A 57,671-nucleotide genomic window follows, 5' to 3' on the forward strand; every position below is an offset into this window, starting at 1 on the left:
TATTCCTGTAGTTTTAGGACTGTGGACTAAAATTACTAACGTAGATGTCTAACATTGACTACTTTTGGGTAGCTTTGTCCAGGTTTTTACGAGCGGTTGGTTAACCAATATCTTCGATTGACATCCAGATATTTGTAAGCCAACCCTTCCCACGCGCTAGATCGAGTGCTTGTGGCTCACCCGGAGCAACTCAAAACTATCGATACTATCCGTTCAAATACTCGTCCACTTCTTGAGCCCGCTCAAAACCTCTCCGCACGCAATCTCCCAAAGCCACACCGCCAAAGTAGTTGGTGCACAAATACAGCCCCGGCAAAGATTTTAAGCCCCGATCGATCTGTTGCAGGCGATCGAAATGACCCAAATTGTACTGAGGAATCGCCCGCTTCCAAATTTTCACAGTCAACACTTTCGGCTGCGCCGCCTCCGGCTTCAGCAAAATCTGAGACAAATCTCGGTGCACCTCCCCAACAATTTGTTCGGCGTCAAGATTGCCAATTCCCGAATCAGTAGCCCCGCCGATATAACTGGTGAGAGTTTGCCAGCCCGCAGGCGCGCGATCGGCAAATAAACTCGATGTCCAAATCGTCCCCAGAGTGCGAATTCCCTGCCCCCTCGGAATTAAATTTCCAAATCCCACTAATTTACCCTTGAGATCCGACATCGGATATGCCAATACAACGGAGGCAACCGTAGGATAAGTAAAAGCTTGTAAAGCGCTGCTAACGGACGGTTGCAGAGGCTCCAACAACTCGGCTGTAACATAGGCCGGTGTTGTCAAAACTACGGTTCGGGCCTCAACTTCCTGCTGTCCGTCGGGCGTAGAAAATACAGCTATGTAAGTGTCGCGTTCCGTGCGATCGAGTCGAGTCAGGTGCCAGTTGAGTTTCAGTCGATCGCCCAAGTTCGCAGCGATCGCCTCTGGCAGAGCCTGCAACCCCCCTTTAAACGAACCCAACTCCCCCGGCTTAGTCTTCGGAATATTCGGGTCTGCAACAGTCTTTAGCCCCCCCTTGGTAAGGGGGGGTTGGGGGGGTCTTTTCCTAGCAGAAAGCAGCGCCCCCGCCACCAGCCCGCCACCCGCATCAGCCATCTTTGTTACCCGGCCAAAAGCAGCCGCCGCGCTAAGTTGTTGGGGATCCCCCGCATAAACCCCAGACACAAAAGGTTCCACCAAGCGCTGCATCACTTCCTTTCCCAGATGACGGCGGAAAAATTGAGAAACAGTTTCCTCATCACCCTGCTGCGAAAGTTGAGAACCCATTGCCGGCCCCACAAACCCCAAAGCCCCGAACAGCGCCCGCAGTTTCCCCGGAAAACTCAGCAACTGAGACTGAATCATCGCCCCAGGAGTCATCGGCACCGGTTGCAGCTTCTTTTCCCAATAAACAAAACGAGGCAATTTGCGATCGGCAAAAATCAACTCCTGCTTCAAACCGACATCCACAGCCAACTTCAGCAACTCCGGCGTCGGCGAAAAACTATTCGGGCCCTCCTCCCAGAGAAACCCCTCCCCTGTCGCAGTCGTGATATTCCCGCCCACACGTCCCTGACTCTCAGCCACCAAAATCGCCCGTGGCGATGCACTCGTTGCTTCTTTTTGAAGTGCGTGCGCCAAACTCAAACCGCTAATCCCCGCACCCACAATCAAGGTATCTAAAACTTCCATGTTACATATATAAAAATATCGCAATCTTTATGTTACATGGGTTTGCACGGCTTGTGCTCTTTGCTGGGCATACCGCAAAACCGCTTGCAGATTAACGAATTGGGAATTGGGAATCGGGAATTGGGAATTGAGAATCGGGAATTGGGAATTGGGAATCGGGAATCGGGAATCGGGAATCGGGAATCGGGAATTGGGAATCGGGAATCGGGAATTGGGAATTGGGAATCGGGAATTGAAAATCGGTAAATTCTCCCGTATTTCTAAAGCATTTTTCTCAAAAATTGTCGATTAATCTTCCCCTCTCCCCCTCTCCCCCTCTCCCTCTCTTTAACTAAAAAGGACTTACATTATTGCTGTGCAAGTCTTGAGGCGATTGAAACAGAGTTTCCAGATAAACCCTGGCAGCTTGGCGGTAGCTGCGGGAAGCTTCCGGCGTACCGCTATCGGCATTCTGCAACAAAAACAGCGACAGGGAGGCGGAGAATACTCGATCGAGATCCCATTCGGGATGAGTTTCCAGGTAAATTTTGAGAGAATCGTGCAGCGTTTCGGGAATTTCGGCAAAAATACTGACTGTTGGGTTCATCATTTTTTAGTCTCGCTAATAAATTGAAAATAGAACCCCCTTTTCGGCCGGATACAGGTACAGGCACAGCCGAAATCAGAGCGCTTTTTTTAGGTCGGTCGCATCATTGTGCGTATCAATAGGTGGGTTTGTCAATGTTGCAAAATATTACAAACTCCTTTATGTAAAAAAAAGATTTACGCAAAAATAAGCCTTTTGAGGCTTTTTTGTTACATAAGTTTACATATGAGAGGTTTATATCAGGGATTTGGCAAGAGGTTAACGAAATCCCCAATTCCGCAGCAAGATCCGACCGTACCGTTAATTTCTGTGGAAAACTTTTTGAAATCTGTGGAAAACCTCAGACTTGCCTGTGGAAACGCTGTGGAATGTTGAGGGAAAAGTCAGGGAAAAAATAAGAATTGCAAAGGCGATTAATGGGTCATGGGTCATGGGTCATGGGTCATGGGTCATTGGTCTTTTCAGGCATTTTCGCCCGATCGAGCCCGATCGAACTTGCACCCCCGACCCGACAATATAGCCTTTCTCAAAAAGATGAGGTACATAAGGCATAGGCCTGGAGTGGCTTCCGTGGGCATACTTTACTTTTTCGAGAACCGCCATAGCCTTTCGAGCGCCAAACGCCAACAGTCATTTTATTTTTGAATCTGAAATTTATCTTTTACTTGGACTGATGGCTGATTGTCAATTAAGGAAATTAATTCGGCTGACTGAGCGCCACTAAAAACAATAAAAGTTTATAGATTTTCAGGTTTTTCTTTGAATTTACTAGAACATAGCATTGATTTCCAAAGATAGGGACACCGACCAGCAAATTTAAAATTAATGTCGGTATATCCTTCTGTAGTCAATAATTTAGTCAGGGTCTTTACTGAAAAGAATTTAATGTGTCCGTTGTCCCAAAGCACGGTAAAATGTTTTTCTAACTTGCCGGAAATAGCTAATATCAGGTTTTTTAAATAGCCGTGATAGGGTGTGGAAATAATTAGCATCCCTCCCGGCTTTAGACATAATTTGGCATTTTTAGCCAGTTCTTTCGGATAAAGTAAGTGTTCGATTACTTCAATGGCTAAGACAACATCAAATGAGTTCAGCATATCGGTATCGGGGAGTTCATAAATATCTGCTTGGATAAACTGACACTCTGGGAAACTTTGACGGGAGATGGCAATTCCGGGTGCAGAAGTGTCAACGCCGACAACTTCGCAGCCGTACTCTGCGATGACGTGACTGAGGCTGCCATTGCCACAGCCGAGATCCAAAACTCGGAGTTTTGTCGGGCTGGCATCCTGAAGTGTCGCCAGCATTTCTAGAAGGGGAGATACCAAATAAGCGTGATGATATCTGGGACGGTTGTTTGTGTAATAATACGTATAATTGGTGGAGTTTTTTTTCATCGCTCTATGAGACTATTGTCGAGGTCGCAAATTGACGTGGCGTGGATGCACTGTTTGGGCTAATGTTCGTCAGAATTACGGTTGTGAGAGTCGATCGGCGACTCGATCGTCTCATTGTTTGACAGGTAAATTATTGTTACCGCATCAATCCTATGTCACAAAAAATCTTTCCCAGGGTGCAAAATCTCGCATCGCCCATTTGATGGGGTATCCCTCGAAGGCATTCGCGACCCAAAGTGCGATCGAGCCAGAAGTCTCTCTCGATCGCTAGCCCGAGACACAAGTTTTTGCCTCTTACCTTCGGTCGCAACCGTGCATCTATGCCATTCTACCTTCAACCCACTGCCGTCTGTCAGCCTGAAAGATTTTACCCCTGGGCGATCGGCTGCAAATCGAGCCGAGAATTGAAAATGGAAGTGTGATTCAAATCACAGCCATTTGCCCAACAAATTGCTGAGCATCTTTAAGTAAAGACTGGTCACCAGACGTGCAAAATTTCTGCCTAAATCCCTCAAATCTCCGTATCTCGCTCCCATTATTGCAGCCATTCATCCAATTTTTGTCTCAGACGGTTGTGCCAATCCCCTCTCGCCTTTATTTTCGATCTCACACCTACTTTTACATTGGCTTGTAGTGGAATTTTATCAAATGGTTCTTCATTGTGTGGGAGGAAACCTAATCTATTGTGCCTTTTGAAAGTCATTGACATTTTCTATTAGCTGTTGATATATTTGCAGATATACCTGCAAATAGGGTAAAACAATGTACAGTCTGAAACAAGAGCTAAAACTGAATAATAAAGAACGCTCTTTGCTAGATGGCTGTGCAAGTTTGGCGAGGCTTGTTTATAACTTGCGATTATCCATACTAACCCAGTCATGGCAATTTGAAGAAATCAAAGCCAGTGATTCTCAACAATTAGCTGATATTCAGAAAGTCTTTACCAATCAGGTAAAAATCAAGCCTGAGTATGCTTGGATAAAAGGCTATCCATTAGCTATCTATCCATCAGCACTGAATAATTTAGGTAAAGCTATCCAAGGGTGGCGACTAGGTAAATCAGGCTTGACTCGATTCAAATTTAAAAAGAAAGGTGATAGTTTCACCAGCAAAAACAAATCAGGAGTATATCCTGCAAAGGGTGAAGCAATGATGCCATTTACTAATCGCCAAGTCCGACTCAAGAGGAAGCAAAGCACAATCCCTGGTTTGGAAAAATTCAGACTCAAGCAACCAATAGCATTTGTGAGTTATAGCAAAACATTCACTATCTCTAGGGCAGCAGACAAAGGGTTGGTCTCCTGGAATCTGCCTGTTGATGACAAAAATTTACACAGAGTGCATCAAGTTCAGACTGTTGGTGTTGACTTAGGTGTCAAATGCTTTGCCACGTTGTCAGATGGCTTATTCACGATCGCACCACAAATCCTGAAAATATCAAAAATCAAGTCGATCAAGAATCGGTGGTACAACCGCAACCAGAAATCAGGGAACCGTACTCAAACAATTAGAGCATCTAACAATGGCTGGAAATACTACCAAAAATTACCAATAAAACCCGCAGATATTGCTAACCTCAGACGAATTTTGGGGCAAAAAAAAATAACAACTGATATTATCAGCCGAAAATACTACCAGATTCGGATTGAAGACCTCAATATCTCTGGCACGATCGCTAATCAAAAATTAGCGATCGACCTGGAGAGCTTAGGTATTGATGAATTCCGCAGAATTTTGACCTACAAAGTGGCATTTTGGGGAACCAAGGTAGAACTGGTTGACAGGTGGTCTCCTTCGTCTAAAACCTGTTCTTGCTGTGGCAATATTCAGCAAATGCCTCTCAAGGAACCTGTATATAGCTGCGATCGATGTGGTGTTTCCCTCAATTGCAATCTAAATGCAGCAATAATTCTGGAAAATGCCCGCCAGAGCATTGTACCTGAGGCAAGCGCCCAATTAAGGCCTGCGAACAACAAGATGCCGTCATCCTTGGTTGAAGCAGGAAGCAAACGTCAATTTAAGCCAAATGCTTGATTTGAGTAAGTTTTGTGTTGCACACTTAGAATCGAGATTACTACAGTGGCTTCTATAATTGTGTTTAAATGTTGTTTTGAAGCTGTGTTGTCTGGTCAGCAGGGCACCCTAGACCGATTCGCGCTTTCCGTCTGGTTGATTGCACTATGGTCGCTGTTGGTGTTGCACCTTAATTTTGATATGTCCTATGGTTAAGTTAGGTCAATCCTCCTTTCGCCGTATTTTACTGTCGCGGATTTTGTTGCTCAGCGTACCTGTTCTACTGGTGGGGGAGTATGTTACCTATCGCAAGGCACGCTCGACGCTTCTGGAAACTGCTCGTCTAAACTTGACAGAAAGTGCAGTCAGAAAAGCAGAAACTATTGAACAGTGGTCGAAATCGCTGAAGTCCAATCTGATCGGCGCTTCGGAAAACTCAATGTTGCAGTCTGTAGAGCCGAAGGATTATCAAAAGTTTATCGCGCAATTAGGGCAGCGGTTGCCAGCCCAGGTTGATTGCTTGCAATTGACTAATGTACAGACAAATCAAGTGATAGCTAGCACTTGCGGGCAGCAGCCGATTCAGTCGCTACCTGCCAAGTTTTGGCCGCCTGTGCAGCAGCAGCAAACTCTGCTGGATGACAAGAGCGTTTACATCAGTCTGTCGTGGCCTCTCCAGCGACAGGGAAAAGCCAGCAGCAAGAAGGTGGCTTCGGGTGGTGAGGATTTTCCAGATGCGAGTAAAGAAGCTCGCGACAGCCAAGTTAGTTTGGTGCTGAGCGCTCCAGTTTACACTCGTCGGGGCAACACCCGGCAGTTGAGTTATGCTTTGAGTTTGCAGTCGGCCCTGCCGGTGCAAACCAGTGCTCCGAAGGGTTCTCTAGCTGGCTATACGGTGGCGATCGACCAAGATGGGACGATTTTGGCGCATCCGAATATCAACCGCGTGGGCCGCAATATCGATGCTGAGGCAGATGCCGATCGACTAAAAAGTATTCTCAGAAGGGCGATGGCTGGCGGACAGGCTTTTCTCCACCTATTTTCCTTTGAAAGAAATGGCGTAGAGTTGCTAGCAGGATACGCTGCTATCCCGAGTCCTTCAACTAGAAAGGAGAACAGCAAGTGGATTATTTTAGCTGTCTCTCGTTTAGATTATGCTCTGTCAGGTTTGGAAGAAATTCAGCAAGTTTTATTTAATTTAATTGTGGGTTTGGTTGCTGCTAGTATCATCGCGACTTTATATCTGTCTCGCGACTTAGCGCGTCCTTTGGAAAAACTGAGAGACTACGCGCAGACAGTGGATACAGCAGAAGCGCCCCTAGCAGTGCCGGAAAATTTTCAAATTAGAGAATTTAATCAACTATCAGAAGCTCTCAACAGCATGGTGCAGCGCCTCAGAACCTGGGCAGGAGAATTGGAAATCGCAACCAAGGAAGCGCAAGTTGCCAATCAGTTAAAAAATGAATTTTTGGGAAATATTTCTCACGAATTGAGAACGCCACTCAACGGAATTATTGGTTTTATTCAAATTGTGCGTGACGGCTACTGCGATGACCGAGATGAAGAGATGGAGTTCTTGCAGCGCGCCCATGACTCTTCAATGCAATTGCTCAATATTATTAATGATATTTTGGACATTGCTAAAATAGAATCCGGCACTTTCTCCCTGATGTTAGAAGTAGTTGATATTACTCAGGTACTTGAAGACGCGATTGATTTGCAAGCGGCTCAAATTGAGGAAAAAGGTTTAAAATTAAACTTGCCACCTGCTCACGATCCGATTATTGTTCATGCGGATCCGGAGAAGCTAAAACAGGTATTTTTAAACGTGTTGAGCAATGCCGTTAAGTTTACAGAGTCGGGCAGCATTAGTATATCTGTGCGGTTAGAAGCCAGGACTAATTCTGGTAGTTTTAACGGGAGTGTGCCGGAAAATGCGTTAGCGCAGCCCTCGGAGAGGATCGCCAACAACACCCAAAGCGATTGGGTTGTGGTGACAATTAAAGATACCGGAGTTGGTATAGATCCCGAGCAGCAGCAGAAATTGTTTCAACCTTTTGTGATGGCGGATGGTTCTACAACTCGCAAGTTTGGCGGTAACGGTTTGGGCTTGGCTATCTCCCGAAGGATCATGGAATCTATGATCGGAAGCATTACCCTGCACAGCGCGGGTGTGGATCAAGGTACTGCGGTGATGATTTCTTTGCCTGTCAATCAGCAGTCAAGTTTTTATTTTCACAGCCCGGACTTGGTAAAGGAAAAGGGAAATTTCAAAAGTTATGACTGATATAGCAGTTCTCCAATAGATTGGGAATTGGGAATTGGGAATTGGGAATTGGGCATGGGGCATAGGGCATGGGGCATAGGGCATGGGCCAAACAGGTCATGGGGCATTGGGAATTGGGAAGAAGGCCCGCGCAGGGAATTGGTTATTAGAAAAATGACTAACAAGTAACCACTAACTATTACCCATTATCCTATGCCCATTATCCTATGCCCTATGCCCTATTACCCATTATCCTATGCCCAATGCCCTATGCCCTATTACCCATCTATGCCCTATGCCCCATGACCTGTTTGCCCCATGCCCCATGCCCTATGCCCTATTCCCAGTCGTACCTCATATGGGAGATCGAAAGGCTATATGTCTGGTTAATTATCCTTAATCAAAGGTTCGCAGTGAGGATGTTAGTTATGAGATTTTTATGAGGAATAAGTTATACCAATAAAAAAACCTTGCTACAATACTCTTAGTTAAGTTGGTTTACTCAAATATTGTGGCTGGTGCGTCGCTCGCTCAATTTTCTGTTTTTTTTCGGTACTATGAATGGCGACACACCCTACGAATATTGTTGCATTAATTCTTCAAATGGGTATTACTCACTAGAAACCAATTTTAGGGCGATCGTTCCAACGGACACGATCGGATTTTCTTAATCTAAAATGGTATCAGGGGTTGTCCGCCAAGTTCGAGGGATTTGCTCAAAGTGCTGAGAATGCGGATTAATTCGACGGAAGCCGCACCGGAAGAGCTAGGACAAGGGGTATTTGTTTGCACGCAGTTGAGGAAACGATCGCACACTCGCCGCAGTGGCTCTGCTGGTTCTAAATTTAACACTTCCCGGTACCTGAGATTTGTGGGTGGTGTCCCGATCCTCTTCGTTGGCGTAGCCCCCGTAGGGGCGGGCTTCGCTAACGCACTTTCGCCAAAATTATCCTCATCGCCCCCCCGATTTGAACCACCACGCTGCAAAATTAGAGGAGTTTCCGGCGACATTTCATCAAAAATCAAAGTTCCCAAACTGCCAACAACTGTTAAGCGCCGCTGTTTGTCGGGATTTAGCCAGCACAGGTGAATGAATGCTTGAAATCCGTCGGGATAAGTCAGCGTTACCCAAACTAAATCTGCTAATCCTTCTGCTTGATTTATTGCTTCTTCCCCCTGACTTTTGACTTCTGACTTCGGAAATACAGTACCAGTCGCCCTGACTTGAATAGGGGTTTGTTCCAGCCAAGTATTGAAAATAGCGATATCGTGAACGGCCAAATCCCAAAGGGCATCAACATCATGCCGCACGGGTTCAAAATGGGTGCGCTGGGCGTAACCGTAGCGCAAGGTTCCGAGTTGATGCTGCTGAATAATCGTTTGGCCGCGATCGACTGCGGGATGAAACAGATAAGTGTGATCGACGAAGAGTTGTCGCTGCTGTTTTTGGGCTAATTTGCAGAGTTCTATTGCTTCACTGAGGTTGAGGGCGAGGGGTTTTTCTACTAAGACGTGGTAGCCTTGTTGCAGCGTGGCGGTTGCGAGGGTGTAGTGTGTGGATGCTGGAGTGGCGATCGCCACAGCATCTAGTCCCGGCAATGCTTCTATTTGTGACCAATCGGTAGCTAGAATCACCGAGGGATGCAGATGAAACTGTTTTTGGACAGCCACCAATGAATCTCGATTCGGGTCTACCACCGCTAAAACTTCGCTGTTGGGATGTTCGAGAAAGTTGCGAATTAGGTTAACTCCCCAGCGTCCGGCACCCAATACAGCTATTCCGATTTTCATTGATAATAATTTCAAAAATCGCACGCCAATTATAGCATTATTGGTAATAATTGGATCTCTTTGAATCCTAAAAAATGCCAATTCCAATCCCCAATCCCCAAGGGTGCATCTGGTTTTTGAAGAGGGTGAAGCATGACCGCATATAATTTATTAGTTATAATCTCATATTGACGGAGGTCATGCGATCGCCCCTACAAACATATTTGCTTGCACAAGCCGCTGCACCCAATCCCCAATTACCAATTACCAATTACCAATTACCAATTACCAATTACCAATTACCAATTACCAATTACCAATTACCAATCCCCAATCCCCAATTACAACTGTCAACTGTCAACTGTCAACTGTCAACTCACTACTGACTAATTTATTGAAAGCTGCCTGAGCCGCTGCTTGTTCTGCGGCTTTGATCGATCGACCTTTTCCCTCTGCTACCAACTCTCCCTGAATGTGAACCTCGGCGGTAAAACGATCCTCGCCGCCCTGTACTGTCCCGGTTTCTCGCACGCTATATTTGGGCAAAGTTTTATATTTGCCTTGAGTCAACTCCTGGAGGGCAGCTTTGTAGTTTTGGCGGGCGGGATCGCTGCGAATTTCCGCCGCTAGGCGCTGAAAGTGAGGATCGAGCCAAGGGCGAACTAATTCTAACGTCTGGGCACTCAAATAAAGGGCGGCTAGCAAGGCTTCCAAAGAATCTGCCAGCCTGGGCACTGCGCCTGTTTTGTCCGAGGCGGCGCTGCTGGAAACGATTAAATAGCGATCGAACCCGTAACTGTCAGCGATTTTAGCAAGGATGCGATCGCTCACCAAGATCGATCGAATAGCAGCAAATTCCCCCACCGCACAGTCAGGATAAATTTCAAACAACAATTCCGAAGCCGCCAGCCGCACCACAGCATCGCCGACAAACTCTAATTGCTCGTAATTTGCCTTAGCAGACGCACTAGCATGAGTCAAAGCTAAATCTACAAGATGCCATTTGATCGAAGCATCCTTCGGTAGCCCCAATTTTTCAATTAATATTTCAAGTTGCTTTTGGCGACCTGGATAAATCATACATTTAGGATTGGGGATTGGGGATTGGGGATTGGGGATTGGGGTGCATCTGGGTTTTGCAAATATGTTTGTAGGGGCGAAGCATGACCGCAGTAAATATGAGATTATAACTAATAATTTATATGCGGTCATGCTTCGCCCTCTTGAAAAACCAGATGCACCCTAGGATTGGGGATTTAGGATTGGGGATTGGGGATTGGGGATTGGGCATTTAGGATTTTATTATAATTGCGAATTTCCTTTGCTGATGACTATCCAGGTTTAGAGCTTGTATAAAGTAGCATGAATTGTTGAAAAGAATATCAAATTCATTTTAAGAAAAAAGCTTGTCATTACAAAACCAAATGTTCCGTTACCCAAATATTTGTGCGGGTGCTGATGGGCGAACCTTACCGAAAAATTGGAGGGGAAAAAGTCGGACATAAGCCGGGTTCTGTTCTCTCAACTGCAAGCAGTTTTCGAGGGCAGTTATCTATCTGGGACGCCTGTTACCAGACGCCTCAAGCGGTACCAAAGAACGGAACCGGTAAAAAACCAACCATAGTCCCTCCGACCTTGCTCCCAACCGGGGTTTACCTAGCCAGCACCTCTCGATGCTGCTGGTGCGCTCTTACCGCACCTTTGCACCCTTACCCCTAACACTTTGCGATTTTTGACGATCGATTTTTGATGCAATCTCCAATCTCCAATCTCCAATCTCTAAATGGGGGGCGGTATCTTTCTGTGGCACTATCCTCACGATCGCTCGCACTGGGCGTTACCCAGCAAGTTTGGTTTTTCGGGAGCCCGGACTTTCCTCAGACTAGCTTTCGCTAATCCGCAACCGCCTGCGCCTACTTTTTCCCCAGATTTATTGTACCTGAACCGAAGCATCTCCCATTAAAATAAATCAGAGCTAACAAACATATCAACACCCTCTCCCGAAAAATGTCCTGGGTGGCGATCGCATTCTATCGAATTCCTGGGTTCAGTCATCCTTAAGAGTAGAAAAATTCTCAAACCATCCGCGCCGCCAAAAGAAGTAAACTAAAGTAGAGGCGATCGCTAGCATCAGCCCCCAACAAAGTGGATAGCCAAAATACCAATTCAGTTCCGGCATATTCAACGGTGATTTCTCTGTATTGAAATTCATCCCGTATACTCCCGCCACAAAAGTAAGAGGAATAAAGATACTCGAAATCACCGTCAGCAATTTCATGATTTCATTCATTTTATTCCCCACTGAAGACAAGTAAACGTCCATCAAACCCGAAGACAACTCCCGATAAGTTTCCACCATATCCATCACCTGCACCGTGTGATCGTAACAATCGCGCAGATAAATTCGCACCTCAGGACTAATCAAATCGCTGCTATCGCGAATCAAAACATTAATTGCATCCCGCTGCGGCCAAATGGCGCGGCGCAGCGTCAGCAATTCTCGCCGGATTTTATAAATTTTTTCAAGAGTTTTTCGCGTTGGGCGCACCACCACTTCATCCTCTAACTCTTCAATCCGCTCTCCGTAAACTTCTAATACAGGAAAAAATCCATCTATAATCGAATCTAGGAGAGTATAAGCCAGATAATCTGCTTTGTGCTTGCGAATAGTTCCTTGTCCTTTGCGAATGCGAACTCGCACCGGGTCAAAACAATCATAATCCGGTTCTTCTTGAACAGTTAGTAGGTAATGCTTGCCCAAAATAAAACTTACTTGTTCTTTATGAAAATTATCTGAATTTGGTTTAATCATCACCATCCAAGCAATGATTAAAAGGTGTTCTTCATAGTCTACAACTTTCGGTCGTTGAGGAACATTAACTACATCTTCCTGAGCCATAACGTGCAAATTAAATACTTCGCCCATTTGTCTCCAGGTTTCTTTGTTTCCCAATCCCAACATATCCACCCAAGAAACAGATTCTGTATCTAAATAGGCAGCAGCTTCTCTAGGATTTGCCAATTGGACTCGGGTAGCTCCTGTCTCGCAATAGTCAATTAATACAATCTCAGGAGGTGGCGCATCGGGTTCTAAATCGAGAGTTCCCGGTAGCGCTCCCGGATCGTCATAAAAATAGTCAACGTAGGAATCATCATCATCTTTAATTGGTTTGGTGACGGCACTAGAAGTATGTATGCTTTTGTATACCATGTTGATATTCCTTACTTTTAGTATCTTTAATTAGGTTATCATTTTTTTTGGATAATTACCAATTAAATCTGGCATGAATAAGTTTGAAAGTGACTTATTAGGGAGGTATCGAAAACCAGTTTTTTTTGTATAATTATCGCAGCCAAATAAATGTTTTATAATAAATCTGTTGTTTTGCCTCCGCTATATTAAATAACCAATCACCAATCACCAATCACCAATCACCAATCACGGGTGCATCTGGTTTTGGAAGAGGAAGAGGGCGAAGCATGACCGCATATAAGTTATTAGTTATCATCTCATATTGATTGCGGTCATGCTTCGCCCCTACGGATATATTCGCCTTGCGCCAGATGCACCCCCAATTACCAATTACCAATTACCAATTACCAATTACCAATTACCAATTACCAATTACCAATTACCAATTACCAATTACCAATTACCAATTACCAATTATTAATAGGAATCTCGATCGCAAATTCAGTGCCACCACCGGGCGCGGAAATACAGTCCAGCTTGCCCCTGTGTCTTTCCACCACAATCTGATAGGAGATGGACAGTCCCAAACCAGTACCTTTACCGACGGGTTTAGTAGTAAAAAACGGGTCAAATATCCGAGATTTAACAGACTCTGCCATTCCCGACCCGTTATCCGAAATTGCGATCGCCACTCGATTGTTATCCAACACCTCCGTGCGAATCCGAATCAAAGGAAATGCGTCACAAGCCAAAGGTAAAGTAGGAAAGTTTTGCCGTTCCCCATCCGTTGCACTCGCGAATTCCAATTTTCTATTTCTAACATTTGCCAAAGCATCAATTGCATTACTTAGTATATTCATAAACACTTGATTTAACTGTCCGACATAGCACTGTATCGGTGGCAGTATTCCATATTCTTTGACTATTTCAATCTGGCGATTTTTACCATTTTCTTTGATTTTGTGTTGCAAAATTAACAGCGCGCTGTCAATTCCTTCGTGAATATCAACACGCTTAATATCAGATTCTTCCAGCCGGGAAAAATTTCGCAAAGACAGAACAATTTCGCGAATGCGATCGGCTCCATTTTCAATTGAATTCAGCAGGTTCGGGAAATCCTCTTGCATAAATTCTACTTCTATTTCTTGAGCAAAATTCGCGATTTCCGTCACTGGTTGCGGGTAATTTTTTTGATACAAACTACACAGTTGCAGCAAATTTTTTGCATACTCGTTAGCGTGAATAATATTGCCGTAAATAAAACTAACAGGATTATTGATTTCGTGAGCAATTCCGGCTACTAGCTGTCCCAAACTCGACATTTTTTCTGCTTGAATTAATTGAGCTTGAGTCCGGCCTAATTGTTCCAAGGTTTGCTCTAGTTCGCGATTTTTATCTTTTAATTCTGATTCGGCTTGTTTGCGCTTGGTAATATTGCGGGCGATAACTATTGCCTGATTCGAGTTAAAAGGTAGCAATCTCGCTTCATAGGTTTCTTCCCCAGACGGCATGGATAGGGAATACTCTAGACTAACTGGAGTTCTATTTTTGGCAACTTCCAGTAGAGCCTGTTCTAGCTGGCTAGCGGCGGTTGTTGGCAATATATCGGTCACTTGTTTGCCAAGAAAAGAGTCGGAATTCAGGTACAAATCCCCTGAATTTCCTGACAAATAATCCAAAATAATGCCGTCAGCATTGAGGCGGAAATACAGATCCGGCAATGCTAGAAAAACAGATTCCAACTCAGAAGTTTTTTGGCGCAATGCTTCTTGGGCGTAGTAGCGATCGCTAATATCCAAAATTACCCCATCCAAACAGGAAACGCTCCCATCGGCGTCGAACACTGGAGAACCTTTATCCCACACCCATTTAACGGTGCTGTCTGCTGCTAGCAAGCGGTATTCTAAATTATAAGACTGTTTATTTTCTATTCCTTGCCGAATAGTTGCTTCTACTTTTGCCAAATCTTCGGGGTAAATAATGCTAGCAAAAGTTCTGCCTTTGCTGTCCAAACGCGAAATAAAATCCCCAGCCGGGTAGCCCGCTATTAAGTAAATTGCCTCGCTAATAAAACTTGTTGAAAAATCGCACTGCCAGCGATAAACCACCCCGGGAATATTAGCAACCAAAGACCTAAATCTGGCTTCACTCCTACGCAAAGCTGCTTCCGATTCATGGCGTTTTGTAATATCGTTAGTAAAACCTAGCACTGCAAATATATTACCTTCAGTATCGCGCAGAGGGACTTTTTTGGTATCTAAAATATGTATTGAACCATCAGCAACTGTTGCGGCATCGCAGGGATTGTGGATGATTTCGCCTGCCAGTACAGCAGAGTCGTCTGTGCGAAATCCTCGGATATTTTGTGCGGAATTTCCAAATACTAGCTCTTCTGAGAATCCTAATTCTAAATCTGATTTGCCAATTATTTCTTCGACTGTTTTACCGATCGCTTCGGCTAAACTGTTGTTGGCCAAAATGTAGCGAAATTGTTTATTCTTGGCAAAAATCCAGTCACTGGTTTTGTCGATTACCGTCCGCAGAAGTTGTTCCGAACGTTCGGTTTGTGCCAATGCTACTTGCAGTTCTACTTCCAGGCACTTGCGATCTGTAATGTTTTCAAATGCCACGCCTACGGAGTTGTTAGGTAACGGAAAAGCTTTAATAGAAAAAGCACGAGTTATTTTTCCCGATTCGTCGCTGTCAATATCTTCAACTTCTACAGCTTTTTGGTTGCGAATTACTTCAGCAAATGCTTGGGGAATGTTTTTCGATCGCAAATGCGGAAAAATCTCGTCGATTGTCATGCCCAAAACGTCGGCCATTTCTAGCCCGGTAAACCGCGTAGCAGCGGGATTCGAGGCGATCGCCCTCAAGGTGCTATCATCGTCTATATTTTCCAAATGGTAGACGTACAAACCAATTTGCATATTCTCGACAATTTGGTCGTAGAGGCGCACGCTTTCGTCTACCTGCCTGCGTTCGGTGATATCTTCTGTAATCCCCAAAACGTACTGAGGCTCGCCCTGAGCGTCGAGAATTGGCACTTTGCGGGTGTGCAGTATTCTCATACCTTTGTGGCGAGTTTGGATCGGCTCTTCGGCTATTTCTTTAACCAGAGATTGGTTGTGATGGCTGGTCAATATTTCCCTGTCTTGAGCGGTAAAAACGTCAGCTTGCTCTTTCGGGTAAATATCGTAGTCATTTTTGCCGATCGCCTCTTGAGATGTCACACCTGCGATCGTTTCCCCCGCCTTATTCCACAGCACGAATTTTAGCGAAGAAGCATCTTTAGCAAAAACTCCCAACGGCAGATTTTCTACTACGGAATTGAGGAACCCTCTAGCTGATTTTAATTCAGCTTCTGCACGCTTGCGTTCGATGCCTAAAGCGATGACATCGGCAACGGATCCTAAAGTTTCTTCAAAGGGTACTGTCAGCGACTGGTGGCTGACAATTACCATGACTCCCACTAGCCTTTCTTCGACAATTAAAGGATAGCCGGCGAAGGTAAGAATTTGCTTGGGGATTTGGCAATTTCCCCGATTGTGACTGCTGTCGATAATTGCTAATTGCGAACTGTGTGCTGGCGTGGCTTCCCCGCATTCTTGCTCCTCTAGCCCCAAATGATTCAGTTCAAATCGGCAGTCAAATAGTGGTTTTTGCTGTTCGGCGATCGAGTTAACCTTATTTTGAATAAATCTAGCAACCTCGTCTGTGCGGCTGTAGATTCCAGAGGTTGCTTGCAACTCGCAAATATTGTATTGAGAGTTAAAAGTCCAAATTTCAGCAGAGGCGACATCGAGATTTCGTACCATTGCCTCGCAACAGGGAAGCAGGATATCTTGAGGGTGTTTGGTGAGGGCAATACCGACATCGGCTACCATTGCTGTGAGGCGAGAAGCTTGGGCTTTTTCTGCTTCCAGCCGTTTGCGATCCGTGATATCTTCCACCAAAGAAAGCACTGTAAAAGTGTCGCCGCTGCGAATAATCGAGTTGAACCAACGACACCAAATAACTTGTCCGCATTTGGTTTTATTTTGATTGATTGAAGTATTGCCGTTACCGGAGGCTAGTTCGAGTTCGATCGCACTTACAGCCTCTCGATCGTCCTCGCAAACCAAATCCAAATCGCCGAAATGCTTGCCCAGCATATCATCGGAAGTCCAGCCAAATATTTCTTCAGCACGTTTCGACCACTGAACGATCCGAAAATTCTCATCCCAGCCTACCATTGCCAGGGGACTGTTAGCTGCATTCAACCACAGTAAATGATTCGAGCGACGCAACTGTTGAGTTTTCTGCTGCTGCCAGCGGTAGTGCCTGGTTATATCTCTACCGACACCCAACACCCGCATCTGATTGTTAGCGACATCCAGCGCTGGCGTGTAAGCCGTTTCGTAAATTTTAATCCCGCCATCTGCCGCCGTCACCTCGTGAATTGCCAGCTTTTTTTCCCCTGTGATAAATACTTGTTGCAGGCAGGAATCAATCTGAGAGATTATATTTTTTAGAGCTGTATTATTGGGATATAATTTCAACAATTCCCGATTCGTTTTGTTGACTGCTTCAGCCGGATCCAATCCCATCCAAGCAGCAGCTACAGGATTAATCGATATGTACTTTTGCTGTCGATCGCACTCTAGGAAAGCATCAACAGAGTCAGAGAAAAAAGACTGTAACGAGTTGATAACTTCCTGCATGGGTATTTTTTGATCACTTGCAAGTTAAGCTTTAAATTTTTCCTAAAGTTAGTTTAACTCACTCAAATATTTTTTCGCACTTTACTGCTGGCGTTCCCGGTACAATTTTCGGCCCGTTCCCTATAATACAAAAAATTTCAGGAAATAGTATGTTTTGGAATATAACTTAATTAGAGCATCTGCTCTTTTTTTCAACAAGACGCATCGGATACAAAAGGAGAAGAGGGAGGGGGAGAGGGAGATGGGGAGAGGGGGAGATGGGGAGAGGGGGAGAGAGGGAGAGGGGGAGAGGGGGAGATGGGGAAAGAGGCGTTTGCTTGGAAAAATCTTTAATAGCTTCAGGTGGGCAGTGCGCACCCGAAAGACGCTAGAGACATTTTTGGGATCAAAAGCCAGCAGTCACCAGGCAGTTTTTAGCTGCTAACTGATGACTGATGACTAATAACGTTCGCTCGGGAGCATCTCATTTTTGCAAAAAGCATTTTTTCTTTCAGTGCTGTCCCCGCTCGCGTGCTTTATAAAGCACGCGAGCGGGACAGCACTACAAATGCAAAACCCAGATGCTCCCCGTTCGCTCGGGGGGGGACGTTCGCACTAATGACTGATGACTAATGACTACATCATGCCCATGCCGCCCATGCCGCCCATGCCGCCCATGCCGCCCATGCCGCCCATGCCGCCCATGCCGCCCATGCCGCCCATGCCGCCCATGCCGCCCATGTCGCCCATGTCGCCACCAGCTTTTTTCTTCTCGGGTTTTTCGACAATTACAGCTTCAGTGGTCAAAACCATGCCAGCAATGGAACCGGCATTTTGTAAAGCCGATCGCACTACCTTAGCCGGATCGATAATTCCAGCGGCAATCATATCTTCGTAAACGTCGGTGAGAGCGTTGTAGCCAATGTTCAGCTCGCTAGCCCGCACTCGCTCGATCGCGATCGAACCTTCAACACCGGCATTATCAGCGATTTGACGCAAAGGTGCTTCCAAAGCTTTTGCAACCAAATCAGCGCCAATTTGCTCTTCAGCGTCTAAAGTGCTTCTGATGGCATCAATTTTTGTAATCAGGTGAATCAGCGTCGTACCGCCTCCAGCGACGATACCTTCTTCCACAGCAGCTTTAGTAGCGTTGAGGGCGTCTTCAATGCGGAGTTTGCGATCCTTGAGTTCGGTTTCGGTAGCTGCGCCTACTTTAATTACAGCAATACCGCCAGCAAGTTTGGCAATGCGTTCGGTTAATTTTTCCTTATCGTAGTCAGAATCCGTCGCTGCTAGCTGCTTGCGGATTTGCTCGATCCGTGATAACACGTCTGCTTTGTGTTCGTCGCCAGCGACAATGATGGTGTTTTCTTTGTCGATCGTAATTTTGCGGGCGGTACCGAGCATTTCTAGTGTTGCGGTATCAATGCTGAGTCCGACTTCTTCAGAAATCAGTTGACCGCCGGTCAGAACGGCGATATCTTGTAGCATGGCTTTGCGTCGCTCGCCAAAACCAGGAGATTTGGTAGCTGCGATATTCAATACACCGCGTGCTTTGTTGATGACCAAAGTTGCCAAAGCTTCACCTTCAATATCTTCGGCGATAATGATCAGCGGTGAACCGGTGCGGGCAACTTTTTCAAGAAGCGGAATTAGTTCTTGAATGGAGTTAATTTTTTTGTCGGTAATCAGGATGCGAGCGTTTTCGTACTCAACTTCCATGCGATCGTTGTTGGTGACGAAATACGGGGAAAGATATCCGCGATCGTACTGCATCCCTTCGACAACTTCCAATTCTGTCAACAGAGATTTCGACTCTTCAACAGTAATGACGCCATCTTTGGTGACTTTTTCCATTGCTTGAGCAATCATGTCGCCGACTTCTTCGTCGTTACCGGCGGAGACAGTGGCGACCTGAGCAATGGCAGATCCTTCGACTGGTTTCGCTAATTTAGCGATTTCTAGGACTAAATGGGCGATCGTTTTTTCAATCCCGCGGCGCAGTGCGACTGGATTGGCGCCTGCTGCGACATTCTTCAAACCTTCGCGAATGAGGGATTGGGCAATCACGGTAGCGGTGGTGGTGCCGTCGCCTGCGATATCTTTAGTTTTGGAGGCGACTTCTTGAATTAAGCGAGCGCCAGCATTTTCTAGAGGATCTTCGAGTTCGATTTCCCTAGCAACGGTGATACCGTCGTTAACGATTTGGGGAGTGCCGAATTTCTTTTCGAGTAGGACATTCCGGCCTTTGGGGCCCAAGGTAATGCGGACTGCATCGGCGAGTTGATTGACGCCGCGTTCCAGTGCCCGCCGAGATTTGTCGCTAAATGCAACTATTTTGGTCATGTTTGTCTCCTTGCGCTTACATTAGCAAATTTAGCACTCTCTGACTCTGAGTGCTAAGTCGATCGACTTTAGATTGTAGCGTGTCCCTCAGAAGTGTGGGGCTGGCGGGGGCGGATTTGGGGAAAAGGGCGGGCCCCAACGGTGGCCCAGGACACGTCACTGCCGTGTCCCTACATACCCGCTGTAGGGACACGGCACTGCCGTGTCCTCATAGATATAATGTGGTTTGTGACATATCGCCCGATCGGATATTGGAGTGCCCCCTGTCAACTGTCAACTGTCAACTGCTATACGCATCAACGGTTAAATTCGGTACTAACTGTCAACTGTCAACTGTCAACTGTCAACTGTTATACCTATGGCTCGTTATTCTCGACTGCAAAAACTCATTTCTTATATGCGCCCGCACTGGAAACCGACATTCTGGGGCGTTTTTTCCTTATTAATTGTCAATGCTGTGGGCGTTTACATTCCCCTACTGATTCGGAATGCAGTTGACACACTCCAAGTGGCGACTAAATTTGACCAAGTTTTCAACTACGTGATACTGATTCTCGTACTAGCTTCAATCATGTGGGGAATTCGGATGGCATCGCGGATTCTGCTGTTTGGCGTCGGGCGTCAAGTAGAATTTGACCTCAAACAGCAAATATTTAATCATTTATTAACATTAGAACCGTCTTATTTTGCTGCCAATACTGTAGGGGATTTAATTAATCGCGCTACTTCCGACTTGGACAATATTCGCCGCTTGGTGGGTTTTGCAGTGCTGAGTTTGGCGAATACAGCCTTTGCTTATGCTTTGACTTTGCCGGTGATGCTGGGGATTAATGTACGGCTGACGCTGTTGGCGATCGCAGTTTATCCATTAATGCTAGTTTTGGTACAGTTATTTAGCGACAAACTTCGCATCCAGCAACTAGCAGTCCAAGAAGAACTATCGGCGATGAGCGATTTAATTCAAGAGGATATGAGCGGAATGTCCGTAATTAAAATCTATGCTCAAGAAGAAAACGAACGTCGAGCTTTTCGCGATTGTAACGCCAAGTTGCTATCAGCAAATTTGACATTAGCCCAAACTAGAAACTTTATTTTTCCACTACTGGGCGGTTTAGCCAGCATCAGTTTGTTGGTACTACTTTCAGCAGGTGGCGGAGCAATTGCTAAGGGCGAAATTAGCATCGGCGATTTTGTGGCATTGCTGATTTATGTCGAGCGTTTGGTATTTCCGACGGCGCTGTTGGGTTTCACCATTACTGCTTACCAGCGCGGAGAAGTCAGTGTCGATCGCATAGAATCAATTTTGACTGTGGAACCGCAAATTAAGGATGCTCCCGATGCAGCGGACTTGCCAACTCCTGTCAAAGGTGAAATAGTCGCTCGCAATTTGAATTATACCTATCCAGGCGCTAAGATACCCGCGCTCAAAGATGTCAATTTTACCATCAAACCGGGCGAAACAGTCTCGATTGTTGGGGCGATCGGTTCTGGCAAATCAACCTTGGCTAATGCCCTGCCGCGCTTGCTGAATATCGATGCGGGTGAGTTGTTTGTAGACGGGCAGGATATTACCGAGGTGAAGTTGAGGGAGTTGCGCGGGGCGATCGCCTACGTGCCCCAAGAAAGCTTTCTGTTCGGTACTACCATCAAGAATAACATCCGCTACGGCAATCCTTTAGCAGAAGAACCCCAGATTGAAGCAGCCGCCAAACAGGCACAAATCCACCCCGAAATCCTCAACTTTCCGCAACAGTACAAAACAGTTGTCGGCGAGCGCGGCATTACCTTATCCGGCGGACAAAGGCAGCGAACAGCACTAGCTAGAGCCTTGTTAGTTGACGCTCCCGTGCTAATTTTAGATGACGCTCTTTCCAGCGTGGACAATCAAACTGCTACCGATATTTTGCAGAACTTGGCAACCGGAACCGATCGCAAAACCGTAATTTTTATCTCGCACCAAATGTCAGCAGCCGCGAGTGCCGATCGCATATTCGTCATGGAAAAGGGAGAAATAGTGCAAAGCGGCACTCACGCAGAATTGGTAAAGGAAACAGGGCTTTATCAGTATTTGTGGAACCAGCAAAAACTAGAAGAATTGCTGCACTGACAGGTTCGTAGTGAGGACTTTAGTCCTTCTTCATCCAGGTTCGTAGTGAGGACTTTAGTCCTTCTTCATCCAGGTTCGTAGTGAGGACTTTAGTCCTTCTTCAGACAAAGGGAAAAGGACTGAAGTCCTCACTACAAACTGAAGCGTAGTTAACTTAGTTATTTATCAAACATAGTCGTGGAAAATCAAAATCCCGATCCTTCAAGCCTCTCCAGCAACACTGATTCACCGGGAAATAGTCCCATCAAAATAATGCCCCTAGGTGACTCAATTACCGATGGATACTTCGTACCAGGAGGATATCGCATCGATTTACAGCCTGCAATGGAGAATCGAGGCTATGCTATTGAGTTTGTCGGTTCCCTAAGCAATGGCCCCGATACCTTACTCTCTCAGCATCACGAGGGACATTCCGGTTGGCTGATCGAACAAATTTGCGATCGGGTTGTGGAGTGGCTGCAAACCTTCCAACCCGATATTATTTTGCTCCTCATCGGCACCAATAATATCGGACAATGGTATCAAGTAGAAACTGCAAGCTATCGCCTCAACCAATTAATCGATCGCATTTTTGAAACTGCACCCAATGTTAAACTCTTTGTCGCTGCAATTCCGCCAATGTCTGAACCCACCTTAAATCAGCGAGTTAAACTATACAATCAAAACAGCGAGGAGTTAGTCAAGGAAAAACAACAAGCAGGGAAGCCCATAGATTTTGTTGATTTATATAATATCCTCAGCCTTGACGATCTCCCCGATGGCGTTCATCCCAACCGAGAAGGATTTCGGAAAATTGCTGGTGCTCTTGAAGCTTGTCTGTCAGCGCACCTAAGTTAACAAATTCCTCGTCTGCGATTCCACGCAGTCTACAATCGTCGTCAAGAAAAATAGTATAATGAATATATCTAGTCCACCCCAATAATCCCCAATCATGCTCGCAGAAGCAAACGCCACACTCTGGCCTAGTCTAATAACTGTTTCAGCATTAATTCTATACTTCGTTGTTACCATCAACGTTGGCAGAGCCAGATTCAAATACAAAGTTTCTCCCCCGCAGATGACAGGAAACCCGGACTTTGAACGAGTAGTGCGAGTTCAGCAAAATACCCTAGAGCAAATGATTCTATTTTTGCCCTCGCTATGGCTGTTTTCGCAATTTGTCAGCCCAATTTGGGCAGCCGGTATCGGTGCAGTTTGGATAGTTGGACGCATTTTGTTTGCTTGGGGTTATTACCAAGCGGCGGAAAAACGAGCCGCAGGATTTGGTATTAGTACCTTAGCTACTTTAACTTTGCTTGGCGGTTCATTGATTGGCATCATCATGTCGCTGGTAAAAGTTTCACAGCTATAACTAATATTAGTAGGGTGCAGCATCAGCACCTTACGACGCAAATACAACTCTTTCAATTACCTTCACGAGTCAATATGTCTGAAACTAACAAACCTGTATTTCAAATTAACCAGCAACTTTTTCAACAGCTTACCGAGTGGCAAGAAAAACTCGCACTAGAAGATGAATTAGCCAGCGAGTCAGAAGACGAGAAACCAATAGAGGTAAAAAGTCCTCCCGATAGTGATGAACAGCATTCTCAAACCAATAATTCCTAGCTTGTGGCTGGCAGTATTCTTTTTTGTATTTCCGGCTGCTGTCTCCGCTCAATCGCTGACAATTAACCCAATTCAACAAGTTAATAGCGGTTTATTTCGTTCTAACTCTCAAGATTTCTTCGAGCAAGGAAATCGCCAACTGGAACGGGAAATCGCAGCTTTGTTGGGAAAAACTGCCACTTCCGAAGGCAAGATTCTGGAGATTGATGAAAAATTGCGCTCTCAGCTTTGTCGGGAAGATTTTTTAATCTCCTCGCGGTATCATGATACAATCAGTGCTGCTGAGATTGCCAGTTTTCAGCCAAAATTAAATGAGATTTGCAGGCAGAAATAAAGTCAAAGTGAGGTCAAGATTAAAGTTTTAGCGTTAATGGATAAAGAAGTAATGACTAAATTGAAACTAGCGCTGCTGGAAGCGAAAACGGTGGCTCAGTTGGCTGCGATTATTATTGATTACACTCATGAGGAAATGATGCTAGTTTTTGATGAGCTGGAATGGGAACAGCAGGCAAAAATTAAGGATATTTGGAAGAGTGTTTGAGGGATGGCCTGTTTATAAAGTTGTAGGTTCCAGCACCGGACACGGCATTGCCGTGTCCCTGCGGATATCGCGTAATGCAGCCCTACTTTTTGGGAAGCGATTCGAGACACAATTGACGGAAATGATCGCCGCGTTGCTCGAAGCTTTGGTATTGATCGAAGCTGGCGCAAGCTGGCGAAAGCAGTACGACTTTAGCTTTGTTTTGTTTGCCTAATTCTGCGGCTCTGGGAATGGCTCTTTCCATTGTTTCGACGATTTCCCAAGCGTTATAATCTGCTTGTTCTAGCCGATCACTAAAAAGGCCCGCTGCATCCCCAATTAACAGCACTGCAACAGCCTTCGCCTTGATTGTATCAATCCAAGCATTATCATCGCCCTCTTTGGGATCGCCGCCCGCAATCAAAATCGCCGGCGCGCTGACAGCAGCTAACCCGACTTGCGCTGCGTCATAATTAGTCGCTTTGCTGTCGTTGATGAAATCTATGCCTTCCCAGGTGCGGATGTGTTCGAGGCGGTGCGCCACTCCGGGGAATTTCGCGATCGCCCGGGCGATCGCACTTTGATCTATCCCTGCCAAATTAGCCGCTGCCACAGCCATCAACAAATTTTGCAAATTGTGTTCGCCCACCATCCGCAAAGACTCAGCAGGCAAAATTTTCTCGCCTTGAGCAATTACCCAACCGTCTTCGATGTACGCTCCAAAAGCGTGTTTTCCCAACAAATCTTTTTCACCTTTAACACTCGTCCAACACGCATCCGGCCAAATGTCAACTCCTTGCTGTCGCAAACCAGGATCGTCACCGTTGATGATTTGCAATTCCGAATTTTTCAGCAAATGGGCTTTAATGTTGTAGTAATTTTCTAAAGTTTTGTGGCGGCTGAGGTGATCCGGCGTCAAAGTCGTCAAAACTCCGATGCGCGGCGCTACCGACGGCGATGATTCTATCTGATAGCTGCTGATTTCTGCGATTACCCAATCCGGCGGTTTCTCGGAAGCAGCTAATTCGCACGCAGCATAACCAATGTTGCCACAAGCGGGAGCATGAAGCCCTGCTTCGGCAAAAATCGCAGCAATTAAAGCAGTAGTTGTAGTTTTGCCGTTAGTACCAGTAATTGCTACCCAAGGAGATTTGAGATAGCGCCACGCGAGAGCCATTTCTCCGATTGTTTCAATTCCCAATTCTCGGGCGCGTACTAATGCTGGAATATCCCAGGGAACGCCCGGACTTACTACTACTAATTCTATGGATTTGTCAGGTTCAAAAGATTTACCTAACTCTAGATTGATGCCTTCGTTAGCTAGTTGCTGTTGTTGTTCGAGTAGGTTTGGGGCCGATGAGCGATCGCTCAGCGTTACTTCCCATCCTTCGCGTTTGAGCAGTCTGGCGGCGGCAATCCCTGATTTTCCTAATCCAATTATATGAGCGATCGGCATACGTTATGTGTGTGATGGAGCGAATTTCCCTGGTTTTCTAAGTTTATATCTTAACCTTGCATGAATTTTTGCCTATTGGCCATTATGCTTAATTTACGAAAAAAGGTATGTTGTTGCGCTTAAGCGCTCTTTCATCTATGTATGAAAGGGGAGTATCTCAGTTTTGCATTTATTATAGTGCGAGCACCTCAAAGAAAAAATGCTTTTTACAAAAATGAGATGATCCCGCAGGAAAGAGCGCTGAAGCGCAACAACGTACCTTAAAAATTTAAAATCGATTGACGATCGCCCCAAAGTCAGCCAACACCCGCGCGTGATTCCGCAACAAACCCAGTAAATTCAAGCGATTGCGCTTAATTTCCGGGTCAGAATCCATCACCAAAACGCTTTCTGGCCCGTCAAAAAAGCTGCTCACAGCCGGAGCAATCTCCGTCAAACTATCTACCAACTGTTGGTAATTGCGAGTTTGCTTCGATAGCAGCGTTTGCGGCACTAACTGCACCACAGCATCGTAAAAAGCTTGTTCGGAAGACTTTTGAAATAACTCGGGTTTCACCGCCGTTTTCGGTTCCAATTCTACCTTATCCAAATCACCTTGAGCCGCCAAACGAGTCGAACGGTTGACTGTTTCGTAAATCAGATCCAAAGTCTTGTCATTGCGGATTTGTTGCAGGAAAATTGCTCTTTCCAGCGCGTCCAACAAATCTCTCAATGCTCGTTCAGTATATTCTGGGTCGTTTTCTCCCAAAACTGCATTCACCAAATCATAATCTACATTCTTTTCTTCTTGCAGCAAAGTGCGAATTCTTTGCAGGAAAAACTCGTATAATTGCGATAGCAACTCCGCCGATGTTTGGGGGCGCACCGCGGTAAATTCTGCGACAACTTCTGCAAGTAGTTGGTGCAAATTGATTGGCAACTGAGCCGCCCAAATAATGTTAGTTATTGCATTGGCGGCGCGGCGCAGGGCGAAGGGATCGGAGGAACCAGTCGGCAGCATTCCTAAGCCGAAGATGCTGACTAATGTATCTAATTTGTCAGCGATTGCGACAACTTGACCTGTGAGAGTTTGCGGCAAATTATCGCCCGCACCTTTGGGCAAATAATGCTCGAAAATTCCTGTTGCTACGGCTTCCGGTTCGCCGCAAGCTAAGGCGTATTTCTGCCCCATAATTCCTTGCATTTCGGGAAATTCGTAAACCATTTGGGTTACAAGGTCGGCTTTGCAAAGCAATGCTGCTCTTTCTATGTAAGCTTGTTCTGCGGCGGTGATTTGCAGTTGCTTGGTGATGAGAGAGGCAATCTTGCACAGTCGATCGACCTTGGCGCGCACTGTACCCAAATCTTCCTGGAAAGTGACCGTCTCCAACTTTGGCAAATAATCCTCTAGAGGCTTTACCAAGTCTGCTTTGTAGAAAAACTGACCGTCTGCCAATCTCGCCCGCACGACTCGCTCGTTACCTGCGGCAATAATCGCCGATTTTGCCGGATCGCCGTTGGAAATTGTAATGAAATAGGGTAGGAGTTCGGGGAATTCTGGGCTTTTGAGAATTGGAAAATAGCGCTGGTTGGTGACGATAATTGTGGTGATTACTTCCGGCGGTAACATCAAAAAACCGTCGTCAAATTTGCCGACTACGGCGTTGGGCCATTCTACTAAGTCGGTAACTTCTTCTAACAAATCTTCGGTAATGTCGGCGTAACCGCCTTGTTTGGTGGCGGCGGCTTCTACTTGTGCTTTAATTTGAGTTTTGCGCTGTTGTCGATCGACTTCCACGCCAGCAGCCCGCAGACACTCGACATAATCCTCGGCTTGCGGAATCGAGACCCCCCCCATCTCCGGTGTAGGGGGGGTGTGCAACACCCGATGTCCTTGGGAAATGCGATCGCTCTTGACGGTATCTGAACCGCTGACCAATGCGATCGGCAGTACAGTATCATCAAACAGCGCTACGATCGATCGAATCGGGCGCGGAAACTTCAAATCTCCGTCAGCCCACCGCATAAATCTTTTGCCTTCTAACTTGTTAATCCACTGCGGCACAAGTTCGACCAAAATATCCGCCGTCATCCGCCCCGGAATCTGTTTGAGAACAAACACAAAATCGCCTTTATCGGTAGCGCGAACTTCCAAAGCATCGATTTCTACGCCTTGTTTTTTCGCAAAACCTTCGGCTGCTTTCGTCGGTTTGCCATCTTTAAAAGCCGAACTTGCGGGCGGCCCTTTTACCTCTTCTTCTCTGTCTAATTGCTTGAGTGGCAGTCCTTTAACAAGAACGGCCAAACGCCTCGGAGTTGCGTATACATTAATTGATTCATTTGTCAAAGATTGTTCTGCCAGAGTTGCAGGTACGAGTTCCTGCCACTGTTGGACGCTGCCTGCGACAAAAGATGCGGGCAATTCTTCGGTGCCGAGTTCTAATAAAAAGTTAGGCATATAGAAATTGTGAAGTGAGGGAGCTACGGATTGGTAATGGGTAATGGGTAATTGGTAATTGGTAATCGGTAATTGGTAATCGGTAATCGGTAATCGGTAATTGGTAATTGGTAATTGGTAATTGGTAATTGGTAATTGGTAATTGGTAATTGGCTGGTGAGTGCGTTAGTTGACCTAAAATTTTTACATAACAAAGTTTGGTGTTTTTGTCAAGAGGCAATTCATCTCCCGATTCGATCGTTACAAAAGTTATGGATCGGCCGTCAAAATAGCCTGGAATTGCGATCGCGATAATAACATCACAGAATTATTTTACCGGTCACAGGTCTGATTAGAGCTAAAAAACACTCAAATGATCAGCATAGCACTTAAAATCGGGGGTGAAAGATATTCTCAGCAGCTCATGACCTTGGCGGAAAGACTAGCAGAAGATTGGAAGTCGCGACTCGAACAAGATTGCCCCGACGAGAGCTCTAGCACTCGCGAGAGTGTTGTTCGCTGGCTGTTGGGAGACAAGCCAGAAAGATTTGACACTCTAAATCCGACTCAACTCGCTGTCGCTTCTGGGGCGATCGACTTTTTATATCGAATTTTGCAGCAGCGGTATCTGGGAGTAGCGCCAGAAAGAGCTTACCGCAACTTGATCGGGCGCCTGGGCGGCTTGGTGGTGCTCCGGCAAAAAATCCAAGCGTGGGTTTCATTGAGTCGCGACAGACAGCGCAGTGCGGTAGAGGTACTGCAAGAAGTGATTCAGGAAATGCTGAATTCCGATCGCTACCTCCAGCAGCAAGTCGCCTGGATTGCCGAATGCACAACAGATAAACGCTTGCGAAATGCTTTGCTGCTAGCGAGCACTGAAGAATACTGCTTGCGGCCGATCCGCAACCAGCCGCTGCTGGTGTACCGCTTCGTCAACTACCTGCGGCGTTCCCAGCGGGGCGGGTTGACGCAAGTCCCGGCGGGAGATTGGGTGCGGCTGGTGTCGGAACAGGTTCTGCCTGACGATACAGACGAACCGCTCAGCTTGCTAGACGAACAGGCGATGTCGGATTATCGAGAACATCAAGCTTGGGAAGAACGGCAAACTCAGCGGCAGATTGTCCAACAAGAATTTGAGAATTACTTGACTGCTGAAGTCGATCCGCTGGCTTCGCGATGGCTGCGGCTTTACCTGCAAGGCCGTTCCCAAGAGGCAATTGCTGAGGATTTGAAGGTGCCAGTCAAACAAATTTACCGCTTGCGAGAAAAAGTCAGTTACCACGCGATTCGGGTGTTTGCAGTCAAACAAGCACCAGAATTAGTCGCTAACTGGCTGGAAATTTCGCTCAAAGAACACAGTTTGGGCTTGACTCCCGCCCAGTGGCAGCAATATTTACAAGATCTCACGCCGGTGCAGCGACAGTTGATAGAATCGCTCAAAGCAGGGAAAAGTGTAGAGACGATCGCCTCTGAATTAAAGTTAAAAACCAATCAAGTCATCGGCGAGTGGAGCAAACTCTATTTAGCTGCTCAATCCCTCCGAAACGAGTAGATTGGTAATGAGTGGCGGGCGAAGCGTAGCGGAGGGAATTGCTAATTGTTAATTGGCGGTAGGAATTTTCCGAATTCGCGCTACAAATCAATTCCCGAACAGCCAGATTTGCTGCGAGTTTCCCCGTGGAAACCGCGCGATCGAATCAGGTAATATCGATCGGGATATCGCGCGTGCTGCCGCGATCTCACCCAAAAACGGATACCGTCCCACGTACTTAAATCGCGCTGATCCCCAAATTTTAGACCAAAGATCCACATCCCAGATTCATCTAGAGGAGTCAATCTCAAATCTCAAATCTCAAATCTCAAATTGACTGACGCTCGCGATCGGGGATGCTCACCGTGAACTTTGTGGAGTAAGATATTAGTAGGACGATCGACTCTTCAGGATTTTTTAACCAATCCTCAGTTCAGCAGTTGCACGTCAATCATCAGTTCTGGTGTATCTGTCATACTTGGGCATTCAGACAAAATTCTATCTTTGCCAGCCATAGGAATCAATCTTGGGCGATAAATGATAGTTAGTCGATAGTCCGCCCGCGATCATCTAGTTGTCAATCTTTCTGTAGAATTTGAGACTGGAATACAGAAGAGAGAAAATTCTGAGACCCAATATTTTTCTTTCATAAAAGCTTCCGGGTTTCAGATGCCTAGCTACGTCAGGGAAGTTGCATGGTTTAATTTTATAAATCAGGTTGGTATAGCGCGATCGCGCTTCCGACTACAGAGAAGCTAATGGTACATACATCTTCAACAGACTCGGCGACTACAATGGACTCCGATCGAATATTTCAACTAATCGATACAGTTGTTCCCTTTGAAGCTTGCCTTTACTATCAAGTTTTGCCTTTATCTCTAGAAGGCAATCTATTTAAATTGGGCGTAGTCGATGTGCAAGATGACTCCGCTTTGGACTACGTGCAGCGGATTTTAGCATACATGAATTGCTCGGTGACAACGGAGCAAATTGCCCCGGAAACTCAGCGTTCGATGCTCTCAGCTTACTTGCTCCACGGGAACCAAGTCAGAGAACCCAGCCTGACAGAAACCACACCAGCCCCAACACCGATACCAGCCCCAACACCAATAAATCCCGCACCAACAACATCAAGCTCCGAAGCAGACACCCTGCTGTCTGTACCCGAACCCTCCATTCGGGTTCCCGATCGGTTGAAACCTCCCGATGCTGAGGTTTTGCTGACGCCGACAGAACTTTCGGTTTTGGATGTCGAGGCCGTGCACTTGTCAAGCCCCGTCGAAGTTTTGGCAACTTTACCCGCGCCCCAACTGCTGCAAGAATTGCTCGGTAGAGTGCTCGTAGACGGTATCGGTAGGCTGTTTTTTGAGAGACACCAGTCCCAAGGTAGGATTCTTTGGAGTCAAGACGGCGTTTTGAAATCGATCCTCGAAGGTCTCTCTCCCTTCCTGTTTCAAGAAGTCATCGACGAGTTGAAACGGCTGACAGATATGCCTGTTTCCCCGGTGGAACATCCCAAACAAGTCGAAGTAGAACGCATCTATGGAAAAACTCATTTGCTGTTGCGCTTGCGAGTAATGCCCGTGGGTGGCAAGGAAGAAGCAACGCTGCAAGTCTTGCGGGGAGCAGCTTTGAGGTTTTACCAGCAGCAGCAATTGTCTACTCTGAGTCGAGATGCACTGCAACTGGCCAAAGAATTGCAGCGGAAAGTGAATCAAATTCGCGATCGCACTCGGCTTTCTCCTTTACCTTTGGAAGGTTTACCCGCTTTGGAACAAGTTGTCAGAAATGTTGACGACCAACTTGAAGCTTTGATGCAAGAACAGAATCCCGAGGATTTCTAATTAGAAATAGTTGTAAGTTTTGAACTTTCTTTAACTCAAATCTAGCCCGATCAAATAAATAATAATAATTAGGTTCGTAGTGAGGAATGCGAGTCCTTCCTTATCCAAAATCTGAAGAAGGACTCGCATTCCTCACTACAAACCTATGTGAGTGCAGTTGTGCGATCGCACCTAAGATGAACCGTGCTCGAAAATCTTATCGTACTGCAACAAATCCAAACTTACAAAAACTGGCAAACACCCAAAACATTGCTGTGCAACTTCCCAACGTTCCTCTCGCTGCAACATAGCAGTCAACTTTTGTTTAGCGCCCAGCAAATATCGGACATCGTTAGCAGCGTAGCTCAATTGGTCATCAGAAAGATGCTCGGAATTTCCCCAATCCGAACTTTGAGAAGTTTTATTGAGTTCTACTTTTTCCAACTCTTGGATTAACTCTTTAAGTCCGTGTCTGTTAGTATAAGTTCTGGCTAACTTGCTAGCTATTTTTGTGCAGAAAACAGGTGCAATGTCAATACTTAAATTGTAACGCATTGTTGCCAGATCGAAGCGCGCAAAGTGAAATACCTTCTCAATATTTTCAGCTTCCATGAGCTTTTTCAAATTTGGCGCCGCCGTCTGGCCTTTAGCAATCCGCACCGCCGCCACTTTACCTTGCGGATCGCACAACTGCACCAAACACAGGCGATCGCGCCAGGGCATCAAACCCATCGTTTCCGTATCAACGGCGATCGCCTCCGCCGTCAAATAATAAGATAGCAGATCATCGGAGATATCGCGATCGCACACTTGAAAATCTGGAAATTCCATTCTTGGTTATTGGTAATCGGTAATTGGTAATCGGTAATTGGTAATCGGGCATCGGTAATCGGTAATCGGGCATCGGTAATCGGGAATCGATAATTAATCTTTCCTTCTTTCCTCTTCCTTCTTCCTTCTTCCTTCTTCCTTCTTCCTTCTTCTTATCGACTACGGACAAAAAGCTGAGTAAAATAATACTCCCCTTTGGCATTTTTGGCAATCGCAATACCAGTCAAATTAAATTGACTCTCGATATTCTTGCGGTGGCCGTCACTTTTAATCCAACCTTCAACAGCATTGCCAACCGGGTCGCTGTAGCCAAAATTGTAAGCAACATTTTCAGCTACACTTTGATAGGGAACAGTAATTGCTTTCGCCCGCCCTTCAAATCCATCGTGGCTAAATTTAACTTTCCCACTTGCCATATTTTCGCTGTGAATTCTGGCTATCTGACTAATTCGCGGATCGACAGTCAGCGGCGGCAACTTTTTCGAGGCTCGATATTGATTGATCTGTTGGTTAACAGCTTTTTCTAACTCAGCAATTGAACTCGTAGCAGCAATATTAGTATTCATGGAAGTTTCTGGGAGCGATTGTGTAGGAATGAGTTGAGTACAATTAGGTAGGATTGCCAGGAATCCTAGAGACATTAAAATCAAAGGTTTGTACATGAACTATTAAAGATAAAGAAGACCGGGCGGTTGAAACCGCGGCTACACAGACAAAACCCGCCTCCGCGGGTTGAAGAACGGATGATGAAAATTACGTTATCTTCTAAGTCGGCGGAGGCGGACATCATTTATATAGACGCGGTTGAAACCGCCGTCTGACCATTCCTACAGGGCGATCGCCCGAAATTCCGGTAAACTAGATATTCAGAACCTTCGCCACAGTGTTCACATCTTTGTCACCCCGTCCCGAACAGTTGAGGACAATGCGCGGACTGCCAGTTAACTGCGGACAGAGAGTTTCCAAATAGGCGATCGCGTGAGCAGTTTCCAAAGCCGGAATAATCCCCTCCAACTGCGACAACCGTTGAAAAGCATCCAAAGCTTGCTGATCGGTTACACTGTAATATTCAGCCCGGCCAGCATCCTTCAAATAACTGTGTTCCGGCCCCACACCAGGATAATCCAAACCCGCACTAATCGAATGCGGCTCGATGACTTGACCCTCATTATCCTGCAACAAATAACTCATAGCCCCGTGCAGAACACCCACAGTTCCCTTAGTCAAAGTAGCAGCGTGTTTATCCGTATCCACACCTTCTCCCGCCGCTTCAACACCAATTAACCGCACAGTTTCTTCCCCAACAAACTCATGAAAAAGACCCATAGCATTAGAACCGCCGCCCACACAAGCTAATAAGATATCTGGCAAACCATTCCATTTTTCTAGACACTGACTGCGAGTTTCTTGACCGATAATTGCATGGAAATCGCGCACCATCATCGGGTAAGGATGCGGCCCCGCCACCGAACCAAGAATATAATGAGTTGTTTCAACATTTGTCACCCAATCGCGAATCGCTTCAGAAGTCGCATCTTTCAGCGTTCCCGTACCCGCCGCCACGGGTCGCACTTCAGCACCCATCAAGCGCATTCTAAACACATTTAAAGCCTGTCTTTCCATGTCATGAACGCCCATGTAGACAACGCATTCTAAACCGAAACGAGCGCAAACAGTGGCAGTAGCAACGCCATGTTGGCCAGCACCAGTTTCAGCAATTACGCGCTTTTTACCCATGCGTTTTGCGAGCAATGCTTGAGCCAAAGCATTATTGATTTTGTGAGCACCAGTGTGGTTTAAATCTTCGCGTTTGAGGTAAATTTGGGCGCCAGTGCCGTCTGGTTTAGCATAATGCTCCGTGAGGCGTTCGGCGAAATACAATGGGCTGGGGCGGCCGACATAATCCTTAAGTAATCCTTGAAGTTGCTGTTGAAATTCCGGTTCGCTGCGGTATTTGTGAAAAGCCGCTTCAAGCTCAAATAAAGCCGGCATCAGGGTTTCGGGGACATATTTGCCGCCGAATTTGCCAAATCTACCGAGGGAGTCGGGGCGTTGGGCGGTGGTTTCGGTGGTTTCTGTGGTGAGACGCAGGGGTGTGACAGTCACGGACTTTGTGGGGATAAGGGGACAGATTTTATTATATCTAGTCGATGTGGCGGGGCGGTGGGCGATCGGGTAATTTTGCGAGGGCTGCCAAAAATCGCTAGGATGGCGGAAGTTCGTCGGAGCCTTCGAGATATTGCCCTGTAAGGGTTTCAGGGATTTTTTCTGTAGATGAGAGGTTGTTTGTACAGAGATTTTTGGGAGTCCTCGCAAATAGCCTCTGGACACGTTGCGCTGTATGGGGTTTATAATCGAGGGATCCCCACTCGCTGGGGAAACTAATTGAATGGAAACTAGGATCTCCCGACCTTTACTTTTGGTAGGTTGACGTGTTCCCGCTCGCTGGGGAAACTAATTGAATGGAAACTTCGTAATGGTGAACAATTATGAATTCAAATCAGCAGTTTCTGCAAAATTTATACGATGCTTTTAACAAACGCGAAATTGAAACAATCATCTCGTTGATGCGCCCAGACGTGAAATGGGCGAACGGAGTGGAAGGCGGTTTCGTTTATGGACGCGATGCGGTGCGCGAATATTGGACAAATCAATTTAAGGATATTCAACCGGAGCTTGAAACGTTAAAATTCGAGACTGACGAAAACAATCGGAACATTGTCACCGTTCATCAAATTATTAAAGATTTGCAATGCAATGTGCTTGCGGATGCAACAATTCATCAAATCTTTACCATTGAGGATGGTCTGATTTGTCTTTATGAAATTGGCGAAACCGAAACAATAGAGGAGATGATTCAAAAGACAAAAAGTTCCAACTAGCAATGATGTCCTTGGGCGGGGGCGGGTTTTACAAATAATATTTAATACCAACAAACAATCTACATAAACCCGCCCCCTTATGCAATATGTTAAAATTATTGAAGAACGCAACAGTTGGCTCATTCAATCGTAGTAAACTAAAAGCGTAGACCTACAATTCTCACTTCCTTTAGTTATTGTTACACAACAGGAAACCAAAATCGTGGATATCGACATTCGTTATAAACCTTCCTTTGCCACAATTTTTCTTACACTCGAACCTGGAGAAAGCATTATTGCTGAATCAGGAGCGATGATAGCAATGGATGCAGCACTCACAATGAAAACAGAATTTAATGGAGGTTTTTTGTCAGGTGTATTGAAAAAGTTTTTTGGTGGTGAATCGCTGTTCGTCAATCGATTTATCAATCCAACACGGCAGTCTCTCCAAGTCGTTCTTTCTCAATCTACAATCGGAGATATTGCCGAAGCTCAAGTCTATGAAAATAACCTCTGTTTTCAACCCGGTGCTTATATTGCCAGTACCCCCGATATCAAATTAGGCGTGCGCTGGGCTGGATTTGCCAGTTGGTTTTCGGGAGAAGGCTTATTTAAATTGCAAGCCAGCGGACAGGGAACAGTATTTTTTGGTGCCTATGGTGGTTTGACTAGCAAGCAAATCAATGGTGACTTCATTGTCGATACAGGGCATTTAGTAGCTTACGAATCGGGAATGAAAATGTCGATAAAAATGGCAGGCGGATTATTAGGTTCGATTACATCCGGGGAAGGGTTTGTGAATAAAGTGACGGGTAAAGGAACAATTTACTTGCAATCCAGAAGTATCGATGGTTTGGTGCAATTTTTATCAAGTAAAGTTTGACTTGCGAGCGAATATATCCATTACCTAGTACCTACTTATGAAAATTGAACTTTTACAACAACCCGACAGCACGATCGCCCGAATCACTCTAAATGCCGGTGAAGAAATCGTTGCTGAGGCAGGTGCAATGGTGGCGATGAGTGGCAATCTACAAGCAAGTACGACATTGCGCCAAGGCAAAGGTGGCGGTATTTTCGGCGGACTCAAACGCATGATTGCCGGAGAGTCGCTATTTTTAAGTGTATTTCGATCGCCAACACCGGAAAATACCTTGTTTTTAGCACCCAAAATGTTGGGCGATATGCTGCACTATCAAATGGGCAAAAGTGGCTTAGTAGTACAAGCAGGTTCTTATTTAGCTAGCACACCAGATGTTAATATTGACTTGGGTTTTCAAGGCTTCAAATCGATGTTTTCTGGAGAAAGTATTTTCTGGCTAGATATGGGGGGTCAAGGAGATGTACTATTGAGTTCCTTCGGCGCAATTTACGAAGTTCCAGTCAAAGGAGAATACATTGTTGATACAGGTCATATTGTCGCCTTTGAGAAAAGTTTAAAGTTTGAAATTACTAAGCCCCCAGGAAGTAGTTGGGTGAGTGCATTTCTCGGTGGAGAAGGTTTAGTTTGTCGATTTAAAGGTAACGGTCGCCTGTTCTGTCAAACCCACAATACCACAGCATTCGGTCAAGCCGTCGGCAATCGTTTACCTCCCAGGTAGCAAGCGTGGAGACTCGCGATATGCAAAACATAAACGGAGATTGCTTTCATAAAAGGGTGCATCTGGTTTTTGAAGAGGGCGAAGCATGACCGCATATAAGTTATTAATTATAATTTCATATTGATTGCGGTCATGCTTCGCCCCTACAGACATATTTGCCAAACTGAAATACACCCTCATAAAACATCGCATTCATGTAAAGTGTTCCTCGCAACGATCATTCTAACTGAACGTTATTGAGCTATCAACTGCCAACTGTCAACTGTCAACTGCCAACTGCCAACTGTCAACTGTCAACTGTCAACTGTCAACTAACTTATATGCCTAAAAACATCTCATATACAATCGAACATTCTCCATCCTATGCCCAACTAAAACTCAAAATTCCTGCCAACCAAACGGTGTTGGTAGAATCTTCGGGAATGGCAGCAATGGATAGTCACATCACCCTGAAATCAAAAGTCAAAGGAGGTTTGATGAAAGGCCTCACGCGAATGTTAGCAGGTGAGTCTTTGTTTATCAGCGAATTTACTTCGCCGGAACGTTCTGGAATACTTTACGTTTCCCCTGGAGTTCCCGGCGATATTCAACATTATCACCTCGATGGCAATAGCTTGATGCTGCAATCTTCTGCTTTTGTGGCATCGAGTTCTACTGTAGACCTTGATACTAAATTTCAGGGATTAAAAGGTTTCTTTAGTGGCGAATCATTGTTTTTTCTCAAAGCAACTGGACAAGGCGATATCTGGTTTAATTCCTATGGCGCAATTCTGGAAATTCCAGTCAATGGAAGTTATATCGTGGACACCGGTTATATCGTTGCCTTTGAGGATACGCTGAAGTATGATGTTGAAGTCCTGGGCGGACTATCCTGGAAAAATTTGAGAACGGGAATTTTAGGTGGAGAAGGCTTAGTTTGTCGTTTCAGTGGACAGGGGAAACTGTGGATACAGTCTCGCAATCTGTTTCCTCTGATTAATTTTTTAAATCCCTTCCGACCGACAAAGAACAATTAGTTTGGTGCTTTTATATACAGCATATTCCATGTATATTTGGTACACACAATTTTGGGAAATTCCGTGTAAGGTGCGTCGCCATATAATCTGCCACTGCTATTCAATAACTCGTAGCGATGCACCCTACAAACTCACGCAAGTCAATCCAAAATCTAAAATCTAAAATCTAAAATCGAATGACCGATCGCAATCCACCCACAAGCAACAGGCAACTGCTAACTATATTAGGGATTTTTTTAGCCATAGGATGTTTATTGCTTTGGGGAAGCCTCAAACTGGTAGATGGGCTGATTTTATTAATTCCCCCCGAACTCGAACAGCGCTTGGGGGCGTTAGTTATCCCAGCTTACGAACGTCTTGCGGAATCTTCTCCAGCACAAGATACTCTCAATCAACTTCTCGATCGCCTGGAAACTAAATTACCTAAACAAAAAAATATCGATCGCAATTATCGCCTAATTTACATTCCCGATGATACTGTAAACGCCCTAGCCTTACCTGGAGATACAATTGTTGTTTATCGGGGTTTAGTACAGCAATTGGAATCGGAAAACGAGTTGATGATGATCTTAGGTCATGAGTTGGGTCATTTCGCCAATCGCGATCATTTGCGGGGAATTGGACGGGGATTGGCGCTACAGTTTGTGGTGGCGGTGTTCGTAGGCGATGGAGGTGGGTTGGTGAATGTTGCCGCTGCGATCGCTTCCAATTTAAGCAAAGCCCAATTTTCTCGCAGTCAGGAAGCCCAAGCCGATGAATTTGGCTTACAACTGCTGGTTTCCCATTACGGGCACGCAGCGGGCGCAGCAGACTTTTTCCAGCGATTAGCGCGAAAATCTGGTTTAGATATTGCTTTGTTATCGACTCATCCGGCACCTGGCGATCGCAGTTTAACGTTAACACAAACGATCGCCCAACGCCGCTATCCGATTCAAGAGCGATCGCCTTTACCCGCAACACTCAAAAGCGATCGATAACAATCAGACACTTAATAATTCCCGCTCTCCCTTGATGGGCTAATACAATAGGTATAATATCAGAGTCTCAACGAGCGATCGCAACCTTACACCAATCCACTAAAACTAGAAATACCCTTCAACAGTTGACAGTTGACAGTTGACAGTTGACAGTTTGAGAGCGACCTCTACCTAGAAGGAAGAGGATTGGAGTAATGAATAGTCTGATTTGTATTTCTCCCGAGCAGGCTTGGGGCTTTCAACCAATTATTTCTGGTAAAACAAGTTCAGGCAGTATAACATATGGCAGCATCCAAACGCAAAAGTTCTGACAACAAAACAACCGACGGAAAACGAGTAGTTTACTCCGAGTTTGGTAACTACGAAAACTCGGCTGCTCTCGAGCGAGGAACCCCGGAAGTTCCCCAGAATCAACAAACTTTGAAAGTAGAAGCATCCCGAAAAGGACGCGGTGGCAAAACAGTTACAGTCATCAGCGGATTTCAAGAAAAACCCGAAACTTTAGCAGATTTAGCCAAGCAGCTAAAAGCCCAATGCGGCACGGGCGGCACAGTTAAGGATAATGAAATTGAAATTCAAGGCGAACACAAGCAAAAGCTACTCGAAATTCTCAAAAAATTGGGCTACAAAGCTAAAATTAGCGGAGGTTAATTGGGTGCATCTGGGTTTTGAAGAGGGCGAAGCATGACCGCATATAACTTATTAGTTATAATCTCATATTTACTGCGGTCATGCTTCGCCCCTACAGATATATTTTCATGCGCCCCAGATGCGCCCGGTTAATTTCTGTTATTCTTCCCTCTTCCCTCTTCCCTCTTCCTTCTTCCCTCTTCCTTCTTCCTTCTTCCCTCTTCCTTCATTTTATGTACACTCGACCCTTAGCCCGTTTGATCGAACAATTGCAGCGCTTGCCCGGAATCGGCCCAAAAAGTGCACAGCGACTCGCTTTACATATTTTAAAGCGACCGGAAGAAGACGTGCAAGCCCTAGCTCAATCATTGATTGATGCCAAAAAACAAGTCGGTTTTTGCAAAGTATGCTTTCACTTATCCGCTGAACCTGTTTGCGAAATTTGCCGCAACACTAACCGGGACGGTTCTACTATTTGTGTTGTGTCAGAATCCCGCGATGTAATCGCCTTAGAAAAAACGCGGGAATACATCGGCAAATATCATGTTGTCGGCGGTGTCATCTCGCCGATGGATGGAATTGGCCCGGAACAATTGAACATTCAGCCATTAGTCCGCCGCGTCAGCCAGCAAAAGATTGCTGAAGTTATTATTGCGATTAGTCCTAGCGTGGAAGGCGAAACTACTACTCTTTATATCGGTCATTTATTGAAACCTTTTACCAAGGTTACGCGAATAGCTTTTGGTTTGCCGATGGGGGGAGATTTGGAATATGCTGATGAGGTAACTTTGGCTCGTGCTTTGGAAGGAAGGAGGGAATTGGATTAGGTGAATTGAAAGAGAAGAGAAATGAACCGCGAAGACGCTAAGGACACGTTCGGCGAAGCCGTTCCCGAAGGGTAGGAAGATGGGAGAGAAGAAAGTGCGATTGCTTTATTGAGGTTCGCAATGACAATTTTGTAAAAAAGGTTAAACTGAATAAAGTTACTGAGAGTGAAAAATATGACTCAATTCGATCGCCCTTTAAGCTACCCCACAACCCGCAAAGCCGAGCAAACAGACGATTACCACGGCGTCCAAGTATCCGACCCCTACAGGTGGCTGGAAGACCCGGATTCAGAGGAAACTCAAGCCTGGTTGGAAGCTCAAAACGCAGTCACTTTCGGCTACCTCAGCCAAATTCCGGCGCGGGAAAAAATCAAACAGCGCCTGACTAAACTGTGGGATTACGAGAAATACGGCATACCTTTTAAACAGGGCGATCGCTATTTTTACTACAAGAATGACGGTCTGCAAAATCAATCCGTACTCTACACTTTAACATCTCTCGACGGCGAACCAAAAGTATTAATTGACCCGAACACTCTCTCAGAAGACGGAACCGTTGCTCTCGGCGGCATAGCTCTCAGCGAAGACGGCCAACTTATGGCCTACGGTTTGTCAATTTCTGGCTCGGATTGGCAGGAATGGAAAGTTCGCGATGTGGAAACTGGGGAAGATTTATCAGACCATTTAAAATGGCTGAAATTCTCAGGTGCAGCCTGGACTCACGACGGTAAAGGTTTTTTTTACAGCCGCTACGATGAACCCAACGAAAAAACCAAACTCGAAGATGTTAACTATTACCAAAAGCTATTCTATCACAAGCTCGGTACTCCGCAATCTGAAGATGTATTAATTTGCGATCGCCCTGACCAAAAAGAATGGGGATTTAGCGGTGGTGTTACGGAAGACGGCAAGTATTTGATTATATCAGTCTGGCTCGGCACTGACCCGCAAAACCTGATTTTTTACAAGGATTTAACCGCGCCGGAATCAAGCATTGTCGAACTGATTAACAAATTCGAGGCTGAGTACAGTTTCATTGATAACGAAGGCTCATTGTTCTGGTTTCAAACCGACTTGAATGCACCGCTGGGCCGCGTAATTGCGATCGACACTAACAACCCTCCTCCTTCATCCCTAGCGGGCGCTGACACCCCCCTGAATCCCCCCCTTACCAAGGGGGGGTTCACCGAAATCATCCCCGAAGCAGCCGAAACCCTGGGAGGCATTAGCCTTCTCAACAATCAATTTGTCGCTTCTTACCTGAAAGACGCCTACACTCAGATTAAAATCTTCAACTTAGATGGCTCTTTTGCGCGAGAAGTAGCCTTGCCGGGAATTGGTTCGGCAGGAGGTTTTGGCGGCAAGCGGCACGACACCGAAACCTTTTATGCTTACACCAGCTTCACGACTCCGAACACAATCTACCGTTACAATATGCTGACTGATGAAAGTAGCATTTATCGGCAGCCAAAGGTTGATTTTAATCCAGAGGATTACGAGACAAAACAAATATTTTATCCCAGCAAAGACGGTACGCAAGTACCGATGTTTGTCACGCACAAAAAAGGCTTGCAGCTAGATGGCAATAACCCCACTTACCTGTATGGTTATGGTGGTTTTTCTATCTCGCTGACTCCAAGTTTTTCTCTTAGCAGGCTGGTTTGGTTGGAAATGGGCGGAGTTTATGTGACAGCTTGTTTGCGGGGTGGTGGCGAGTACGGCGAATCGTGGCACCAAGCTGGGACAAAGTTGAAAAAGCAAAATGTGTTTGATGACTTTATCAGCGCTGCGGAATGGTTGATCGAGAATAAGTATACCAAACCTGCTAAATTGGCGATCGCAGGTGGTAGCAACGGCGGCTTATTGGTGGGGGCTTGCATGACTCAGCGGCCAGAATTGTTCGGTGCAGCATTGCCCGCCGTCGGCGTCCTAGATATGTTGCGCTTCCATAAGTTTACCATTGGTCATGCTTGGGTTCCTGAATATGGTTCGTCGGACAATCCCGCAGAGTTTCCCACAATTCACGCCTATTCTCCGCTGCACAATCTGAAAGCGGGAACTGCTTATCCGGCGACAATGATTACAACTGCGGATCATGACGATAGAGTGGTTCCAGCCCACAGTTTCAAGTTTGCTTCGGCTTTGCAAGCAACGCACGCAGGCGAAAAACCGGTGTTAATTCGCATCGAAACAAAAGCGGGACATGGGGGTGGCAAACCTACCGCTAAAGTCATTGAAGAATTGGCAGATGAATGGGCTTTTTTGGTGCGCGAACTCGATATTAACGTTTAACCAGCGCGGGATTGGGTGCGCCTATTCCCTAGGCGCGCACCCGCACTCCTCTCTTCAACTGCTGGTGAACACCACTTACCTGATGGTATGATCTGACACATCTTTTGCTGCTAACCTGATGTTCAATGTGGAAATTGTGCGATCGTTTCATGGCCTGTGGCTGCGGACAACCGATCGCTACAGCATAAATTAGTGTAACTTGTCAACTCCCACTTGTCTTAATTTGCCTGACATTCTGTAACTTTTTGTATGGTTTAGCCTTGGTTCTGAGCTTTTTAGAGATGAAACCCTATTAAGTAAAGTTCGTGGCAATGTCAACTCCCACAAGTAGTAAATCCAAGCTACAATCAAAAAATTTTCTAATTCTCGGAAATGTTTTTTTCAGTGGATTTACGGTCAAGATTTCAGAAAAAATTACACTCCCAACTGTACTGAGAAGCATCCCGTTACCGGAATCACTGCCTTTTTGTCAGCAATACGTAAGTAAGTGCCGATCGCAATCTCAAGGTTATGGGATTAATTTCTTTTCAAGAAAAATACTTGAGTGGCGCAATCAAAACCAGATAATGCTTGCATATCTAAGGGTGTAGTGATTTATTACCTAGGTTAATGCGCGAAGCTGATACAGCATTGTCTATCCAATCCTTCCCTCACATCTTAACTTCAACAAAACACGTAAGTGTTTAATTTATTTCGTAAATATAATTTACAGTAAATTTATATTTCCGTGTATATCGAATGTTCTCAAAGGGGGTAGTTTAAAACTAAGTAACTAAATCAGCGAACTATGAAAACGAGCCCCAATACGTCGAATGTGTCAGCCGTAAAAATACGCAAATCTACTAATATTACCACTACCAACAACTTATTTTTTAAGCCAGCAAACTCTACAGCGTATCTAGAATCGAAAACATATCTAGTCGTTGTTGACTCCCGAGTAGAAAACTACGAGGAATTGATCCGTGGAGTCAAACCCGGAAGCGAAGTATTGGTGCTCGATCCAACCAGAGATGCGATCGCACAAATCACCGAATTTTTGGGGCATTACCACAGCATCAACAGCCTGCACGTAGTTTCTCACGGCCGAGAAGCAGCAGTCGCGATCGGTCGGACAGAACTGAATATTGATAACCTAGAAACCTACAGCAGTCAATTGCAGCAGTGGGGAAAAGCCCTTAACAAACCCGGTAGCATTTTACTTTATGGATGTAACGTAGCTGTCGGCGAATCGGGCATTAAATTCATACAAAAACTCAGCGAATTAACTGGAGCAAATATTGCTGCTTCTAACAACTTAACTGGGAGTGCAGCACTAGGCGGCGACTGGGAATTAGAAATTACCACAGGACAAATCGATGCCGAACTAGCCTTTAAACCAGAAGTCTTAAAAACCTACAATCATGTCCTCGGAACATTAGTTACCGAAAGCTTTCAAAATCCCACAGCATTAGGGCCTTGGATCTACGGAACTAGCGGCGGTGCAATTCAACCGGGATTAACCTCAGGTAGCGGCCCCGGCATCATTCCCAGTTTAGGGCTGGGCGATCCTCCGGGCAGTGGCGCTTTAAGATTAACATCGAATGCGAACAACCAAGCAGCTTTTGTCATCTACAACAACCCAATTTCTTCGACTGACGGCATCAGAGTTGCCTTTGATTTATTTGCCTATGACGGCACCGGTGCCGACGGCATTAGTTTCTTCTTAATTGACGGGGCTGCTACACCAACTCAAGCAGGTGGATTCGGCGGTTCTCTCGGTTATGCTCCCAACAACAGTTCTGGTATACCGGGGATTGTCGGAGGTTATTTAGGTGTTGGATTTGACGAATATGGCAATTTTTCAGATCCGAGTGAAGGGCGTTTAGGTGGCCCGGGATCGATACCTGATGCGGTAGGAATTAGAGGCAGCCAAACCGGAGAATATAAGTTTTTAACTAACAATGTAATTCCCGGCGGCATAGATAATCCTACCGTTACCGATCGCACTCTTGCCAGAAAAAGAGTTCAAATTACTTTACAACCGTCTACTCCCACAATACCCAGCCGTTTTTTCGTTAACATCGACTTAAACGGCGACAACTTATTTAACGGCCCGGGCGAAAGTGCGATCGACATCCCAAATTTGGCGGCTGTAAATGGCACAATTCCGCCGACTTTCAAATTTGGTTTTGCTAGTTCGACAGGGGCAGTGACCAACATTCACGAAATTCGCAATCTCAGCGTTGAAACTGTCACAGCACCTACCATCTCAGCCGATATTGCCACGGTTAAAACTGGCCCCGCATTTGCCCTACCCAACAGCAGTATTACTTACACCATTACGTCCACCAATAACGGGCCCAACGACGCTACCAACGTCCTGATTCAAGATCCCCTGCCTCCGGGCTTAACTTTCAGCAGCGCCGATAATGGTGGGATTTTCAACCCGACAACGCGGAGTGTCAGTTGGCCAGTGATTTCGACTCTGGCTAACGGTGCCAGCGTTACCCGCAGTATTACCGTGACTGCACCTGCCACAATCGGATCGGTAACTAACCTGGCATTTAGCAGCAGCAGCACTTTCGATCCCAACCTGATTAACAACACCGGTGAAGGGATAGTATCTCAAGCTACAACTGCGATCGTTCCGGCTACAGCCGACATCATCACCTCAAAAACAGGCCCGACAACAGCCGTGGCTGGATCGACGGTCACCTATACAATTACCTCACAAAACAGCGGGCCGAGCAGCGCTACCAATGTGACGGTAACAGACGCTTTGCCCGCAGGCTTAACTGGAGTGACAGCCTCCGACGGGGGCAGTTACAATCCTGCCACAGGTGTTGTCACTTTCCCGGCGATCGCAACTTTGGGCATCGGTGCGGCTAACGCCGTCAGCCGCACAGTCAGCTTCAGTACCCCAAATACCGGCACTGTCATCGACATTGCCAGGAGTACAGCCGAAACTCCCGATCCCAATAGTGCCAACAACAACGGCACGGCTGCGATCGCTCAAGTCAGCACCACGATAACGAGCAGCGCCGACGTAGTTACCACCAAAGCAGGCCCGGCATCTGTCACGCCCGGAGCCACTGCCACTTATACGATCACCGCCCAAAACGTCGGCCCTTCGGCAGCCGCCAACGTTTCCATCACCGATACCCTGCCTGTGGGCTTAACCGGAGTGACAGCCTCCAACGGTGGCACTTACAACCCAGCCACAGGTATTGTCACCTGGACGGCGATCGCAAGTTTGGCAAGCGGGGCAGCCAACGCCGTCACCCGCACAGTCAGCATTGTTGCTCCTGCCAGCGGCACAGTCGCCAACACCGCCAGAAGCACCTCCGACACCGCCGATCCCAATACTGCCAACAACAACGGCACGGCTGCAAACGCGCAAGTCACCACCACGATCACTCCCAGCGCCGACGTAGTTACCACCAAAGCAGGCCCGGCATCGATCGCGCCGGGAGCCACTGCCACTTATACCATCACCGCCCAAAACGCCGGCCCTTCCAGCGCCACCAACGTCGTCATCACCGATACTCTGCCTCTGGGGTTAACGGGAGTGACAGCTTCCAACGGTGGCAGTTACAACCCTGCCACAGGTGTTGTCACTTGGACGGCGATCGCAAGTTTGGCAAGCGGGGCAGCCAACGCCATCACCCGCACTGTCAGCGTTGTTGCTCCTGCCACTGGCAGCGTTGTCAACACTGCCAGAAGCACTGCCGCCACCGCCGATCCTAACAGTGACAACAACAACGGTACGGCTGCGAACGCTCAAGTGACAACTGCGATCGTTGCCGCGAACCAACCTCCGGTAGCCAATAACGCCAACAGCGCGATCGCACCCAGCAGCACCGTTTTACTGACCGGATTGGGAGGCACAGATCCCGACGGGACGATCGCCTCCTTCACCATCAACACCCTACCGCCAGCAGCCCAAGGAACCTTGTTTCTGGGCAATCCCGCGTCTGGGGGAATTGCCGTCACAGCGGGTCAAACTCTCACACCCGCTCAAATCAATCAATTATTTTTCCAAGCGACCAACTCCTTTGCCGGAGCGAACTTCACCTACAGCGCTACCGACAATCAAGGCCTCACCAGTCCCGGCACCGCTACCGTCTCTGCGGTACTGCCGACACCCAACAAACCTCCTGTAGCCAACAACGCCAACATCAGCCTACCTCCGAACAGCACAGCCAACATTGTCGGACTCGGAGCAACCGACCCCGACGGAACGATCGCCTCCTACACAATCAACACCCTGCCGACAGTCGCTCAAGGGGTGCTATTTTTAGGCAATCCCGCCTCTGGGGGAATTGCCGTCACCGCAGGTCAAATTCTCACGCCCGCTCAAATCAATCAATTATTTTTCCAATCTACAGGCACTTTTACCGCAGCCAACTTCAGCTACAGCGCCACCGACAATCAAGGCGCTACCACCCCCGCCAGCGCTAGCGTTGCCGCCGCCATTCCAGTACCATCGCCAACACCCGCACCGGTCAACAAACCTCCGGTTGCCAATCCTGTCAACAGCAGCCAGCAGCCCAGCAGCACCGCTTTATTGACCGGATTGGGAGGCACGGACTCCGACGGGACGATCGCCTCTTTTACGATTAACACCGTGCCACCTGTCTCTCAAGGGCAGCTATTTTTAGGCAATCCCGCCAGCGGAGGCGTAGCGGTGACACCCGGCCAAGTTCTGACTCCGGCACAGATTCAGCAACTATTTTTGCAAGCCACAGGCAACTTTACGGGAACCAACTTCAGCTATACCGCCACCGACAACGGCGGTGCCACCAATGCTGCTACCGCAACTGTAGCGGCAATCCCTCTGCCAGTGCCGACACCAACTCCTGCACCGGTGCCGACACCAACTCCTGCGCCAGTGCCAACACCGACTCCTGCGCCAGTGCCAACACCGACTCCTGCACCGGTGCCAACACCAACTCCTGCACCAGTGCCGCCTCCCAACCAGCCGCCAGTTGCCACAAATGTCAACTTCACTGTTCCCCCCAACACCAGCCCGCGAGTTCCGGGATTGGGAGGAACTGACCCCGACGGGACGATCGTCTCTTTCACCATCAACAGCCTGCCCCCAGCAGACCAAGGACAGGTATTTTTAGGAGATCCGGCCAACGGAGGCGTTCGACTCACACCCGGTCAAGTTCTGACTCCGGCACAGATTCAGCAAATATATTTCCAAACGACGGGCAGCTTTACGGGAGCCAATTTTACCTACAGCGCCACCGACAATCAAGGCGCCACCAGTCCCGCCAATGCTACAGTTACCGCTTTGGTTCCGGTGCCGAACCAACCGCCAGTTGCCACAAATGTCAACTTCAGCACTCCGCCCAACAGTAGCAGGTTAGTCACGGGATTGGGCGGAACCGACCCCGACGGATCGATCGCCTCTTACACCATCAATACTTTGCCCCCAGCAGACCAAGGAGTCCTATTTTTAGGAGATCCCGCCAACGGAGGCGTTCGCGTCACAGCCGGCCAAGTTCTGACTCCCGCACAGCTTCAGCAAATATTTTTGCAAACGACGGCCAACTTTACAGGAGCGAATTTTAACTACAGCGCTACGGACGATCGCGGTGCTACCAGTCCCGCTAATGCTACAGTTGCTGCCATAGCTCCAGCTCCGGCACCGACTCCAACTCCGACTCCGACTCCGGCGCCAATTGTTCTCAACCAACCTCCAGTTGGCATAAATGTCAACTTCAACATTCCGCCCAACAACAGCGTGCGGGTTCCAGGATTGGGAGGAATTGACCCCGACGGGACGATCGCCTCTTTCACAATCAACACTTTGCCACCGGCGAACCAAGGAACACTGTTTTTAGGAGATCCTGCTAACGGTGGGATAGCGATCGCACCCGGTGAAATTCTCACTCCCGGACAGATTCAGCAACTGTTTTTCCAAACGACGGGCGAATTTACGGGAGCCAATTTCACCTACAGCGCCACCGACAACGGCGGCCTGATTAGTCCCGGCACCGCTACTGTTGCTGCGATTCGCCCGACGACCAACTTACCGCCATTGGTGAACAATGCTAACTTCAGTATTGCTCCCAGTGGCAGCGCCCAGGTTCCGGGATTGGGAGGCAGCGATCCCGACGGGTCGATCGCCTCTTACACGATCGACACCCTGCCCCCAGCCAACCAAGGAGTTCTATTTTTAGGAGATCCAGCCAACGGCGGCGTTCGCGTCACACCCGGCCAAGTTCTAACTCCGGCACAAATTGAGCAATTATTTTTCCAAACCACAGGAAGTTTTACGGGAGCCACTTTCAGCTACAGCGCTACAGACGATCGCGGCGGCATTAGTCCCGCTACCGCTACTGTCGCTGCAATCTTGGGGCTGGTGGCGCCAACACCAACCCCAATATCAAATCCGATCGCCGAACCAGATACCGACTGTCTGTGCGAACCCATTGTAGAAAAACCAGGAATTAACTTTGCACCGCCGCCACCAGCGCCCGGAGTTCGATTTGTCCGGCCAATTTCGCAACTGGGAGAGGGACAAACCACCAAAGGTACAGACGGCAATGACTCGATCGCAGACAACAAAGGCAACCAAAAAATCATCGGTTTAAAAGGGAACGACCTGATTTTAGGCAAAGACGGCGCCGACGAAATTTACGGCAATGAAGGCAATGACAGGATTTTTGCGGACACTGACACGGATATTGCTTACGGCGGCGAGGGCAACGATATCATCCATGCCGGCAAGCAGAACGACTGGATTGCAGGCGACTTAGGCTCTGACACCCTGTTTGGAGATGAAGGTGCCGATACGATTTTGGGAGATAACGGCCGCGATAACTCTAGCAGCGCTGCGGACGATCGCGATTTGATCTTCGGAGGTAACGGCGCAGACATCATTAACGGCAACGAAGGCGACGATACCATCCATGCCGGCAAAGGTAACGATCTTGCCCTTGGAGGCAAAGAAAATGACATCATTTCGGGCCAAATCGGCTCCGATACGTTGATTGGGGGCACCGGCAATGACACCTTGTTTGGCGGTTTCAACGGCAACACAGACTTCGATTCCCAGGGACGCGACTTGCTCTATGGAGGCGACGGCAACGACTTCCTCAGCGGCCAAGAAGCCAACGATACCCTGGTTGCAGGCAAAGGTAACGATCGCGCTTACGGAGGTAAAGGCAATGACCTGATCTACGGTCAATTAGGCTCTGATACCCTCTACGGCGGCGCAGGCAACGATACTCTGCTAGGCGACAAAGGCGGTTCCAACTCAGTTAACGGTGCTAGCGAAGGAGATTTAATCTTTGGCGACACCGGCAACGACATCATCGCCGGTGGCAACGGCAATGACACCGTGCAAGCAGGCAAAGGCAATGATTGCGTTTGGGGTGGCAAAGAGAATGACTTGATTTGGGGCGAATTAGGCTCCGATACCCTTGTCGGCGACAGTGGCGATGACACGATATACGGTGGCGCTCGCAGTCGAGTTCAAGATGTCAACGGCCAGGACTTGATCTTTGGCAACATTGGTGCTGACGTACTCTTCGGCGACGAAGCTGACGATACCATCAGTGGCGGTGAAGGCGATGACAGCATTTACGGCGGTAAAAATAACGACCTCATTCACGGAGATCTTGGCAACGACAAGATTTACGGCGGTGACGGCAGCGATGAGCTCTGCGGTGGCGAGGGCAACGATACCATTTATGGCGATCGCTCCGATAACCGGGCTGTCTCGGTGGGCGCAAACGACCAGCAAGACTGCATCAATGGCGATGCTGGCGATGATTTGCTCTACGGCAATGAAGGGGAAGATACCCTGAATGGAGATGCTGGCACCGATACCCTAATTGGCGGTAAGGATAACGACTTGCTCAATGGGGGTGATGGTGATGACTGGCTGTTTGGTGGCTTGGGCGACGATACTTTAATCGGAGGTATTGGGAGCGATCGATTTGTCTTGGGTGCTGACAGTGGTACTGATACTGCGATCGGTTTTGAGGCCGGTGTCGATAAGTTTATTTTGATTGGCGGCCTGAGTTTCCAGCAGTTGCAATTGAGCACCACTCCTGACGGTACGTTGCTGCGAGTCGCAGGAACCGATCGGGTTTTAGCGAATCTGGTGGGGATTAATGGGGCGATCGGATCCTCGGATTTCCTGTCATCAATTATCTTGCCTTCTTAGGGTTATAATTCAATACGGTTTACTTAAGAAAAATCTGACTTGCCCAAAATGGCTATATTGCCAGAAAATCGTCAGATAAAATTCATCAAAAGCATTAAGTAAACCGTATTGAAATACAATCCACTCCATCAAGAGAAGAGTTTTGAACCGTATTGGGGCGCTTTTGGCGCAGAGGCAAGAGTATTGCGAAAGTTTTGGAAAAAAACCTTTTATCCCTCCCCTCTCTGTGTTCTCTGTGTTCTCTGCGGTAAAATCTTCTTAATATCTACTTCACCTCTTTATAATCCAAAAATCGTCAGATAAAATTCATCAAAAGCGTTAAGTAAACCGTATTGGGTTATAATTGGTCGCGAAATTACCCTCTTCTCATAAGAAAACGCCACAGCAACTTACAATTTCTGTGGCGTTTCGATAATTTTTAATAATCTAAAACTCGACTGTAGCAAGGTTTGTAGTAAGGACTTTAGTCCTTCTTGAATGTGGGCTAATGTCCTCACTACAAACCAAATTCGATCTGATAGAACTCAGAAGTTTACTTGCACATGATCAAGTTTCCAGCCGAGATGAATCCCGGAACAGGGGCTGAAATCTCAACCCAATTGCGGTCTTCTCCATTCTTATCTTTGACTAACTGGAAATTCGGCACAAGCGTTACTTGACCGTTAGCGGGTACGCCGCCTTTAACTGTCGCAGTCTTTGAAGGCTCCGCACGAATAGCCAGACCTTTCGGTGCTACGCGAGGTTCTACTTGGCGGCACAGGCTGACGGGGCCCGTTGTTGGTGCTGGTGTTGGTGCTGGTGTTGGCGCAGGTGCTGGCGCAGGTGCTGGTGCTGGTGTTGGCGCAGGTGCAGGTGCTGGTGCTGGTGCAGGTGCTGGTGCTGGTGCAGGTGCTGGTGCAGGTGCTGGTGCAGGTGCTGGTGCAGGTGCTGGCGCTGGCGCTGGCGCTGGTGCTGGCGCTGGCGCAGGTGCAGGTGCAGGTGCAGGCGCAGGTGCTGGTGCTGGTGCTGGTGCTGGACTTGGGGAAGGAGCTTGACTAATTGTGCACGAAGCTAAATTAGCCTCGTTGTTCGGGTATCCGGTAGCTATATACCCTTTTACGGGAGCGGTAATTTGAATCCAGAGGCGGCCGTCGGAGGCTTTAACAGAAGTAGCGCCTTGGAACAGTGTTACCTGAGTATTCATGGCTACACCGCCAACTCTCACGGATTTGGGGTCTGGGTTCTGGCGAACTGTCAAACCTTCTTTGGGAGTTACTTTGCGGCAAAGGGTGTCAGCTTGGGCGATTTGAAAGGTGGCGCTATCTTCAAAGGAAATTTTTTCAGCATCCTGACTGGTAGTGGATGCTGGTGAGGTGGCAACACCGATCGCAGTCGCCTGCACACTTCCGGCTACAATGGCGATCGCGCCCAGCAATGCAGCGGGTTTGTTCCAGCAATTCAAGTTTTTCATCCGTTCAACTCCTCAATCTAATCAAAACCATTATCTTTATTGCTGGTCAATATAGCAAAAAAAGCGATTTGTCTTCCAGAAAAATACTGTCTATAACAGAATACTGCCTGCAAGTCAATTTTTATTTGTATAAATTAATGCAGCGTAAGATTTAAGCGAGGAAAAATTAAGCTGCTGCACCTGTAAATTGCTCGTTATGGTAGAACCCGAGAAGGCGAGAGGGAGAGAGGGAGAGGGGGAGAGGGGAAGAGTCAACCGTCTACAGTTCACATGTGTGGCAGGCGATCGCACTTTACCTTAAAATTACCGCAAAGAGCGCCAATCGCTAGCATTAGTTGAAGTCCCCTAATCGCGGCTGTGGAGTCAATTTTTGAATAGCAAATAACAAATCTAAAATAGAGTGTTGAATCCCCAAATCTCGGCTGTGGAGTCAAATCTCAAATCTCAAATCGACTGACGTTTTTTGCTTCAATCTATCAAAAGACGGATTTTTTCTAAGAAGTGGGCGCAGGATAACCTCTATCTGGAGAATGGTTTAGCCGATCGCGCCAATCGAGTACAAATAGGATGTTATATCTCATTTTGTACTCTATGAAACTGAATTATTTTACCAAACGGCTTTCGACTCTCGGGCGCTATCTGGCTGCAACTGTGCTTTGCGTGTCAGCGATGGCATTTGCTTGGCAGGGTGCATTTTTCTCGAACACCGCAGCAATGGCTTCTCTTGCTGTAAGCTCGATCGCAGCAGCAGATATAGGCGATAAAGTTCAAGACAAAGCCAGCACAGATGCCGGAAGAGCCAAGAACTTCATCCGAGATACAGAAGAGAAGGTGAAGGAAACAGCCAAGACAAATGCTGCTAAAGTCGATCGAGCATCAGAAGATGGTAGTGTAGTCGAGCGCAAAGCCAAGAAAGATGCAGCTACAATTGAGAAAAGAGCAGAAGAAGATTCAGCTCGCACACAGAAAGCAGTAGATAACACAAAGAATGCTGTGGAGCGCGCTGTTGACAGTATCAAAGGTGCTTTTAGCAAGTAGAAAATAAATCATACTCAGTAGGTTTGTAGTGAGGACTTTAGTCCTTCTTTTCCCGAGGACTTTAGTCCTCACTACAAACCAAGCTTACGGCGCTCGCTCTCTTCGGACAGGATATTAGGTTTTTTCGCCTTGTCAGGTCGATCGAAACTCAAAACATCGATCTACATTAACCAAAACCCCTACAGTCAGAGTAAAACCCAGGGCGGTTTTATTGTCGTCAGACAAATTAGGTACGTTGTTGCGCTTCAGCGCTCTTTCTAATATTAGCTAAAGAGCGCTGAAGCGCAACAACGTACCTTCAGAGTAAAACCGACCTCAAGCCACTACTTAAAACTGCCGCAAAAATCGTAAATCGCTAGCATAAACCCGGCGAATGTCATCAATTTCATAAAGTACCATAGCGAACCGCTCCACCCCAAAACCGGCTGCAAATCCAGTATACTTTTCTGGATCTAAACCGACTCCTTTAAGAACATTAGGATCTACTACACCGCAGCCCAAAACTTCCAGCCATTTGCCGTTCCACTGCAAATCAACTTCAGCAGAAGGTTCTGTAAACGGAAAGTAACTCGTGCGGAAACGAATCGGCAAATCTTGCCCGAACATTTGTCGCAAAAACTCTTTAATTGTGCCTTTCAAGTCAGTAAATGTCAGATTTTCACCAATAGCTAAAAGTTCAATTTGGTGGAAAACTGCCGCGTGAGTAGCATCAACAGTATCGCGGCGATAAACGCGGCCGGGAGAGACAATCCGAATCGGCGGTTTGTGCTGTTCCATGTAGCGAATTTGCACGGATGATGTCTGAGTCCGCAGCAAGTCGCCACCTGGCAGGTAAAATGTATCTTGCATATCCCGCGCCGGGTGGTCGGGCGGAGTGTTGAGCGCCTCGAAGTTGTAATAATCTGTTTCCATTTCCGGGCCGTTGGCGACGGTGTAGCCGAGGCCGACAAAAATATCGAGAGCGCGGTCTATGACGGCGTTTAAGGGGTGAATTCGACCTTGAGGGCGAAAAATCCCCGGCATGGTAACATCAAGGGTTTCTGAGGCTAATTTGAGTTCTATTTGGGCGGTTTGGAGAGCGGCGCGCTTGTCTTCTAAGTCGGCTTGTAGGGCTTCTTTTACGGTATTGGCGATCGCGCCTACTTTGGGCCGCTGATCTGCCGACAGTTTGCCCATCATGCCTAAAATTTGAGAGAGTTGGCCTTTTTTGCCTAGGTAGCCAAGGCGTAACTGTTCGAGTTGTTCGAGGGTATTCGCACTTGCGATCGCACTTTTGGACTCTTGGCCCAGGGTTTCTAGTTGAGTTTCAATGTCGCTGAGCTGGACAGTCATTTTGATTTTAGATTTTAGGTTTTAGATTTTAGATTGATGGCGATTTTGGGCCAAGCTGAGTTTAGCGCAATTTTGGTGTGGCTGACTTGTAGATTTTAGATTGATCGCTGGGGAGCATCTCATTTTTGTTTGCAAAAAACATTTCTTTTTACAACAGTGCTGTCCCCGCTCGCTTGCTTATAGAACCAAGCGAGCGGGGACAGCACTGTTAAAAGCAAAACTGAGATGCACCCGGTGGCTGCTTAATGCGTAATAGGTAATAGATAATTGCAAGTAAAACCGATCGCCCTACTTGAATCTAGTTTAAGATTATTCTCAGGCCTCTAAAAATTTCAATGAAACTTTTAATTAGCAACGACGACGGCATCTTTGCACAAGGCATCCGCAGCCTCGCCAACGCTCTCACCGCCGCCGGTCACTCTGTGAGCGTTGTTTGTCCCGACAGAGAGCGCTCCGCTACCGGACACGGCCTTACACTGCACCAACCCATCCGCGCCGAAATTGTCGAATCTGTTTTTGACCCCGCCGTCAAAGCTTGGGCTTGTTCGGGTACTCCCGCCGACTGCGTTAAACTAGCTTTGTGGGCTTTACTTGACAAACCGCCCGATTTTGTCCTTGCTGGCGTCAACCACGGGCCGAATTTAGGCACGGACATCATCTGTTCGGGGACGGTTTCGGCTGCGATGGAAGGAATTATGGAAGGCATTCCCAGCATTGCTTTCAGCCTCGCCAGCTATACTTCGCAGGAATTTGGGCCGGCAGTGGATTTCGCTGTCACCTTGCTACGACAGTTGGAAAAACAGCCAATGCCAAAACCGACACTGTTGAATGTCAACATACCAGCAGTCTCACAAGCAGAAATTACCGGAGTTGCGATCGCCCGTCAAGGCATTCGCCGCTATTTCGACATATTTCAAAAGCGCACCGATCCGCGCGGCAAAACTTATTATTGGCTGGCTGGGGAATTGTTAGAAGATGTGGAAGAAACCTCCGAATCGGCAGTTTGGCATGATATTCCTACAGACGTACAAGCTATTCGCGACAATAAAATTACCGTTACTCCGCTGCAATACAATCTCACCTGTGTTCCCGATTTGCACTCGTTACGAGATTGGCAATTTGAAAGTTTTCCCAAGCAGTGAGCTCCGATCGACCCGATCGCCGCTGTAAACTAGGAATTAAGGATAAAGTGCCTATGAAGGTATATGCCCTAGGCGTTAACGCAGGCTCTCAATTGGTTGTTGGTTTTTTACTCAAGAAAAGCAGTTATGAACGCTCCCACCTATAACACTCATTCTGTCACTTGCCCGATTTGCAACCGTTCCAGCGTCGTGGGCCCAGTCGGAATGGTCAGCGGACTATTCACCTGTCCCCACTGCCATTCTCATATGGTAATTAGCTGGAGCGGCCATTTTGTCCGCGATCCTTTTAGTCTCAAACAACTGACGGTGGGAAAGATGCTCAGGCGCGAGAGCAGGCCGTTAGCTCGCCTTCAGCGGGACTTTGGGCTGGGCAAGCATTTTCCGTTACTGGCAATTTTGGGAAGCGTGGTATTTTTGGGATGTGCGATCGCAGCTACAGAACAATCGCTACCCCGACAGAGTTCATTTCAAGGATTTTTAGAGTGGGTGAGCGGAACTGGCAATTCCCAAGATGTCTCACCTTAACATTTCAACATAAATTGTGACAGATATTACTGGTAAATATCTATTCCGTTAGGTAGAGATAACGAGAGAATACTTACGCATTCCGACTGCTGGAAACCGGGTTTTTAGGGTTTTGATTGGCTGTAACGAAGTTTTTTTGTGAAAAACCCGGTTTCTGATTAGGTGTGCCTCAGTTCTAGCATTTTCAACTTATACCAATTCCCAGGAGTAGGGCTACTTTTAAGAATTGTTCAACAGTTGACAGTTGACAGTTGACAGTTGACAGTTTGAGAGCGACCTCTACCTAGAAGGAAGAGGATTGGAGTAATGAATAGTCTGATTTTAATTTCTTCCTCACTCGCTTTCTTGCTTTCAACCAATTCTTTCTGGTAATTTTTCGTTAGTTTCATCTACTTATACTCAGGCTGCGGACTGAAGTCCGCACTACGAACGAATCTTACTGCGGTTAATTGAGCCGGCACGAGATGATTTAATAAATCTTGGATTGATAAATTAACCGCAGATATAGGTAGATAAACGCAGATAAACGCAGATAATTTCAAGAGAGGAGAGTGCATGAATACAATCTTTTTAACTGAGCAATTAATTGAGAAATTCCGCAATTTTTCTAACCGCTGCTTCCAAAATTTCAGGTGACTCAACTAAGGCAAATCGCACGTAGCCTTCTCCTGATTTCCCGAAACCGGCGCCGGGGGATGCTGCGACTCCTGTACTCTGTACTAGCTGAGTGCAAAATTTCACCGAATCCGACGCCCAAGGTGCTGGTAGTTTCGCCCAAACGTACATGGTGGCGGGGGGTACGGGCACTTCCCAGCCGATCGCCCTTAGCGCATTTACAAAGGTATCCCGGCGTTTTCTGAAGGTTTCGACGCTGGTGGTGACGCTATCTTGGGGGCCCGTTAATGCCGCGCTGGCTCCGTTCAAAATCCCTAGATATTGGTTGAAGTCTACGGCGGCTTTTACTTGTCGCAGGGCTGTAATTAGTTCGGGATTGCCGATCGCATATCCAACTCGAAAGCCTCCCATATTGTAGGATTTTGATAGCGTGAAAAACTCGATCGCCACACTCTTATCTCGATCGGCTTGAAAAATCGACGGCGCCATCAATTTACGAAATTCCTGGATATCGGAGGGCGGGCGCGCACCATCCACCGCCCCTACGGAATCGTCAAACACCAAATCCACATAGGGGAAATCGTGAACTAAAACGAGCTCGTGTTGGCGACAAAAATTCACTGCTTTCTCAAAAAATGCCAGCGGGGCGATCGCAGTTGTAGGATTGTGAGGATAGCTCAAAACCATCATCTTCGACTGAGCCAAGACGGGCATCGGAATATCTTCAAAAACAGGCAAAAACTGATTTTCTGCTAGTAGGGGCATCGGGTAAATTTGACCGCCCGCCAAATACACACCTCCCGCGTGGGAAGGATAGCCCGGATCTAGCAGCAAAGCAAAATCTCCGGGGTTGAGCACAGCTAAAGGCATATGCGCGGTGCCTTCTTGGGAACCAATTAACGGCAGCACTTCTGTTTCTGGATCGACTGAAATCCCAAATTTTTGCTCGTACCAGGAAGCTGCTGCTTCCCGGAAAGAGCGGGTTCC

The 57,671-nt window shown here is 47.0% G+C and carries 45 protein-coding genes and 1 other RNA gene (1 of these 46 running past the window's edge); 26 read left to right on the plus strand and 20 right to left on the minus strand.

Features of this window, described 5'->3' with window-relative positions; genetic code table 11:
* Positions 1-205: 205 nt before the first annotated feature.
* Positions 206-1,669, minus strand: a complete 1,464-nt coding sequence (gene hemG, locus JGK36_RS06550) for a protoporphyrinogen oxidase (protein ID WP_293191236.1) — start codon at positions 1,667-1,669, stop codon at positions 206-208.
* A 36-nt stretch (positions 1,670-1,705) separates the two neighbouring features.
* Between hemG and JGK36_RS06555 the strand changes: the two genes are divergently transcribed.
* Entirely contained in the window at positions 1,706-1,915 is a 210-nt protein-coding gene (locus tag JGK36_RS06555) for a hypothetical protein (protein WP_293200852.1), read from the plus strand.
* Positions 1,916-2,000: 85 nt separating this feature from the next.
* On the opposite strand, the gene JGK36_RS06560 is transcribed toward JGK36_RS06555, so the two are convergent.
* On the minus strand, positions 2,001-2,255 hold the full coding sequence (locus tag JGK36_RS06560; protein ID WP_293152247.1) for a DUF2811 domain-containing protein: 255 nt from the start codon (positions 2,253-2,255) through the stop codon (positions 2,001-2,003).
* 737 nt (positions 2,256-2,992) lie between these two features.
* Complete coding sequence (locus tag JGK36_RS06565) at positions 2,993-3,652, minus strand: class I SAM-dependent methyltransferase (RefSeq protein WP_293196533.1); 660 nt, start codon at positions 3,650-3,652, stop codon at positions 2,993-2,995.
* Between the two features lie 31 nt (positions 3,653-3,683).
* On the opposite strand from JGK36_RS06565, the gene JGK36_RS06570 reads away from it, so the two are divergent.
* From JGK36_RS06570 to JGK36_RS06580, 3 genes are all read left to right on the plus strand, one after another.
* Positions 3,684-3,923 carry a hypothetical protein gene (locus JGK36_RS06570; RefSeq protein WP_293177946.1) on the plus strand — a complete coding sequence of 80 codons (240 nt, stop codon included), beginning with the start codon at positions 3,684-3,686 and terminating at the stop codon, positions 3,921-3,923.
* A gap of 491 nt (positions 3,924-4,414) precedes the next feature.
* Positions 4,415-5,686, plus strand: a complete 1,272-nt coding sequence (locus JGK36_RS06575) for a transposase (protein ID WP_293177943.1) — start codon at positions 4,415-4,417, stop codon at positions 5,684-5,686.
* A gap of 187 nt (positions 5,687-5,873) precedes the next feature.
* Positions 5,874-7,952 carry an ATP-binding protein gene (locus tag JGK36_RS06580; protein ID WP_293177940.1) on the plus strand — a complete coding sequence of 693 codons (2,079 nt, stop codon included), beginning with the start codon at positions 5,874-5,876 and terminating at the stop codon, positions 7,950-7,952.
* A gap of 651 nt (positions 7,953-8,603) precedes the next feature.
* Here the strand turns inward: JGK36_RS06580 and JGK36_RS06585 are convergent.
* Positions 8,604-9,722 carry a Gfo/Idh/MocA family oxidoreductase gene (locus tag JGK36_RS06585; RefSeq protein WP_293196535.1) on the minus strand — a complete coding sequence of 373 codons (1,119 nt, stop codon included), beginning with the start codon at positions 9,720-9,722 and terminating at the stop codon, positions 8,604-8,606.
* A gap of 179 nt (positions 9,723-9,901) precedes the next feature.
* Here JGK36_RS06585 and JGK36_RS06590 point away from each other — a divergent pair, with 179 nt between their 5' ends.
* Positions 9,902-10,087 (plus strand): hypothetical protein, encoded by a 186-nt coding sequence (locus tag JGK36_RS06590; protein ID WP_293196537.1) that lies wholly within the window; start codon positions 9,902-9,904, stop codon positions 10,085-10,087.
* Here JGK36_RS06590 and rnc read toward each other — a convergent pair.
* The 3 genes from rnc to corA form a co-directional block, all read right to left on the minus strand.
* Positions 10,059-10,781, minus strand: coding sequence for a ribonuclease III (rnc, locus tag JGK36_RS06595; RefSeq protein ID WP_293177931.1), 723 nt, complete (start codon positions 10,779-10,781; stop codon positions 10,059-10,061). The genes JGK36_RS06590 and rnc overlap by 29 nt on opposite strands.
* Before the next feature lie 406 nt (positions 10,782-11,187).
* An RNA gene (gene rnpB, locus JGK36_RS06600) (RNase P RNA component class A) lies at positions 11,188-11,622 on the minus strand.
* Between the two features lie 126 nt (positions 11,623-11,748).
* Positions 11,749-12,912 carry a magnesium/cobalt transporter CorA gene (corA, locus tag JGK36_RS06605; protein ID WP_293177927.1) on the minus strand — a complete coding sequence of 388 codons (1,164 nt, stop codon included), beginning with the start codon at positions 12,910-12,912 and terminating at the stop codon, positions 11,749-11,751.
* Between the two features lie 316 nt (positions 12,913-13,228).
* Between corA and JGK36_RS06610 the strand changes: the two genes are divergently transcribed.
* Positions 13,229-13,375 carry a hypothetical protein gene (locus JGK36_RS06610; protein WP_293200854.1) on the plus strand — a complete coding sequence of 49 codons (147 nt, stop codon included), beginning with the start codon at positions 13,229-13,231 and terminating at the stop codon, positions 13,373-13,375.
* Here JGK36_RS06610 and JGK36_RS06615 read toward each other — a convergent pair.
* Positions 13,362-17,597 (minus strand): PAS domain-containing protein, encoded by a 4,236-nt coding sequence (locus JGK36_RS06615; protein ID WP_293200856.1) that lies wholly within the window; start codon positions 17,595-17,597, stop codon positions 13,362-13,364. The genes JGK36_RS06610 and JGK36_RS06615 overlap by 14 nt on opposite strands.
* 615 nt (positions 17,598-18,212) lie before the next feature.
* On the minus strand, positions 18,213-19,922 hold the full coding sequence (gene groL / locus JGK36_RS06620; RefSeq protein WP_293196541.1) for a chaperonin GroEL: 1,710 nt from the start codon (positions 19,920-19,922) through the stop codon (positions 18,213-18,215).
* 358 nt (positions 19,923-20,280) lie between these two features.
* Between groL and JGK36_RS06625 the strand changes: the two genes are divergently transcribed.
* From JGK36_RS06625 to JGK36_RS06650, 6 genes are all read left to right on the plus strand, one after another.
* Complete coding sequence (locus tag JGK36_RS06625) at positions 20,281-22,029, plus strand: ABC transporter ATP-binding protein (protein WP_293177918.1); 1,749 nt, start codon at positions 20,281-20,283, stop codon at positions 22,027-22,029.
* A 177-nt stretch (positions 22,030-22,206) separates the two neighbouring features.
* Positions 22,207-22,866, plus strand: coding sequence for an SGNH/GDSL hydrolase family protein (locus JGK36_RS06630; protein ID WP_293196543.1), 660 nt, complete (start codon positions 22,207-22,209; stop codon positions 22,864-22,866).
* Positions 22,867-22,960: 94 nt separating this feature from the next.
* On the plus strand, positions 22,961-23,380 hold the full coding sequence (locus tag JGK36_RS06635; protein ID WP_293177912.1) for an MAPEG family protein: 420 nt from the start codon (positions 22,961-22,963) through the stop codon (positions 23,378-23,380).
* A 74-nt stretch (positions 23,381-23,454) separates the two neighbouring features.
* A complete protein-coding gene (locus JGK36_RS06640) occupies positions 23,455-23,637 on the plus strand; it encodes a hypothetical protein (protein ID WP_293177909.1) in 183 nt (60 codons plus the stop codon).
* Positions 23,606-23,971 carry a hypothetical protein gene (locus JGK36_RS06645; protein WP_293177906.1) on the plus strand — a complete coding sequence of 122 codons (366 nt, stop codon included), beginning with the start codon at positions 23,606-23,608 and terminating at the stop codon, positions 23,969-23,971. The genes JGK36_RS06640 and JGK36_RS06645 overlap by 32 nt, the downstream gene beginning before the upstream one ends.
* A 51-nt stretch (positions 23,972-24,022) precedes the next feature.
* Positions 24,023-24,178, plus strand: coding sequence for a hypothetical protein (locus tag JGK36_RS06650; protein WP_293177903.1), 156 nt, complete (start codon positions 24,023-24,025; stop codon positions 24,176-24,178).
* Positions 24,179-24,260: 82 nt separating this feature from the next.
* Here JGK36_RS06650 and murD read toward each other — a convergent pair whose 3' ends face one another.
* The 3 genes from murD to JGK36_RS06665 form a co-directional block, all read right to left on the minus strand.
* A complete protein-coding gene (gene murD, locus JGK36_RS06655) occupies positions 24,261-25,613 on the minus strand; it encodes a UDP-N-acetylmuramoyl-L-alanine--D-glutamate ligase (protein WP_293196545.1) in 1,353 nt (450 codons plus the stop codon).
* Between the two features lie 268 nt (positions 25,614-25,881).
* Complete coding sequence (gene glyS / locus JGK36_RS06660) at positions 25,882-28,050, minus strand: glycine--tRNA ligase subunit beta (protein ID WP_293196547.1); 2,169 nt, start codon at positions 28,048-28,050, stop codon at positions 25,882-25,884.
* The gene (locus tag JGK36_RS06665) at positions 28,043-28,270 is read right to left on the minus strand and encodes a hypothetical protein (RefSeq protein WP_293196549.1); all 228 of its coding nucleotides are present in this window, start codon (positions 28,268-28,270) and stop codon (positions 28,043-28,045) included. The genes glyS and JGK36_RS06665 overlap by 8 nt, the downstream gene beginning before the upstream one ends.
* A gap of 132 nt (positions 28,271-28,402) precedes the next feature.
* Here JGK36_RS06665 and JGK36_RS06670 point away from each other — a divergent pair, with 132 nt between their 5' ends.
* Positions 28,403-29,581, plus strand: a complete 1,179-nt coding sequence (locus tag JGK36_RS06670; protein ID WP_293191216.1) for a HetZ-related protein 2 — start codon at positions 28,403-28,405, stop codon at positions 29,579-29,581.
* Positions 29,582-29,661: 80 nt separating this feature from the next.
* Here JGK36_RS06670 and JGK36_RS06675 read toward each other — a convergent pair whose 3' ends face one another.
* Positions 29,662-29,865 (minus strand): hypothetical protein, encoded by a 204-nt coding sequence (locus JGK36_RS06675; RefSeq protein WP_293177892.1) that lies wholly within the window; start codon positions 29,863-29,865, stop codon positions 29,662-29,664.
* Between the two features lie 453 nt (positions 29,866-30,318).
* Here JGK36_RS06675 and JGK36_RS06680 point away from each other — a divergent pair, with 453 nt between their 5' ends.
* A complete protein-coding gene (locus tag JGK36_RS06680) occupies positions 30,319-31,404 on the plus strand; it encodes a hypothetical protein (protein ID WP_293177889.1) in 1,086 nt (361 codons plus the stop codon).
* Between the two features lie 171 nt (positions 31,405-31,575).
* Here the strand turns inward: JGK36_RS06680 and JGK36_RS06685 are convergent, their stop codons facing one another.
* The 4 genes from JGK36_RS06685 to trpB all read right to left on the minus strand — a co-directional run bounded on the left by JGK36_RS06685 (position 31,576) and on the right by trpB (position 34,320).
* Entirely contained in the window at positions 31,576-32,214 is a 639-nt protein-coding gene (locus JGK36_RS06685; protein ID WP_293177886.1) for a ribonuclease D, read from the minus strand.
* Entirely contained in the window at positions 32,168-32,383 is a 216-nt protein-coding gene (locus JGK36_RS06690) for a hypothetical protein (protein WP_293177883.1), read from the minus strand. The genes JGK36_RS06685 and JGK36_RS06690 overlap by 47 nt, the downstream gene beginning before the upstream one ends.
* A complete protein-coding gene (locus tag JGK36_RS06695; protein WP_293177880.1) occupies positions 32,367-32,780 on the minus strand; it encodes a CAP domain-containing protein in 414 nt (137 codons plus the stop codon). The genes JGK36_RS06690 and JGK36_RS06695 overlap by 17 nt, the downstream gene beginning before the upstream one ends.
* A 292-nt stretch (positions 32,781-33,072) precedes the next feature.
* Positions 33,073-34,320 (minus strand): tryptophan synthase subunit beta, encoded by a 1,248-nt coding sequence (trpB, locus tag JGK36_RS06700; protein ID WP_293177876.1) that lies wholly within the window; start codon positions 34,318-34,320, stop codon positions 33,073-33,075.
* A 383-nt stretch (positions 34,321-34,703) separates the two neighbouring features.
* Between trpB and JGK36_RS06705 the strand changes: the two genes are divergently transcribed.
* From JGK36_RS06705 to JGK36_RS06745, 9 genes are all read left to right on the plus strand, one after another.
* Positions 34,704-35,096, plus strand: coding sequence for a nuclear transport factor 2 family protein (locus JGK36_RS06705; RefSeq protein ID WP_293177873.1), 393 nt, complete (start codon positions 34,704-34,706; stop codon positions 35,094-35,096).
* A gap of 202 nt (positions 35,097-35,298) precedes the next feature.
* Complete coding sequence (locus JGK36_RS06710) at positions 35,299-35,958, plus strand: TIGR00266 family protein (RefSeq protein ID WP_293177870.1); 660 nt, start codon at positions 35,299-35,301, stop codon at positions 35,956-35,958.
* 37 nt (positions 35,959-35,995) lie between these two features.
* A complete protein-coding gene (locus tag JGK36_RS06715) occupies positions 35,996-36,676 on the plus strand; it encodes a TIGR00266 family protein (RefSeq protein ID WP_293177867.1) in 681 nt (226 codons plus the stop codon).
* 320 nt (positions 36,677-36,996) lie between these two features.
* Complete coding sequence (locus tag JGK36_RS06720; protein ID WP_293177961.1) at positions 36,997-37,692, plus strand: TIGR00266 family protein; 696 nt, start codon at positions 36,997-36,999, stop codon at positions 37,690-37,692.
* 176 nt (positions 37,693-37,868) lie between these two features.
* On the plus strand, positions 37,869-38,669 hold the full coding sequence (locus tag JGK36_RS06725; RefSeq protein WP_293196551.1) for a M48 family metallopeptidase: 801 nt from the start codon (positions 37,869-37,871) through the stop codon (positions 38,667-38,669).
* Positions 38,670-38,951: 282 nt separating this feature from the next.
* Positions 38,952-39,320: a translation initiation factor gene (locus tag JGK36_RS06730; protein WP_293191206.1), complete on the plus strand. Its 369-nt coding sequence runs from the start codon at positions 38,952-38,954 to the stop codon at positions 39,318-39,320.
* A 212-nt stretch (positions 39,321-39,532) separates the two neighbouring features.
* Positions 39,533-40,126 (plus strand): recombination mediator RecR, encoded by a 594-nt coding sequence (recR, locus tag JGK36_RS06735; RefSeq protein ID WP_293177858.1) that lies wholly within the window; start codon positions 39,533-39,535, stop codon positions 40,124-40,126.
* 174 nt (positions 40,127-40,300) lie between these two features.
* The gene (locus JGK36_RS06740) at positions 40,301-42,418 is read left to right on the plus strand and encodes a prolyl oligopeptidase family serine peptidase (RefSeq protein ID WP_293196567.1); all 2,118 of its coding nucleotides are present in this window, start codon (positions 40,301-40,303) and stop codon (positions 42,416-42,418) included.
* A 787-nt stretch (positions 42,419-43,205) separates the two neighbouring features.
* Positions 43,206-50,582, plus strand: coding sequence for a DUF4347 domain-containing protein (locus JGK36_RS06745; RefSeq protein WP_293196553.1), 7,377 nt, complete (start codon positions 43,206-43,208; stop codon positions 50,580-50,582).
* A gap of 532 nt (positions 50,583-51,114) precedes the next feature.
* On the opposite strand, the gene JGK36_RS06750 is transcribed toward JGK36_RS06745, so the two are convergent.
* A complete protein-coding gene (locus JGK36_RS06750) occupies positions 51,115-52,032 on the minus strand; it encodes an SH3 domain-containing protein (RefSeq protein ID WP_293196555.1) in 918 nt (305 codons plus the stop codon).
* A gap of 591 nt (positions 52,033-52,623) precedes the next feature.
* Here JGK36_RS06750 and JGK36_RS06755 point away from each other — a divergent pair.
* Entirely contained in the window at positions 52,624-53,070 is a 447-nt protein-coding gene (locus JGK36_RS06755) for a hypothetical protein (protein WP_293177849.1), read from the plus strand.
* Positions 53,071-53,397: 327 nt separating this feature from the next.
* Here JGK36_RS06755 and pheS read toward each other — a convergent pair whose 3' ends face one another.
* On the minus strand, positions 53,398-54,402 hold the full coding sequence (pheS, locus tag JGK36_RS06760) for a phenylalanine--tRNA ligase subunit alpha (protein WP_293177846.1): 1,005 nt from the start codon (positions 54,400-54,402) through the stop codon (positions 53,398-53,400).
* A gap of 335 nt (positions 54,403-54,737) precedes the next feature.
* On the opposite strand from pheS, the gene surE reads away from it, so the two are divergent.
* Positions 54,738-55,544, plus strand: a complete 807-nt coding sequence (gene surE / locus JGK36_RS06765; protein ID WP_293196557.1) for a 5'/3'-nucleotidase SurE — start codon at positions 54,738-54,740, stop codon at positions 55,542-55,544.
* Between the two features lie 126 nt (positions 55,545-55,670).
* A complete protein-coding gene (locus JGK36_RS06770; RefSeq protein WP_293152109.1) occupies positions 55,671-56,069 on the plus strand; it encodes a hypothetical protein in 399 nt (132 codons plus the stop codon).
* Positions 56,070-56,651: 582 nt separating this feature from the next.
* Here the strand turns inward: JGK36_RS06770 and JGK36_RS06775 are convergent.
* Positions 56,652-57,671: the 3' portion of an LL-diaminopimelate aminotransferase gene (locus tag JGK36_RS06775; protein WP_293193474.1), read on the minus strand. Its footprint extends 204 nt past the window's final position; 1,020 of the gene's 1,224 nt are visible here — the last part of the coding sequence; the start codon falls outside the window, past its right edge — the gene reads right to left on this strand; the stop codon is at positions 56,652-56,654.

Source organism: Microcoleus sp. PH2017_35_SFW_U_B (genome assembly GCF_020737865.1).
In the GTDB taxonomy this organism is placed as follows: Bacteria; Cyanobacteriota; Cyanobacteriia; order Cyanobacteriales; family Microcoleaceae; genus Microcoleus.

Coding starts and splice junctions, on each gene's coding strand:
- JGK36_RS06555 (WP_293200852.1), top strand. CDS start 1,706: ATGGGTTTGCACGGCTTGTGCTCTTTGCTGGGCATACCGCAAAACCGC.
- JGK36_RS06685 (WP_293177886.1), bottom strand. CDS start 32,214: ATGGAATTTCCAGATTTTCAAGTGTGCGATCGCGATATCTCCGATGAT.
- JGK36_RS06580 (WP_293177940.1), top strand. CDS start 5,874: ATGGTTAAGTTAGGTCAATCCTCCTTTCGCCGTATTTTACTGTCGCGG.
- JGK36_RS06625 (WP_293177918.1), top strand. CDS start 20,281: ATGGCTCGTTATTCTCGACTGCAAAAACTCATTTCTTATATGCGCCCG.
- JGK36_RS06635 (WP_293177912.1), top strand. CDS start 22,961: ATGCTCGCAGAAGCAAACGCCACACTCTGGCCTAGTCTAATAACTGTT.
- JGK36_RS06590 (WP_293196537.1), top strand. CDS start 9,902: ATGCGATCGCCCCTACAAACATATTTGCTTGCACAAGCCGCTGCACCC.
- JGK36_RS06645 (WP_293177906.1), top strand. CDS start 23,606: ATGAACAGCATTCTCAAACCAATAATTCCTAGCTTGTGGCTGGCAGTA.
- JGK36_RS06610 (WP_293200854.1), top strand. CDS start 13,229: ATGCTTCGCCCCTACGGATATATTCGCCTTGCGCCAGATGCACCCCCA.
- JGK36_RS06585 (WP_293196535.1), bottom strand. CDS start 9,722: ATGAAAATCGGAATAGCTGTATTGGGTGCCGGACGCTGGGGAGTTAAC.
- JGK36_RS06560 (WP_293152247.1), bottom strand. CDS start 2,255: ATGAACCCAACAGTCAGTATTTTTGCCGAAATTCCCGAAACGCTGCAC.
- JGK36_RS06575 (WP_293177943.1), top strand. CDS start 4,415: ATGTACAGTCTGAAACAAGAGCTAAAACTGAATAATAAAGAACGCTCT.
- JGK36_RS06745 (WP_293196553.1), top strand. CDS start 43,206: ATGAAAACGAGCCCCAATACGTCGAATGTGTCAGCCGTAAAAATACGC.
- JGK36_RS06640 (WP_293177909.1), top strand. CDS start 23,455: ATGTCTGAAACTAACAAACCTGTATTTCAAATTAACCAGCAACTTTTT.
- JGK36_RS06720 (WP_293177961.1), top strand. CDS start 36,997: ATGCCTAAAAACATCTCATATACAATCGAACATTCTCCATCCTATGCC.
- hemG (WP_293191236.1), bottom strand. CDS start 1,669: ATGGAAGTTTTAGATACCTTGATTGTGGGTGCGGGGATTAGCGGTTTG.
- JGK36_RS06725 (WP_293196551.1), top strand. CDS start 37,869: ATGACCGATCGCAATCCACCCACAAGCAACAGGCAACTGCTAACTATA.
- surE (WP_293196557.1), top strand. CDS start 54,738: ATGAAACTTTTAATTAGCAACGACGACGGCATCTTTGCACAAGGCATC.
- JGK36_RS06715 (WP_293177867.1), top strand. CDS start 35,996: ATGAAAATTGAACTTTTACAACAACCCGACAGCACGATCGCCCGAATC.
- JGK36_RS06565 (WP_293196533.1), bottom strand. CDS start 3,652: ATGAAAAAAAACTCCACCAATTATACGTATTATTACACAAACAACCGT.
- JGK36_RS06615 (WP_293200856.1), bottom strand. CDS start 17,597: ATGCAGGAAGTTATCAACTCGTTACAGTCTTTTTTCTCTGACTCTGTT.
- JGK36_RS06770 (WP_293152109.1), top strand. CDS start 55,671: ATGAACGCTCCCACCTATAACACTCATTCTGTCACTTGCCCGATTTGC.
- groL (WP_293196541.1), bottom strand. CDS start 19,922: ATGACCAAAATAGTTGCATTTAGCGACAAATCTCGGCGGGCACTGGAA.
- rnc (WP_293177931.1), bottom strand. CDS start 10,781: ATGATTTATCCAGGTCGCCAAAAGCAACTTGAAATATTAATTGAAAAA.
- glyS (WP_293196547.1), bottom strand. CDS start 28,050: ATGCCTAACTTTTTATTAGAACTCGGCACCGAAGAATTGCCCGCATCT.
- JGK36_RS06750 (WP_293196555.1), bottom strand. CDS start 52,032: ATGAAAAACTTGAATTGCTGGAACAAACCCGCTGCATTGCTGGGCGCG.
- pheS (WP_293177846.1), bottom strand. CDS start 54,402: ATGACTGTCCAGCTCAGCGACATTGAAACTCAACTAGAAACCCTGGGC.
- JGK36_RS06670 (WP_293191216.1), top strand. CDS start 28,403: ATGATCAGCATAGCACTTAAAATCGGGGGTGAAAGATATTCTCAGCAG.
- JGK36_RS06680 (WP_293177889.1), top strand. CDS start 30,319: ATGGTACATACATCTTCAACAGACTCGGCGACTACAATGGACTCCGAT.
- JGK36_RS06740 (WP_293196567.1), top strand. CDS start 40,301: ATGACTCAATTCGATCGCCCTTTAAGCTACCCCACAACCCGCAAAGCC.
- JGK36_RS06695 (WP_293177880.1), bottom strand. CDS start 32,780: ATGAATACTAATATTGCTGCTACGAGTTCAATTGCTGAGTTAGAAAAA.
- JGK36_RS06755 (WP_293177849.1), top strand. CDS start 52,624: ATGAAACTGAATTATTTTACCAAACGGCTTTCGACTCTCGGGCGCTAT.
- corA (WP_293177927.1), bottom strand. CDS start 12,912: ATGGTATACAAAAGCATACATACTTCTAGTGCCGTCACCAAACCAATT.
- JGK36_RS06705 (WP_293177873.1), top strand. CDS start 34,704: ATGAATTCAAATCAGCAGTTTCTGCAAAATTTATACGATGCTTTTAAC.
- murD (WP_293196545.1), bottom strand. CDS start 25,613: ATGCCGATCGCTCATATAATTGGATTAGGAAAATCAGGGATTGCCGCC.
- recR (WP_293177858.1), top strand. CDS start 39,533: ATGTACACTCGACCCTTAGCCCGTTTGATCGAACAATTGCAGCGCTTG.
- JGK36_RS06730 (WP_293191206.1), top strand. CDS start 38,952: ATGGCAGCATCCAAACGCAAAAGTTCTGACAACAAAACAACCGACGGA.
- JGK36_RS06650 (WP_293177903.1), top strand. CDS start 24,023: ATGACTAAATTGAAACTAGCGCTGCTGGAAGCGAAAACGGTGGCTCAG.